The 43,021-nt window shown below is 73.6% G+C and carries 37 protein-coding genes and 1 pseudogene; 25 read left to right on the top strand and 13 right to left on the bottom strand.

Going from position 1 to position 43,021, the window contains the following annotated elements:
- Positions 1 to 96 precede the first annotated feature (96 nt).
- The 4 genes from ABD254_RS11225 (at position 97) to ABD254_RS11210 (ending at position 3,963) form a co-directional block, all read left to right on the top strand.
- The gene (locus ABD254_RS11225; protein ID WP_344248436.1) at positions 97 to 936 is read left to right on the top strand and encodes a uroporphyrinogen-III synthase; all 840 of its coding nucleotides are present in this window, start codon (positions 97 to 99) and stop codon (positions 934 to 936) included.
- A gap of 62 nt (positions 937 to 998) precedes the next feature.
- Positions 999 to 1,949, top strand: coding sequence for a porphobilinogen synthase (hemB, locus tag ABD254_RS11220; protein WP_425553742.1), 951 nt, complete (start codon positions 999 to 1,001; stop codon positions 1,947 to 1,949).
- Positions 1,946 to 3,319, top strand: coding sequence for a glutamate-1-semialdehyde 2,1-aminomutase (hemL, locus tag ABD254_RS11215; protein WP_344248435.1), 1,374 nt, complete (start codon positions 1,946 to 1,948; stop codon positions 3,317 to 3,319). Before hemB ends, hemL begins: the two co-directional genes overlap by 4 nt.
- A 104-nt stretch (positions 3,320 to 3,423) precedes the next feature.
- Positions 3,424 to 3,963, top strand: coding sequence for a cysteine hydrolase family protein (locus ABD254_RS11210; RefSeq protein WP_344248434.1), 540 nt, complete (start codon positions 3,424 to 3,426; stop codon positions 3,961 to 3,963).
- A gap of 24 nt (positions 3,964 to 3,987) precedes the next feature.
- On the opposite strand, the gene ABD254_RS11205 is transcribed toward ABD254_RS11210, so the two are convergent.
- Positions 3,988 to 4,548 (bottom strand): TetR/AcrR family transcriptional regulator, encoded by a 561-nt coding sequence (locus ABD254_RS11205; protein WP_344248433.1) that lies wholly within the window; start codon positions 4,546 to 4,548, stop codon positions 3,988 to 3,990.
- 144 nt (positions 4,549 to 4,692) lie between these two features.
- On the opposite strand from ABD254_RS11205, the gene ABD254_RS11200 reads away from it, so the two are divergent.
- Positions 4,693 to 6,573: an ABC transporter ATP-binding protein gene (locus ABD254_RS11200; RefSeq protein WP_344248432.1), complete on the top strand. Its 1,881-nt coding sequence runs from the start codon at positions 4,693 to 4,695 to the stop codon at positions 6,571 to 6,573.
- Positions 6,574 to 6,730: 157 nt separating this feature from the next.
- Here the strand turns inward: ABD254_RS11200 and ABD254_RS11195 are convergent, their stop codons facing one another.
- On the bottom strand, positions 6,731 to 7,756 hold the full coding sequence (locus ABD254_RS11195) for a M14 family zinc carboxypeptidase (RefSeq protein WP_344248431.1): 1,026 nt from the start codon (positions 7,754 to 7,756) through the stop codon (positions 6,731 to 6,733).
- A gap of 147 nt (positions 7,757 to 7,903) precedes the next feature.
- On the opposite strand from ABD254_RS11195, the gene ABD254_RS11190 reads away from it, so the two are divergent.
- The 12 genes from ABD254_RS11190 (at position 7,904) to ABD254_RS11135 (ending at position 23,610) form a co-directional block, all read left to right on the top strand.
- Positions 7,904 to 8,557: an HU family DNA-binding protein gene (locus ABD254_RS11190; RefSeq protein ID WP_344248430.1), complete on the top strand. Its 654-nt coding sequence runs from the start codon at positions 7,904 to 7,906 to the stop codon at positions 8,555 to 8,557.
- 118 nt (positions 8,558 to 8,675) lie between these two features.
- A complete protein-coding gene (locus ABD254_RS11185) occupies positions 8,676 to 9,788 on the top strand; it encodes a LacI family DNA-binding transcriptional regulator (protein WP_344248429.1) in 1,113 nt (370 codons plus the stop codon).
- Between the two features lie 166 nt (positions 9,789 to 9,954).
- Positions 9,955 to 11,616 (top strand): ABC transporter substrate-binding protein, encoded by a 1,662-nt coding sequence (locus tag ABD254_RS11180; RefSeq protein WP_344248428.1) that lies wholly within the window; start codon positions 9,955 to 9,957, stop codon positions 11,614 to 11,616.
- Between the two features lie 89 nt (positions 11,617 to 11,705).
- Positions 11,706 to 12,686, top strand: coding sequence for an ABC transporter permease (locus tag ABD254_RS11175; protein WP_344248427.1), 981 nt, complete (start codon positions 11,706 to 11,708; stop codon positions 12,684 to 12,686).
- 5 nt (positions 12,687 to 12,691) lie between these two features.
- The gene (locus ABD254_RS11170) at positions 12,692 to 13,672 is read left to right on the top strand and encodes an ABC transporter permease (RefSeq protein WP_344248426.1); all 981 of its coding nucleotides are present in this window, start codon (positions 12,692 to 12,694) and stop codon (positions 13,670 to 13,672) included.
- The gene (locus ABD254_RS11165; protein WP_344248425.1) at positions 13,669 to 15,363 is read left to right on the top strand and encodes an ABC transporter ATP-binding protein; all 1,695 of its coding nucleotides are present in this window, start codon (positions 13,669 to 13,671) and stop codon (positions 15,361 to 15,363) included. The genes ABD254_RS11170 and ABD254_RS11165 overlap by 4 nt, the downstream gene beginning before the upstream one ends.
- A complete protein-coding gene (locus tag ABD254_RS11160) occupies positions 15,360 to 16,361 on the top strand; it encodes an alpha/beta fold hydrolase (protein ID WP_344248424.1) in 1,002 nt (333 codons plus the stop codon). Before ABD254_RS11165 ends, ABD254_RS11160 begins: the two co-directional genes overlap by 4 nt.
- 69 nt (positions 16,362 to 16,430) lie before the next feature.
- Positions 16,431 to 17,606, top strand: a complete 1,176-nt coding sequence (locus tag ABD254_RS11155) for a glycoside hydrolase family 1 protein (RefSeq protein ID WP_344248423.1) — start codon at positions 16,431 to 16,433, stop codon at positions 17,604 to 17,606.
- Positions 17,607 to 17,728: 122 nt separating this feature from the next.
- Positions 17,729 to 20,041, top strand: a complete 2,313-nt coding sequence (locus ABD254_RS11150; protein WP_344248422.1) for a glycoside hydrolase family 3 N-terminal domain-containing protein — start codon at positions 17,729 to 17,731, stop codon at positions 20,039 to 20,041.
- A 51-nt stretch (positions 20,042 to 20,092) separates the two neighbouring features.
- A complete protein-coding gene (locus tag ABD254_RS11145) occupies positions 20,093 to 20,425 on the top strand; it encodes a metal-sensitive transcriptional regulator (protein WP_344248421.1) in 333 nt (110 codons plus the stop codon).
- Between the two features lie 29 nt (positions 20,426 to 20,454).
- Positions 20,455 to 20,820, top strand: a complete 366-nt coding sequence (locus ABD254_RS11140; RefSeq protein ID WP_344248420.1) for a heavy-metal-associated domain-containing protein — start codon at positions 20,455 to 20,457, stop codon at positions 20,818 to 20,820.
- Positions 20,821 to 21,009: 189 nt separating this feature from the next.
- Positions 21,010 to 23,610: a heavy metal translocating P-type ATPase gene (locus ABD254_RS11135; RefSeq protein ID WP_425553741.1), complete on the top strand. Its 2,601-nt coding sequence runs from the start codon at positions 21,010 to 21,012 to the stop codon at positions 23,608 to 23,610.
- A gap of 79 nt (positions 23,611 to 23,689) precedes the next feature.
- On the opposite strand, the gene ABD254_RS11130 is transcribed toward ABD254_RS11135, so the two are convergent.
- From ABD254_RS11130 to ABD254_RS11115, 4 genes are read right to left on the bottom strand one after another with little or no spacing between them, the layout of a single operon-like run.
- A complete protein-coding gene (locus ABD254_RS11130; RefSeq protein ID WP_344248418.1) occupies positions 23,690 to 24,487 on the bottom strand; it encodes an ABC transporter permease in 798 nt (265 codons plus the stop codon).
- Complete coding sequence (locus tag ABD254_RS11125; RefSeq protein ID WP_344248417.1) at positions 24,484 to 25,365, bottom strand: ABC transporter ATP-binding protein; 882 nt, start codon at positions 25,363 to 25,365, stop codon at positions 24,484 to 24,486. The genes ABD254_RS11130 and ABD254_RS11125 overlap by 4 nt, the downstream gene beginning before the upstream one ends.
- Complete coding sequence (locus ABD254_RS11120; protein WP_344248416.1) at positions 25,362 to 25,661, bottom strand: transcriptional regulator; 300 nt, start codon at positions 25,659 to 25,661, stop codon at positions 25,362 to 25,364. The genes ABD254_RS11125 and ABD254_RS11120 overlap by 4 nt, the downstream gene beginning before the upstream one ends.
- On the bottom strand, positions 25,654 to 26,361 hold the full coding sequence (locus tag ABD254_RS11115; RefSeq protein ID WP_344248415.1) for a hypothetical protein: 708 nt from the start codon (positions 26,359 to 26,361) through the stop codon (positions 25,654 to 25,656). Before ABD254_RS11115 ends, ABD254_RS11120 begins: the two co-directional genes overlap by 8 nt.
- 163 nt (positions 26,362 to 26,524) lie before the next feature.
- On the opposite strand from ABD254_RS11115, the gene ABD254_RS11110 reads away from it, so the two are divergent.
- The 4 genes from ABD254_RS11110 to ABD254_RS11095 all read left to right on the top strand — a co-directional run bounded on the left by ABD254_RS11110 (position 26,525) and on the right by ABD254_RS11095 (position 29,012).
- Complete coding sequence (locus tag ABD254_RS11110) at positions 26,525 to 27,472, top strand: SPFH domain-containing protein (protein WP_344248414.1); 948 nt, start codon at positions 26,525 to 26,527, stop codon at positions 27,470 to 27,472.
- Positions 27,469 to 27,732, top strand: a complete 264-nt coding sequence (locus tag ABD254_RS11105) for a type II toxin-antitoxin system antitoxin (RefSeq protein ID WP_344248413.1) — start codon at positions 27,469 to 27,471, stop codon at positions 27,730 to 27,732. Before ABD254_RS11110 ends, ABD254_RS11105 begins: the two co-directional genes overlap by 4 nt.
- Before the next feature lie 74 nt (positions 27,733 to 27,806).
- Positions 27,807 to 28,640 (top strand): CPBP family intramembrane glutamic endopeptidase, encoded by an 834-nt coding sequence (locus ABD254_RS11100; RefSeq protein WP_425553739.1) that lies wholly within the window; start codon positions 27,807 to 27,809, stop codon positions 28,638 to 28,640.
- A gap of 57 nt (positions 28,641 to 28,697) precedes the next feature.
- Positions 28,698 to 29,012: a hypothetical protein gene (locus ABD254_RS11095; protein WP_344248412.1), complete on the top strand. Its 315-nt coding sequence runs from the start codon at positions 28,698 to 28,700 to the stop codon at positions 29,010 to 29,012.
- 13 nt (positions 29,013 to 29,025) lie between these two features.
- Here ABD254_RS11095 and ABD254_RS11090 read toward each other — a convergent pair whose 3' ends face one another.
- Genes ABD254_RS11090 through ABD254_RS11075 form a run of 4 tightly spaced genes read right to left on the bottom strand, consistent with a single transcriptional unit; the run spans position 29,026 to position 34,537 of the window.
- Positions 29,026 to 30,708 (bottom strand): dipeptide ABC transporter ATP-binding protein, encoded by a 1,683-nt coding sequence (locus ABD254_RS11090; protein WP_344248411.1) that lies wholly within the window; start codon positions 30,706 to 30,708, stop codon positions 29,026 to 29,028.
- Complete coding sequence (locus tag ABD254_RS11085; protein ID WP_344248410.1) at positions 30,705 to 31,844, bottom strand: ABC transporter permease; 1,140 nt, start codon at positions 31,842 to 31,844, stop codon at positions 30,705 to 30,707. Before ABD254_RS11085 ends, ABD254_RS11090 begins: the two co-directional genes overlap by 4 nt.
- The gene (locus tag ABD254_RS11080; protein ID WP_344248409.1) at positions 31,844 to 32,887 is read right to left on the bottom strand and encodes an ABC transporter permease; all 1,044 of its coding nucleotides are present in this window, start codon (positions 32,885 to 32,887) and stop codon (positions 31,844 to 31,846) included. The genes ABD254_RS11085 and ABD254_RS11080 overlap by 1 nt, the downstream gene beginning before the upstream one ends.
- A gap of 9 nt (positions 32,888 to 32,896) precedes the next feature.
- Positions 32,897 to 34,537 carry an ABC transporter substrate-binding protein gene (locus ABD254_RS11075; protein WP_344248408.1) on the bottom strand — a complete coding sequence of 547 codons (1,641 nt, stop codon included), beginning with the start codon at positions 34,535 to 34,537 and terminating at the stop codon, positions 32,897 to 32,899.
- Between the two features lie 209 nt (positions 34,538 to 34,746).
- On the opposite strand from ABD254_RS11075, the gene ABD254_RS11070 reads away from it, so the two are divergent.
- Both ABD254_RS11070 and ABD254_RS11065 read left to right on the top strand, forming a co-directional pair.
- Positions 34,747 to 37,485, top strand: coding sequence for a flippase-like domain-containing protein (locus tag ABD254_RS11070; RefSeq protein ID WP_344248407.1), 2,739 nt, complete (start codon positions 34,747 to 34,749; stop codon positions 37,483 to 37,485).
- A 34-nt stretch (positions 37,486 to 37,519) separates the two neighbouring features.
- Positions 37,520 to 38,428, top strand: a complete 909-nt coding sequence (locus tag ABD254_RS11065; RefSeq protein ID WP_344248406.1) for an AraC family transcriptional regulator — start codon at positions 37,520 to 37,522, stop codon at positions 38,426 to 38,428.
- Here the strand turns inward: ABD254_RS11065 and ABD254_RS11060 are convergent.
- The gene (locus ABD254_RS11060) at positions 38,382 to 39,626 is read right to left on the bottom strand and encodes an MFS transporter (RefSeq protein ID WP_344248405.1); all 1,245 of its coding nucleotides are present in this window, start codon (positions 39,624 to 39,626) and stop codon (positions 38,382 to 38,384) included. The two genes, ABD254_RS11065 and ABD254_RS11060, sit on opposite strands and share 47 nt — an antisense overlap.
- Before the next feature lie 198 nt (positions 39,627 to 39,824).
- Positions 39,825 to 40,109 (bottom strand): HU family DNA-binding protein, encoded by a 285-nt coding sequence (locus ABD254_RS11055; protein ID WP_344248404.1) that lies wholly within the window; start codon positions 40,107 to 40,109, stop codon positions 39,825 to 39,827.
- A 332-nt stretch (positions 40,110 to 40,441) separates the two neighbouring features.
- On the opposite strand from ABD254_RS11055, the gene ABD254_RS11050 reads away from it, so the two are divergent.
- Positions 40,442 to 41,734, top strand: a complete 1,293-nt coding sequence (locus tag ABD254_RS11050; RefSeq protein WP_344248403.1) for an MFS transporter — start codon at positions 40,442 to 40,444, stop codon at positions 41,732 to 41,734.
- A gap of 23 nt (positions 41,735 to 41,757) precedes the next feature.
- On the opposite strand, the gene ABD254_RS11045 is transcribed toward ABD254_RS11050, so the two are convergent.
- Positions 41,758 to 42,549 carry a copper resistance CopC family protein gene (locus ABD254_RS11045; RefSeq protein ID WP_344248402.1) on the bottom strand — a complete coding sequence of 264 codons (792 nt, stop codon included), beginning with the start codon at positions 42,547 to 42,549 and terminating at the stop codon, positions 41,758 to 41,760.
- Positions 42,550 to 42,710: 161 nt separating this feature from the next.
- Here ABD254_RS11045 and ABD254_RS11040 point away from each other — a divergent pair.
- Positions 42,711 to 43,021: pseudogene (locus ABD254_RS11040) on the top strand (hypothetical protein); the annotation flags it as partial.

Genomic DNA, 43,021 nt, shown 5'->3' with positions numbered 1-43,021 from the left:
CCCCCCCGCCCCGGCGTCGCCCCCGCCCGACCCGGCCGCGCGCGCCGACGTCGCGCCGCTGCGCGCGCCCACCGGCACCGACGACCCGGAGGGCGCGTGACGCCCGCGACCGACCACGGCGTGCCTGCGGTGCTGGTCGCGCGGGCGCCGGAACGGGCCGCCGGCCTCGCCGCACGCCTGCGTGCGGCGGGCGTCGACGCCGTCGTCGCCCCCGTGATCGAGCGGTCGCCCGCCACGGACCTCGCCGCCCTCGACGACGCCGCGCGTGCCCTCGCCGCCGGGCGGTACGCGTGGACCGTCGTGACCAGCGTCAACGCCGTGGACGCGCTCACCGACGCCGCCGCGCGCTCCGGCGCGGACCTGGTCGCGGCCGCGACCCGCTGGGCTGCCGTCGGGCCGGCGACGCGCCGCGCCCTCGGTGCCGCCGGCCTCGCCGTCGACCTGCTGCCCGCCGACGGCGACGCGACCGCGGCCGGCCTCGTCGCCGCCTTCCCGCAGGCCGCGCCGGGCGACGCCCGGCGGGCGGGCGACGGCCGGGTCCTGCTCCCCCTCGGCGACCTGGCGTCCCCGACGCTCTCCGAGGGGCTGACCGACCGCGGCTGGACTCCGGACGTCGTCACCGCCTACCGCACGGTGCGCCACGACCTGCCCGCCGACGTCGCCGCGCGCGCCCGGTCCGGCGGCTTCGACCTCGTCGTCGTGAGCTCCGGGTCCGTCGCGCGCGAGATCGCACGGCAGACCGGGACCGGCACCCCCGCCGTCGCGATCGGCCGCCCGTCCGCCGACGCCGCGCGCGCCGCCGGCCTCACCGTCGCCGCCGTCGCCGCGGCACCCACCGACGACGGGCTCGCCGCCGCCGTCGTCCACGCCTTGTCAGACCCCCGGCCCACGGGAGCGAACCGTGTGCCTGACACCTCGTCGAAGGAGCACCCGTGAGCATCTCGGGCCCCACGTCCGGCATCGTGTACCGCCCGCGTCGCCTGCGCACCACGCCGCGCATGCGACGTCTCGTCGCCGAGCACCGGCTGCACGCGGCCGACCTGGTCCTGCCGCTGTTCGTCAAGGAGGGCCTCGACGAGCCGGCGCCCATCGCGAGCATGCCGGGCCAGGTGCAGCACTCCGAGGCGAGCCTGCGCGACGCCGTGACCGCCGCCGCCCGCGCCGGCCTGGGCGGCGTCATGCTGTTCGGCGTCCCCGCCGAGCGCGACGCCACCGGGTCGGCCGGGGACGACCCCGACGGCATCCTGCAGCGGGGCATCCGCGTCGCGCGCGAGGCGATCGCGGCGGCGGAGGCCGAGTCCGGCCGACCCGGCCCGGTCGTCATGGCCGACACCTGCCTCGACGAGTTCACCGACCACGGGCACTGCGGCGTCCTCGCCGCCGACGGCACGGTGGACAACGACGCGACGCTGGAGCGCTACGCGGCGACGGCGGTGGCGCAGGCCAGGGCCGGCGCGGAGGTCGTGGCCCCGAGCGGGATGATGGACGGCCAGGTCGCGGTCATCCGCGACGCGCTGGACGACGCCGGGTTCACCGACGTGAGCATCCTCGCGTACAGCGCGAAGTACGCGAGCGCGTTCTACGGCCCGTTCCGCGACGCCGTCGACAGCGCCCTGCAGGGCGACCGCCGCACGTACCAGATGGACGCGGCCAACTCGCGCGAGGGCCTGCGCGAGGCCGACCTCGACCTCGCCGAGGGCGCGGACCTGGTCATGGTCAAGCCGGCGGGCACGTCGCTGGACGTGCTGCGCGGCGTCGCCGACCGCTCCGACGTGCCGGTCGCGGCGTACCAGGTGTCGGGCGAGTACGCCATGATCGAGGCGGCCGCCGCGAACGGCTGGATCGACCGCCGCACCGCCGTCCTCGAGTCGGTGCTCGCCATCAGGCGCGCGGGCGCCGACGTCGTCCTCACCTACTGGGCCCTGGAGATCGCGGAGTGGATCAAGTGACCGGAACCGGCATCAGCATCGACACTTCGACAGGCTCAGCACGGAGCAACCACGCGGCGTTCCTGCGCGCCCAGGCGGCGATCCCCGGCGGCGTGAACTCACCCGTGCGCGCGTACGGGTCGGTGGGCGGCGACCCGCGGTTCCTCGCGAGCGCCCGCGGCCCGTACGTCACGGACGTCGCCGGCCGCGAGTACGTGGACCTCGTCTGCTCGTGGGGGCCCGCGCTGCTCGGGCACGCGCACCCCGAGGTGGTCGCGGCCGTGCAGGACGCCGCCGCGCGCGGCCTGTCGTTCGGCGCGCCCACAGTGGCGGAGGTCGAGCTGGCGGAGGAGATCCGCCGCCGCGTGCCGGTCGCCGAGCGGGTGCGGCTCGTGTCCACGGGCACGGAGGCGACGATGACGGCGGTGCGCCTCGCCCGCGGCGTCACCGGCCGGCCGCTGGTCGTGAAGTTCGCGGGCTGCTACCACGGGCACGTCGACGCGCTGCTGGCCGAGGCCGGCTCCGGCGTCGCGACCCTCGCCATGCCCGGCACCGCGGGCGTCACCGAGGCGTCCGCCGCCGAGACGCTCGTGCTGCCGTACAACGACCTGGCCGCCGTCGAGGCGGCGTTCGCCGAGCGCGGGTCGCAGATCGCGGCCGTCATCACCGAGGCCAGCCCGGCGAACATGGGCGTCGTGCCGCCGGCCGAGGGCTTCAACGCGGGCCTGCGCCGCATCACCCGCGCCCACGGCGCACTGATGATCATGGACGAGGTGCTCACCGGCTTCCGCGTCGGCCCGTCGGGCTGGTGGGGGCTGGAGGACGCCGCGACCCGCGCCGCGGGCGGCGAGGGCTACGCGCCCGACCTGCTGACGTTCGGCAAGGTCGTGGGCGGCGGGATGCCGGTCGCCGCGATCGGCGGGCCGGCCGCGATCCTGGACCAGCTCGCCCCCACCGGGCCGGTGTACCAGGCGGGCACGCTGTCCGGGAACCCGGTGGCCGTCGCCGCCGGGCTGACCACGCTGCGTCTGGCCGACGACGCCGTGTACGCGCGGGTGGACGCCGTCGCGGACACCCTCGCGACCGCCCTGAGCGACGCCCTGTCCGCCGAGGGCGTCGAGCACCGCGTGCAGCGCGCTGGCTCGCTGTTCTCGGCGTTCTTCGGGCCGCTCGCCGCCGCCGACGGTGTACGCGACTACGCGCAGGCCCAGGCGCAGGAGGTCTTCCGGTACCGGGCGCTGTTCCACGCCCTCCTCGACGCCGGGGTCAACCTGCCGCCGTCCGTCTTCGAGGCGTGGTTCGTCTCCGCCGCGCACGACGACGCCGCCGTGAACCGGATCCTCGACGCCCTGCCGGCGGGCGCGAAGGCGGCCGCGGCGGCGAACGCCTGACCGCCGAACACGGGATCGTGACCGGAATGGACCCGCATTCCGGTCACGATCCCGTGTTCGGCGGTCAGATCGACACGTGCCGGCCGACGAGGCAGGATGCCACCGTGACCGGACGGACCGTGCTGCTGGTGATCGACCTCCAGGTCGGGGTCCTGGACGGGTGCCTCGACGCCGACGGCGTGGTGCACCGCGCTGCAGCCCTCGTGGAGCGTGCACGGTCCGAGGGGGTGCCGGTCGTCTGGGTGCAGGACCACGGCGACATCCCCGAGGGATCGCCGGGCTGGCAGCTCGCGGCGCCCCTCGAGCGCAAGCCCGGCGAGCCGCTGATCCGCAAGGCGTTCCGCGACGCGTTCGCGGGAACGGATCTTCCGCGCGTGCTGCGCAGCCTCGGCGCGACGCGCCTCATCGTCGCCGGGGCGCAGTCCGACTACTGCATCCGGACCACCGCCCAGGCCGCCGCCGCCCACGGTTTCGACGTCACGCTGGTGAGCGACGCCCACACGACCACGGACGCAGAGTGGGACGGCGTCGTCATCCCCGCCGAGCACATCGTCGCGCACACGACCATGTACTTCTCGGGCCTGCGCTACCCCGGTCGGCGACACGGCGTCGCGCCGCACGACCGCGTCACGCTGGCCGGGTAACGCCGCCGGCGGTGCGCGGTCCGTTCAGGGCGCGGCGACGGCCTTGTCGACGGTGCGCATCAGCATCTGCACGACGTCGTGCCGTGCCGTGCCGGCCTCGCACAGGGTCGCCCACGCGAGGTAGAGCTGCGCCCAGAGCGTGCCGATCACCCACGCGTCGTCGAGCGCGGGGTCGATGCTGCCGTCCTCGCGCCCGCGGGCGACGAGCGCGAGCAGCGGGTCGTCGGCGGCCTCGTCGATCACGGACTCCGGCAGGACGCCGGTGAACAGCAGCGTCAGCAGGTCGCCGAGCAGGAGGTACTCGGGGCAGAGCCGACGCAGGGCCTCCCGGGCCGTGCCCTCGTCGAGGCGTGCTCGCGCGTGCGCCTCGTCGAGCCGCGCGGTGGTCTCCGCGCGGACCGCCTCGAGCAGGTCGGAGCGCTCCGGGAAGTAGCGGTGCAGCGTGGTCCGCCCGACGCTGGCGGCGTCCGCGATCTGCCCCAGGGACACCGACGCGTCGCGCGCGAGCTCGCGCACCGCGGCGTCGACGATCGCCCGCCGGGTCCGGGCCCGCGCGCCCTTCTCGACGTCCTGCACCTCCGTCATGGCGGGAACGCTACACCCGAGTTCTGGCGTACGGCTTGACCGAAACGGAACATCAGTGTTCCACTTTGAACCCGGGTCGCACCGCCTTCACCGAGCCGTCAACCACGGTTGACAACGAACGGAGCGTCAACCATGGTTGACAGCATGTCCACCAGCGTCGAGCCACCCCGCCCCGACTCCCCCGCGGCCCCCGCCGCCACCAGCGCGACAGGCGCGGACCAGAAGGACGGCCCGCAGAAGTCCGGCCGCGAGCGCCTGCGCATCCTGCTGGGCTTCGTGCGCCCGCACCGCCGCACGCTGGCCCTCGGCCTGGTGCTCGGGCTCCTCGCCACCGCGATGGCCCTCGCCACGCCGATGGTCACCAAGTGGGTGCTCGACACCCTGTCCACGAGCGCGTCGATCGGCGCTCCCGTCGCCTGGCTCGTCGGCCTCATGCTCGTCGGCTCGGTCGTCGGCCTGTTCCAGTGGATCCTCCTGGGCACGCTCGCCGAGGACGTCGTCTACGAGGCCCGCCAGTCGATCGTGCGGCGCTACCTGCGGGCGCGGGTCGGCGCGATCACGTCCAAGCCCGCGGGCGAGCTCGTCACCCGCGTCACCTCCGACACGCTGCTGCTGCGCGAGGCCACCTCGCAGAGCCTCGTCAGCCTCGTGAACGGGTTCATCTCGCTCGTGGGCACGCTCGTGCTCATGGCGGTCCTGGACCTCACGCTGCTCGCCTCGACCGTCGTGGCGATCGTCGTCGTGGGGATCGCGATGGCGCTGCTCCTGCCCGGCATCGGCAAGGCGCAGCACCGGACCCAGGAGGCGGTCGGCCGCCTGGGCGGCAACGTCGAGGGCGCGGTCCGCGCCGTCCGCACCGTCAAGGCGAGCGGGGCGGAGGAGCGCCAGGGCACAAAGATCCTCGCCGACGCCGGCGACGCCCGGCGGCACGCGATCACCGCCGTCCGCACCGAGGCCGTCGCGTGGACCGTGTCGTGGGGCGGCATCCAGCTCGCGATCATCGTCATCCTCGGGCTGGGCGCGTGGCGGGTCTCGGAGGACCTCCTGGCCGTCTCCAGCCTCGTGGCGTTCCTGCTCTACGCGTTCAACATCGTGGGCCCGATCTCCGAGCTGACGCAGGCGTTCACCACCCTGCAGTCCGGGCTGGCCGCCGCGGAGCGCATCCGCGAGGTCGAGCAGCTCCCGGTCGAGGAGGACGACGCCCCCGCCGGCGTGCGCCCCGCGTCCACCGCCCGCGCGGTCACGCCGGGCGAGGCGGGCGGCGGGCACGGCGCGGACGGCCCCGTCCTCGTGCTCGACGGCGTCACCGCCGGGTACACCGCGGACGTCCCCGTCGTGCACGACGTCTCCTTCGTGGTACCCCGGTACGGGCACGTCGCGCTGGTCGGACCCTCGGGAGCGGGCAAGACGACGCTCCTGTCCCTGCTGCTGCGCTTCCTCGAGCCCGACGCGGGCGAGGTGCGCCTGGACGGCGTGCCGTACCGCGACCTCACGCACGCCCAGGTGCGCGAGAGCTTCGCGTACGTCGAGCAGGAGACGCCGGTGGTGCCCGGCACGATCCGGGAGAACCTGCTGTTCAGCCGGCCGGACGCCACGGACGAGCGGGTCCGCGAGGTCCTGGCCGCGGTGCGCCTCGCCGACGACCTCGAGGCCCTGCCCGAGGGGCTCGACACCTCGCTCGTGTCCTCCGCGGTCTCGGGCGGGCAGCGCCAGCGCATCGCGCTCGCCCGAGCCCTGCTCAAGGAGCCGTCGGTGCTGCTCCTGGACGAGGCGACGTCGCAGGTCGACGGGCTCACGGAGGCCGCGATCCACGACGCGATCCGCGCCCACGCGCGCCGCGGCGCCGTCGTGACCGTCGCGCACCGGCTGTCCACGGTGCTCGACGCCGACCGGATCCTCGTCATGGAGGGCGGACGGGTCCGCGCCGCGGGCACCCACGAGGAGCTGCACACCTCCGACGAGCTGTACCGCGACCTGGTCGCCGCGCTGCGCATCGCCGTCGACAGCGAGCCCGCGGCCGCCTGAGAGGCGGCCCGTCCGCCTGCCGACGACCGGGCGTCGTGCTGCTGGACGTGGCTCGCCGCGCCGCTCGGCCTCGCGGACCCTGACACCGGCCGCCGGGGGCGGCGACCGGGATCCACGCGGGTCCCGGCCGCCGCCCGGTGCTCGACGACGGGACGGATCAGCCCTGCTGCTCGGGCAAGGTGTCCCAGAACGACGTGTCGGCGGTCTCGACCGAGCCGTCGGCGACGGCCTTCGCGGTGGACGTCAGCGTCACGACCGACTGCCGGATGAGGTAGCCGTTGCTCTTCTGTCCCAGCACGTACGGCGCGTACTCGTGGTCCGACATCCCCCGCATCTCGAAGAGCAGCGTGGAGATGCCGTACTCCACGGCGATGCCGTTGCGGCCGATCGTGTTCGCGGTACCGCCGACGTACTTGCCGATGTGGCCCCAGCCGGTCGAGTCGACGTTCTCGTAGACGACCGAGCCCAACCGCTTGGACCCCTCGACGACGGCCGGGTCGGCGTCGGGCGAGGTCGGGTACAGGATCGAGCCCGAGACCAGGTCGCCGTCCACGCGCGACTGCGTGCCCTGGTGGTGCAGGTCGATCATGTAGTCGACGTCGTAGGCGCCCAGCACGTTCTCGTGCAGCGCACGGGTCTCCGGCTGCTCCTTGGCGACGTGGTCGCGGTTGAGGTCCACCTCGTTCGCGTTGTAGCGGGTGAGGTGGCGCTCGCCCTTGGCGAGGTAGTCGTCGAGGGAGAAGTTCACGTCGCCCATCGCGCCGTCCGCGTTGAACATCGGGAGCAGCAGGATGTTGACGTCCTGGAGCATCCGGGCGTTCTGCCCGGACCCGAGCGACTTGATGAAGTGCAGCATCGCCTCGGTGGTGAGCTGCTCGTTCCCGTGCTGCTGGGCGAGGTAGAGGATGGTCGGCTTGTCGGGGTCGCTCAGGTACTTCACGAGGTGGATGTCGCGACCCTTGACGCTCTGGCCGATGACCTCGAGCTCCATCGCGTCCTGCTTGGCGTCCTGGGCCGTCAGGAAGTCCGCGACCTCGTCGTAGGTGGACAGGATCGAGGTGGTGACGACCTCGTTACCCCCGTAGTCCGGTCCTTCTCCGACCGCGACCGCCGTCGCGGTCGAGCCCACGAGCAGGCCCGCTGCGAGGGTGAGGGCGGCGGTGGTCCTGGTGGATCTGCGCACTGCAACTCCTTCGTCGCGTGTGATGCCCGCCCGGGACGGCGGCGGGTGCGTCATACGGTATGAGCGATTCGTCCCACGCGCGCGCGAGACACTCCGGTCGTCGTCGCCCGGCGGTTCGGGTCCCGTTCTCCGCCGGGAACCGCTTGAATGGGCGGCGGACGGGCACGGTCGACCAGCGACGCGCGAACGCGTGAGCGAGAGCGACGCACGCCGGCGGTGCCGACGACGACACCGGAGGTGCGCATGAACAAGACCGAGCTCGTTCAGGCCGTCGCGACCCGGACCGGCGCGAGCCCGGCCGAGGCGCGCAAGCACGTCGAGGCGGTGCTCGACGAGATCGTCACCCAGGTCGCCGACGGCGACCGGGTCTCACTCGTGGGCTTCGGCACGTTCGACAGCGCGACCCGCGCCGCGCGGACCGCTCGGAACCCGCAGACCGGCGCGACGATCGACGTCCCGGCCGCCGTCGTCCCCCGGTTCCGCATCGGCGCCGGGTTCAAGTCGCGGGTGGCGGAGAACGGGTCGCCGGCGTCCGCGACGGCGGCGGCTCCCGCGGCGAAGTCGGGCGCGAAGTCCGGCGCCCCGGCGGCGAAGCCGGGCACGAAGGCCGCGAAGGAGTCCGCCCCGAAGGCGGACAAGAGGGCGGACAAGAAGGCGGACAAGAAGGCGGACAAGAAGGCGGACAAGAAGGCGGACAAGAAGGCCGCCGCGAAGGCGGGCGGCAAGGCCCCGGCGAAGCCGGCGAAGGGCAAGGACGCGAAGGCCCGGTCGGGCAAGAAGGGCAAGAAAGGCAAGAAGTAGCCGCGGCGCCGTTCGGGGCAAAGGCCCGACCTGCGGGTACGTCCGAACGCCCCCGCACTCACTATCGTGGGTCCGCCCGCCCGACGAGCGGCGGGCGCCCACGAGGTGAGGAGTTCCGGTGCGCAAGGCCCCCACGGTGTACGACGTCGCGCAGCGCGCGGGGGTCTCGATCGCCACCGTCTCCCGCGTGCTGCGGCGGCCCGACGACGTCCGCGAGCACACGCGCACGGTCGTGCACGCGGCCATCCAGGAGCTGGGGTACGTCCCCTCGGGTGCGGCCCGCGGCCTCGCCGCCCGCCAGACCGGCGTGCTCGGGCTGTGCTTCCCCGACGTCGACGGCATCGACGAGCTCGACGACCTGCCCGACCCTGTGCGGATCGGCGAGAGCGTCGAGGTGGTGCGCGACGTCGGGGGCCCCGTGACGGCGCGCTGGAGCAACCTGTACCTCGGCGAGGTGATGCGCGGCGCGGAGCTCGAGGCCTGGCGCACCGGGCACGCCGTGATGATCGGCGTCGCGCGCGGGCTGCGGCGCGCGGAGGCCGTCAACGAGCTCGCGGGCCGCGTGGACGGGCTCGCCGTCCTGTCCCGGTCCGTACCCGACGACCTGCTGGGCCATATCGCCCGCCGCGTGCCGGTGGTCGTCATGGCGGGCCCCCCGCAGGACGACGAGCACGACCACATCTTCGTGGACAACCGCGCCGGCACCCGCGCGCTGGTCGAGCACCTGGTGTCCGACCACGGGATCCGCGACCTCGCCTTCGTCGGCGGCCCCGTCGACTCCCCCGACGACCACCAACGTTTCGCGGGGTTCGTCGACGCGCTGCAGGCGGCGGGCATCCGGGCCCCGGACGAGCCCGTCGCCCGGTCCGACTTCACCCGGGGCGGGGCGCGCGACCTCGCGCACCGGATGGTGGGCCGTCGCGGCCAGCCCGGCGGCGCCCTGCCCCGCGCCCTGGTGTGCTCGAACGACCAGACGGCGCTGGGCTTCCTCGACGTCCTCACCGAGGCGGGCGTCGATGTCCCCGGCGACGTGGTGCTCACCGGCTTCGACGGCATCGACGACACGCAGACCTCGGCCCCGCGGATCACCACGGTGCGCCAGCCGATGGTCGAGCTCGGCCGTGCGGCCGTGGAGCTGTTGCGCTCCCGCCTCGCCGACCCGTCCGCCCCGGCGGCGACCGTCAACCTGCCCGTGCGGGTGCTCCTGCGGGAGAGCTGCGGCTGCCGCTGACCCCCGCCCGGTCCACCGCCCGGCACTCCCCGGGCACCTCGGACGGCCGCGACCGGCAGGTTTGCCCCTGCGAAATGTATGCGCATACACTCGCCGGACGCGGCACGCCGCCATGGCGTGCTCGGGCCCTCACCGGAGAGGCCTCGACGAAGAGGAGTGGATGTCCATGACGCGCACAGGGCGATCGGCGCGGCGTCTGGTGGCGCTCGCCGCCACCGCAGCGGTGCTGGCCACGGCGGCCTGCTCGGCACCGGTGCAGAACCAGGGTGACGACGACGCCGCGGGCGGTGCGACCTCGATGCTGATCGCAGCCGACAACGGGTCCCCGACGTTCGACCGGAACTTCAACCCGTTCTCGTCCGGCAAGCGCAACACGACGACGTACATCTACGAGCCGCTGGTCATCATCAACGAGATGAGCGGCGAGGAGACGCCCTGGCTCGCCACGGGCTACGAGCAGCCGGACCCCAAGACCGTCGTCTTCACCATCCGCGACGGCGTCACCTGGTCGGACGGCGAGCCCCTCACCGCGGAGGACGTGAAGTTCTCCTTCGACCTCATCGAGAAGCACCCCGAGATGGACCTCAAGGGCGCCTGGACCCACCTCGAGTCCGTCGAGGTCGACGGGAACACGGTAGTCGCGCACCTGCAGGAGGCGGACGTCCCGGCCGCGCAGATCCTCGCGCAGCAGCTCATCGTCCCGGAGCACGTCTGGGCCGACGTCGAGGACCCGGTGACCTTCACCAACGAGGAGCCCGTCGGCTCCGGGCCGTACACGCTCGGCCAGTTCACGCCGAACCAGTACACGCTGGAGAAGAACGACTCGTACTGGCAGGCGGACAAGGTCGCCGTCACCGAGCTCGTGCAGCCCGCCGCGAACTCCGAGCTGGACATCGTCAACAACGGCTACGACTGGGCGTACGCGTTCATGAGCGACGTCGAGGACACCTGGGTCGCCGCCGACCCGGACAGCAACACCTACTGGTTCCCGGCCGGCGCCTCGATCTCGCTGATCCCGAACATGACGAAGGCGCCGTACGACGACGTCGACTTCCGCGCCGGCATCGCCTACGCACTCGACAAGCAGGTCATCGCCGACAAGGCCGAGCAGGGCTACGTCGACCGCGCCAGCCAGACCGGCCTCATGCTGCCGAACCAGGAGTCGATCCTCGACGAGTCGATCCCGAACCAGGGCTACATCGACCAGGACACCGACGCCGCCCTCGCCTCCTTCGAGAAGGCCGGCTACACGAAGTCCGGCGACAAGCTCGTCGACTCCTCCGGCAAGCAGCTCGCGATCACCATCACGACGCCGAACGGCTGGTCCGACTGGCTGCAGGGCGTGGAGCAGGTGAAGAGCCAGCTCACCGCGATCGGCATCGACGTGACCGTCGTGCAGCCGCAGGCGGCCGCGTACCAGAAGGAGCTCCGTACGGGCGACTTCGACATGATCATGGGCACCGTGGGCGGCACGGGCCAGCCGTTCCAGGACTACAACGGCCTCATGGGCTCCGAGTTCCGCCTGCCGATCGGCGAGACCTCGTCCGGCAACTTCGGGCGCTTCGAGTCCGCGGAGGCCGACGACCTGCTCGCCGAGCTCAAGACGACGACCGACGAGGCCCGGCAGACCGAGATCGCGCACGAGCTCGAGCAGATCACCTACGAGCAGCTGCCGATGATCGCCCTGTTCTACGGCGGCTCCTGGGGCCTGTTCTCGAACAAGAACTTCACCGGCTGGCCCAGCGCGGACGACCCCTACGCCTCCCCGAAGACGTGGGACTCCACCCCGCTGCTCATCCTCACCAGCCTGAAGCCCGCCCAGGGCTGACCTTCCCTCGTCGGTTGAGCCTGTCGAAACCCAGGTTTCGACAGGCTCAACCGGCGAACCGAACGACCACCCCGCAGACCGGAGGCATCGTGCGCTACGCGCTCCGCAAGCTCGGCCTGCTGGTCCTCACGCTGTGGGCGGCGGTGACGCTGAACTTCGTCATCCCGCGCCTCATGCCCGGCTCGCCCGCCGACGCCGCGATCGCCAAGCTCGCCCAGAACGGCCCCGTCACCCCCTCGGTGCAGGCCGCGATCGAGGCGCAGCTCGGGATGCCCGGCGGCAGCCTCTGGGACCAGTACGTCGCGTACCTGAACAACGTCATCCACCTCGACTTCGGGGTGTCGTACACCTTCTTCCCGCAGCAGGTGTCCGAGCTCGTCGCGAGCGCCCTGCCGTGGACGCTGATCATGGTCGGCGCGGTCACCGTGATCGCGTTCGTGCTCGGCACGCTCATCGGCATCGGCGCCGCGTGGAAGCGCGGCACCTGGATGGACTCCCTGCCCACCGTGGGAGGCAGCTTCCTGTCGGCGTTCCCGTACTTCTGGACGGCGCTGCTGATCGTCTTCTTCCTCGGCTACGTGCTCGGCTGGTTCCCCACGTCGGGCGCCTACTCCGCCACCGCGGTGCCGAACCTGTCGTGGGAGTTCGTCGGCGACGCGCTCTATCACGCGGCTCTGCCGGCCTTCACGATCCTCATCACCAGCCTCGGCGGGTGGATCCTCGGCATGCGCAACACGATGATCAACACGCTCGGCGACGACTACGTGACGTTCGCCGAGGCCAACGGCCTCCGCGGGCGCACCGTCGCCGTGCGGTACGCGGCCCGCAACGCGATCCTGCCCAACCTCACCGGCTTCGGCATGGCCCTCGGCGGCGTCGTCGGCGGCTCCCTGCTCGTCGAGCAGGTCTTCGCCTACCCGGGCGTCGGCTACCTGCTCTTCAACGCCGTGACCAACCAGGACTTCCCGCTGATGCAGGCGCTCTTCCTCATGATCACCGTGAGCGTGCTGCTCGCGAACTTCCTGGTGGAGATCCTGTACGGCGTCCTCGACCCCCGAACGAGGCGGTGACCCCGATGGCTGACACAGCTGCTGACCCGACCACCTCGGTCTCCTACGAGACGACGGACCCCGCCGGCCTCGCCCCCGAGGCCGCGCACGGCCCCTCACGGCCGGCGCGCACCCGCCTCGGCCGCACCGGGCAGGTTCTCGGCCGCGCCTTCGCGACCGTCTGGGCCAACCCGAAGGCCCGCGTGGGGCTCGTCATGCTCGCGGCGTTCATCCTCATGGCGATCTTCGCGCCGCTGCTGGCGCCGTACGACCCGCACGACGACTCGTTCGGCCGCAACGAGGCCGGCAGCGCGGCGCACTGGCTCGGCACCACGGGTGCCGGCGAGGACGTGCTGTCCCAGCTGATCTACGGCGCCCGCATCTCCCTGCTCGTCGGCTTCGTCGCCGGCGGCCTGTCGACGCTGGTCGCCGTCGCCATCGGCCTGTCGTGGGGCTACCTGCGGGGCTGGGGCAACGACGTCGTGAACTTCCTCGTCAACCTGTTCCTCGTGATGCCGGGCCTGCCGCTGATGATCATCATCGCGGCGTACCTGCAGAACGGCGGGCTGCCGATGATCATCCTGATCGTCGTCATCACCGGGTGGGCGTGGGGTGCACGCGTGCTGCGCTCGCAGACGCAGTCGCTGCGCTCGCGCGACTTCGTCACCGCGGCGATCTTCTCCGGCGAGAGCTCCACGCGCGTCATCTTCCGCGAGATCCTGCCGAACATGACCTCGATGATCGCGGGGTCGTTCTTCGGCGCCGCGACGTCGGCGGTGCTCGCCGAGTCGGGCCTGTCGTTCCTCGGTCTGGGCGACATGGCCACCGTGAGCTGGGGCTCGATGATCTTCTGGGCGCAGAACTCCATGGCCATCCTCACCGGCCAGTGGATCCTGCTCTTCGCGCCCGGCCTGTGCATCGCGCTGCTGGCGACCTCCATGACCCTCGTGAACTTCGGCGTCGACGGGCTGAGCAACCCGCGCCTGCGGGAAGGGACCGGCCGATGAGCCTGCTCGAGATCCAGGATCTGTCCGTCGTCTACGAACCCCGCGGGGCCACCCCGACGCACGCCGTCAAGAACGCGAACCTCTCGCTCGAGCAGGGCGAGTTCGTGGGGCTGGTCGGCGAGTCGGGCTCCGGCAAGTCGACCCTCGGCTTCGCGATCACCCGCCTGGCCAAGGCGCCGGCGCGCATCTCCGGCGGCCGGATCGTCTTCGACGGCACCGACATCGCGCACCTGGACGCCGAGGAGCTGCGCGTCCAGCGCCGCGGCGGGTTCGCGATGGTGCTCCAGTCGGGCATGAACGCGCTCAACCCCGTGCGCACCGTCGCGCACCACTTCGGCGACATCTTCGCCGCGCACGGGCACGTGGCCAAGACCGGCCGCCGGCAGCGGGCGGTCGAGCTGCTCGACAAGGTGCAGCTGCCCTCCACGGTGCTCGACCGCTACCCCGGCGAGCTGTCCGGGGGCATGCGCCAGCGCGTGTCCATCGCGCTCGCGCTGTCGCTCGAGCCGCGGCTCATGGTGTTCGACGAGCCGACGACGGCGCTCGACGTGCTCGTGCAGCACGCCGTCATGGACACCATCCGCGAGCTGCAGGCCGCGGAGGGCTTCACCGCCGTCCTCATCTCGCACGACCTCGGCGTGGTGCTGGAGTCCGCCGAGCGCGTCGTCGTCATGCACGACGGCGAAATCGTCGAGGACGGCACGTCGCGGCAGGTCTTCGAGGCGCCGGCGCACCCGTACACGCAGATGCTGCTGAGCCACTACGCCGACCCGCGCGCCGAGGTCGTCCAGCTGCCGGGCTTCGAGCGCAGGGCCGGTCGAGCCGGCACAGCCGGGGCGCGCGAGCCCGGGGCGGACGACGGGCGGCCCGCGCGAGCCGCCGCGCACGACGCGATCGTCGTCGACCACGTCTCCAAGGTCTACCCGCCGCCGCGCCGCGGCGAGCAGTCGGTCACGGCCGTCGACGACGTCTCGTTCCGGCTGGAGCCGGGCGCCGCGATGGCGCTGGTCGGCCAGTCCGGGTCGGGCAAGTCGACCATCGCGAAGATGGTCACGGGCGTCGAGCGACCCACGTCGGGCACGGTGACGTTCGACGACCTGCGGGTCGACCGGCTCCGCCGCCGCCGGCTCAAGACGCTCCACGCCGACGTACAGATGGTCTTCCAGGACCCGTACTCGGCCCTCAACCCGCTGCACACCGTGGAGTACACGCTCACCCGGCCGGTGGAGAACTTCACCGGGCTCAAGGGGGAGGCGGCGCGCGAGCGGGTGCTGGAGCTGCTCGAGATCGTGGGCCTCACGCCCGTCGAGCAGTACGCGGCCAAGCTGCCGCACCAGCTCTCGGGCGGGCAGCGCCAGCGCGTCGTGATCGCGCGGGCCCTCGCGTCCAACCCGCAGGTGCTCATCGCCGACGAGCCGGTCTCGATGCTCGACGTGTCGCTTCGCGCCGGCGTGCTCGGCCTGCTGGAGGACCTGCGCGCGGACCTCGGCCTCTCGTTGCTGTACATCACGCACGACCTGCTGTCGGCGCGCGTCGTGACCGACCAGATCATGGTGCTGCACCACGGCAGGGTCGTGGAGTCCGGCGGTACCGCGCAGGTGCTGCGCTTCCCCGAGGACGCGTACACGACGCAGCTGCTGGACGCCGTCCCGCAGCCGGCGCGGCGGTTCGCCGACGGCGAGGCGTCATGACTCCCCGTCCGCCGGTGGTTGAGCCTGTCGAAACCACCCCGCCGGTCGAGCCTGTCGAGACCCGGGTTTCGACAAGCTCAACCAGCGAGGCCCCGAGGGTCCGGCCGGGCGTCGCGTTCTCCGTGCTGCCGCTGCCGGACGGCGTCACCCCGCTCGTGCTCGACGTGCCGGTCGGGCCGCTCACGGCCCTGCGTGCCGTCGTGCCGGACGGCGTGGAGCGCCGGGCCGTGGCGCTGCTGGTGCCCGGCTTCACCGGGTCGCGGGAGGACCACCGGCTGCTGCTGCCGCTGCTCGCCGCCCGCGGGGTCGAGGCCTGGACGTACTCCCAGCGGGGGCAGGCCGACTCGGCCGCCCCGCGCGGCGTCGGCGCCTACCGGCTCGACGACTTCACGGACGACGCGCTGGACGTGGCCGCCGTCGTCGCCGCCGACGCCGGGATCGCGCCGGGCGCGCTGCACCTGCTCGGGCACAGCTTCGGCGGCACGGTCGCGGCGGCCACGGCCGTGCGCGAGCCCGGCGCCTTCGCCAGCCTGACGATGCTGTGCTCCGGCCCGCACGGCTGGCCCGGGCGCAAGGACGCCGAGCGGGCCCGGCTGCTGGCTGCGGCCGGACAGGTCGACCTGTGGTCGCTGGACAACCCGGACCTGGCGCGCCGCCTGGCCGCCGACCCGGCGGCCCTCGACGCCCTGGACGACGACGCGCGGTTCCACCGCGACCGGTCGATCGCGACGAGCGTCGACAACCTGCTCGGCGCCATCGACGTCCTCGCCGACATCCACGACGTGACTCCCGACCTCGCCGCCACCGCGCTGCCCGTGCTCGTCGCCCACGGGGTCGACGACGCGGCGTGGCCGCAGCCGTGGCAGCGCGCCATGGCCGAGCGGCTCGGCGCCCGCCATGCGGTGATCGACGACGCCGGGCACCTGCCCAACGTGGAGAACCCCGCCGCGACGGCGGACCTGCTCGCCGGCTTCTGGACGAGCGCCGCGGCGCACTGACCCGCACCGCCACCCCGCCGTCACCACCGAACCCCCTGAACACCGCACCACCGACGTAAGGATCCACCCGTGCTGCACTTCCCCGAGGGCTTCCGCTGGGGCGCCGCCACCGCCGCCCACCAGATCGAGGGCAACAACGTCAACAGCGACTGGTGGCCGCGCGAGCACGCCGCCGGCACCTCGATCGTCGAGCCCAGCGGCGACGCGGCCGACAGCTACCACCGCTACCGCGAGGACATGACGCTCCTGCGCGACGCGGGCCTCGACACGTACCGCTTCTCCATCGAGTGGGCCCGCATCGAGCCCGAGGAGGGCTTCGTCTCCCGCGCCGAGATCGCGCACTACCGCCGCATGGTGGAGACCTGCCTCGAGCTCGGCATCACCCCGATGGTCACGCTCATGCACTTCACCGTGCCGCGCTGGTTCGCGGACGAGGGCATGTGGCGCTCCCCCAAGGCGGCCGACCGGTTCGCCCGCTTCACGGAGCTCGCGCTGCCGATCCTCGGGAACGACGTCGACTACGTCTGCACCATCAACGAGCCCAACATCGCCGCGATGATCGCCGGCGGCGAGGACCCGGCCAACCTGGTCGCCTACGGCCTGCCCGACCCCGACCTGCAGGTCGCGGACACCCTGCTCGAGTGCCACACCCGCTCGCGCGAGATCCTCGCCGGCGTGGGCGGCATCAGGTCCGGCTGGACCGTCGCCACCCAGGACTTCCAGCCCGAGCCCGGCTGCGAGGACGTGGCGCACTCCTACGGCTACCCGCGCGACGACTGGTACCTCGGGGCCGCCCGCGGGGACGACTGGGTGGGCGTCCAGGCGTACACCCGCACGATCATCGGCCCCGACGGGCCCCGCCAGGTGCCGGACGGCGTCGAGACCACCCTCACCGGCTGGGAGTTCTACCCGCTCGCGCTGGAGCACGGCGTCCGCTCCGCCTGGGAGAAGACGCAGGGCGTGCCGGTGTTCGTCACCGAGAACGGGATGGCGACCGCCGACGACGCCCGCCGCGTCGACTACACCGAGGGGGCGCTCGCCGGCCTGCACTCGGCGATCACCGACGGCGTCGACGTGCGCGGCTACCTGCACTGGAGCCTGCTCGACAACTACGAGTGGGCCTCCGGCTTCCGCCCCACGTTCGGGCTGGTCGAGTGGGACAAGGAGACGTTCGAGCGTCGCCCGAAGCCGTCCCTCGGCTGGCTCGGGTCGGTCGCCCAGGCGAACGGCCTCACCGTCCGCTGACCCCCGCCCGCTCCTCTGCCGAGCATGTGGTTGCTCCCCGATTCGAGTCCTGAATTGGGGAGCAACCGCATGTTCGGCAGCAAGAGACCACCTGTTCGGCGACAACCGAGGACGTGAGCCCCGTGACCGCGACGACCGACGAGACCCAGACCGACCTGCCGTACCGCGACGCTTCACTGCCCTCCGCCGAGCGGGTGGACGACCTGCTGAGCCGGATGACGCTGCCCGAGAAGGTCGGGCAGATGCTGCAGCTCAACGCGATGGACGACCTCGAGGACATCGTGAGCCACCGGCTGGCGGGGTCGATCCTGCACGCGTCGCCGGAGCGCGTGGTGGAGGCGATCGAGCTCGCCCGCGGCACGCGGCTCGGTATCCCGCTGCTGGTGGCGGACGACGCCATCCACGGCCACGGGTTCTTCCCCGGCGCGACGGTGTTCCCCAGCCAGCTGGGGATGGCGGCGACGTGGGACCTCGACCTCGTGGAGCGCGCGGCGCGCGCGACGGCGGTCGAGGCCGCCGCGACCGGCCTGCACTGGACGTTCTCCCCCGTGCTGTGCGCCACGCGCGACCTGCGCTGGGGCCGCGTGAACGAGACGTTCGGCGAGGACCCGTACCTCATCGGCGAGCTCGGCGCCGCGATGGTGCGCGGCTACCAGGGCGACGGGCTGAGCGACCCGACGGCGGTGCTCGCCACCGCCAAGCACTTCGCCGGCTACTCCGAGACGCAGGGCGGGCGGGACGCCACCGAGGCCGACCTGTCGCCGCGCAAGCTGCGCTCCTGGTTCCTGCCGCCGTTCGAGCGCGTCGTCCGGGAGGGCGTGCGCACCGTGATGATCGGCTACCAGGCCATCGACGGCGTGCCCATCACCACCAGCCGCTGGCTGCTGCAGGGCGTGCTCAAGGACGAGTGGGGCTTCGACGGCACCCTCGTCACCGACTGGGACAACGTGGGCCGCATGGTGTGGGAGCAGTTCGTCAGCCCCGACCACGCGCACGCGTCCGCGGCCGCGGTGGGCGCCGGGAACGACGTCGTCATGGCGACGCCGAAGTTCTTCGAGGGCGCCCAGGAGGCCGTCGCCGACGGCCGCATCGACGAGAAGCGACTCGACGACGCGGTGCGGCGCATCCTGCGGCTCAAGGTGGACCTCGGCCTGTTCGAGGACCCGCGCGCGCCGGTCGCCGAGCGCATCGAGGCCGTCGTCGGCTCGGCCGCGCACCGCGACGTCGCCCTCGACGTCGCCCGCGGATCCCTCGTGCTGCTGGAGAACGACGGCACGCTGCCGCTGCTGCCGTCGGTCGAGCCTGTCGAGACCACGTCCGGGGTTTCGACAGGCTCAACCAGCGGGTTCCGACGCGTCGCCGTCGTCGGGCCGAACGCCGACGACCCGCACGCGCAGCTCGGCGACTGGGCCGGGGCGTCGGGGCAGGTGAGCTGGATCCGCGACGGTCACCCGCGGGAGCTGACCGAGACGGTGCTGGACGGGCTGCGGACGGTCGTGCCGCCGTCGTGGGAGGTCACGTACGCCCGCGGCGCGAACGTCGTGGAGCTGGGCCCCGACCCGGACGGCACGCACTTCCCCGACGGCCAACCGCGCCCGCCCGTCGCGCTGCCCGCGCCGTCGAGCCCGGAGCTGCTCGCCGAGGCCGAGGACGCCGCGCACGCCGCCGACGTCGTCGTCGCCGTCCTGGGCGACGAGGTCGCGCTGGCGGGCGAGGGCAGGTCCACGGCGACGCTGGAGCTGCAGGGCGGGCAGGTCGAGCTGTTGGAGCGGCTCGTCGCGACCGGGACGCCCGTCGTCGTCGTGCTGGTCGCGTCCAAGCCGCTCGTCCTGCCGGAGGCGGCCCGCCGCGCGGCCGCCCTGGTCCACGCTGCGAACCCGGGGATGCTCGGGGGCCGGGCGGTGGCAGAGCTGCTGCTCGGGCTGGTCGAGCCGACGGGCCGCCTGCCGATCTCCTACGCGCTGCACGCCGGCCAGCAGCCGGTGTTCTACCACCAGGTGCGCGGCCAGCACGGCACGCGGTACGCCGACCTCACGCAGCGCCCGCCGTACGTCTTCGGCGAGGGCCGCTCGTACACGACGGTCACCTACTCCGACCTGGTGCTCGACTCCGACGCCGTCGCGGCCGACGGCGTCGTGCGGGGTCGCGTGACGGTCGCGAACACCGGCGGCCGGCCGACCATCGAGACGGTCCAGGTCTACGTGGGCGACAGGGTCACCTCCGTCACCTGGGCCGACCGCGAGCTCAAGACCTTCCGCCGCGTACCCCTGGCACCGGGCGAGCGCGTCGTGGTCGACGTCGAGGTGCTCGCCGCGGACTGCACGATCGTGGACGCCGCCGGGGGGCGCGTCGTCGAGCCGGGCGACTTCGAGCTGCTCGTGGGCCCCAGCTCCCGCCGCGACGACCTGCTGGTGGCGCCCTTCCGCATCTCCTGAAACTCTTCGAGAAGGGTTGACACCTTACCCCCTAGGGGTATTGTGGACGGCATGACCGAGACCACCGCCCCCGCCGCGACCGCCGTGCACGACCACGACGGGCCGCACGGCTACGCCTCCGACAAGGAGGCCTACCTCAAGCGCATGCGCCGCATCGAGGGGCAGGTCCGCGGCATCGCGCGGATGATCGACGAGGACGTGTACTGCATCGACATCCTCACCCAGGTGTCCGCGGTGACCAAGGCCCTGCAGGCCGTCTCGATCGGCCTCGTCGAGGACCACCTCGGGCACTGCGTCGTGGACGCCGCCCGCGCGTCCGAGGCGGAGGGCGCCGCCAAGGTCAAGGAGGCCGCCGACGCGATCGGCCGCCTCGTGCGCAGCTGAACCACCCGCCCCACCGTAGAGGAGCACCGATGAGCACCGTCACGACCCTGGGCGTCACCGGCATGACCTGCACCAACTGCGTCGCGCACGTCACCAGGGACCTCGTCGCCGTGCCCGGCGTCGACGACGTCACCGTCGAGCTGCACGTCGGCGGCACGTCCGAGGTCGCCGTCTTCTCCGACGAGCCCGTCGACGAAGGCACCCTGCGCGAGGCCGTCGACGAGGCCGGGTACGACGTCGCGTCCGTCGTCGTGCAGACGGACGCGCTCGCGGCTCAGCAGGCCGCCCAGGCACCCGCGCGACAGTCCGCGCACGATAGGGCCTGCGGCTGCGGGCACGAGCACGCCGCGCGCGAGCACAAGACGTACGACCTGTCCGTCCCGCCGCGCCGCTGACACCCGGGTCGTCGCCCCCACCGCGACCCCGACACCCGGGTCGTCGCGGGTGACCTCCGACCCGGCACCTCAGGGAGTCACCCCATGAGCATCCCCACCGGGACCCCACCGGCCACCCTTCGACAGGCCCAGGAGCCGCCCGTCGAGGCGCCGCACCCGATCCTCGAGGTCGACCTCGCGATCGAGGGGATGACCTGCGCGTCGTGCGTGGCCCGCGTCGAGAAGCGCCTCCACCGCGTGGACGGCGTCCGCGCCACCGTCAATCTCCCGCTCGAGAGCGCGCACGTCGAGCTCACCACCGCCGTCGACGACGCCGCGCTCGTCGAGGCGGTGGCGCGGGCCGGCTACGCCGCGCGGGTCACTGCCCGCCGTGCCGTCGGCCCGGCGCCGGTTGCTCGGCCGGTCACTCCGCCGGTCGAGCCTGTCGAGACCACATCGCCACTCGCCCCTCCCCCGCCGGTCGCCCCTCCCCCGCCGGTCGCCCCTCCCCCGCCGGTCGAGCCTGTCGAGACCCGGGTTTCGACAGGCTCAACCAGCGAGGTTTCGACAGGCTCAACCAGCGAGGTTTCGACGGGTTCAACCATCGAGGTTTCGACCGGCTCAGCCACCGGCGGGGACGCCCGCGACGCCGACCTGCGTCGCCGGTTGATCGCGTCCGCCGTCCTCACCGTGCCCGTGGTGGCGCTGTCGATGATCCCGGCGCTGCAGGTCACGGGCTGGCAGTGGATCGTCGCGGCGCTCGCGCTGCCGGTCGTGACGTGGGGCGCGTGGCCGTTCCACACCGCGGCGGCGCGCGCGGCCCGGCACGGCGCGTCGACGATGGACACGCTGGTCTCGCTGGGCGTCACGGCCGCGACCCTGTGGTCGCTGTGGGCCCTCACGCTGGGCGGCGCCGGCGAGGTCGGGATGCGGATGCGGCCGTCGCTGGTGCCGTCCGCTGCCGAGGGCGCCCCGGAGCTGTACTTCGAGGTCGCGGCGGTCGTCACGACGTTCCTCCTCGCCGGCCGGTACGCCGAGCACCGATCGCGCCGTCGTGCGGGCGACGCCCTGCGGTCGCTGCTGGAGCTGGGCGCGAAGGACGCCGAACGCGTCCGCCTCGCCGCCGACGGCACGCCCGCCGTCGGGCCGGACGGCGGCCGGGTCACCGAGCGCGTGCCGGTGGCGGACCTGGCCGTGGGCGACGTGTTCGTCGTGCGGCCGGGCGAGAAGGTCGCCACGGACGGCGAGGTCGTCGAGGGCACGAGCGCCGTCGACACGTCGCTGCTCACGGGCGAGCCGGTGCCGGTCGACGTCGGCCCCGGCGACGCCGTCACCGGCGCGACGGTCAACACGTCGGGCCACCTGCTGGTGCGCGCCACGCGGGTCGGCGAGGAGACGACGCTGTCGCAGATCGGCCGGCTCGTCACCCAGGCGCAGACCGGCAAGGCGCCGGTGGCCCGGCTCGCCGACCGCATCTCCGCCGTCTTCGTGCCGATCGTCATCGGGCTGTCCGTGCTCACGCTGGCGGGCTGGCTGCTCGCCGGCGCCGACGTGCAGCTCGCGTTCACCGCGGCCGTGGCCGTGCTGATCATCGCGTGCCCGTGCGCCCTCGGGCTCGCGACGCCCACCGCGCTGCTGGTCGGCACCGGCCGCGGCGCCCAGCTCGGCATCCTCATCAAGGGGCCGGAGATCCTGGAGTCGACCCGCCGCGTCGACACCGTCGTGCTCGACAAGACCGGCACCGTCACCGAGGGCCGCATGCGCGTGGAGCGCGTCGTCGCCCCCGAGCTGTCAGGACCAACGCCGGATATGCCGCGCGCGGAGCCTGACATCTCGCGGGAGCGGGAGGTGCTGGCCTACGCCGGCGCGGTCGAGGCGCTGAGCGAGCACCCCATCGCCCGCGCGATCGCCGAGGCAGCCCGCGAGTCGTCAGGACCAGACATGGGTTCTGACGGTCCTGGCCCCGACGGCTCGCCGGGGACGGGGGCCGACGGCGTCGGCATCGGCACGCTGCAGGCGTTCGACTTCCGCTCGACGCCGGGCGGCGGGGTCGAGGCCGTGGTGCGGCGCGCGCACTCCGGCCTCGCAGGCCTCGCCGTCGACGGCGGGCTCAACGCCCGGCGCGTGCTGGTCGGGCAGCCGTCGTGGCTGGCCGGGCAAGGCGTCACGCTCGACGGCGAGCTCGCCGCGGCGTTCGACGACGCCGAGGCCACCGGCGCCAGCGCCGTCGTCGTCGCCTGGGACGGCGCCGCCCGCGGCGTCGTCGTGCTGCGCGACCCCGTCAAGGCGACCTCCGCGCGGGCCGTCGCGCAGCTGCGCGAGCTCGGCCTGCGGCCCGTGCTGCTCACCGGCGACGGCGAGGGCGCGGCCCGGGTCGCGGCGCGCGAGGTCGGCATCGCGCACGAGGACGTCGTCGCCCGCGTGCTGCCGCAGGACAAGGCGGCGGTCGTGGCCCGGCTGCGGTCCGAGGGCCGGGTCGTGGCGATGGTCGGCGACGGCGTGAACGACGCTGCCGCCCTCGCCACCGCGGACCTGGGGCTCGCCATGGGCACCGGCACCGACGTCGCCATCGAGGCCAGCGACATCACGCTGGTGCGCGGCGACCTGCGGTCGGCCCCCGCCGCCGTCCGGCTCTCCCGGGCGACACTCCGCGTGATCAAGCAGAACCTGTTCTGGGCGTTCGCGTACAACGTGGCGGCGATCCCGCTCGCCGCGGCGGGGCTGCTCAACCCGATGATCGCCGGGGCGGCCATGGCCGCGTCGTCCGTCATCGTGGTCGGGAACTCGCTGCGCCTCCGCCGCGCCACCTGACCCGCTGTGAGCATGATTCTGGCCCACTCTCCCGGAGGAGAGTGGGCCAGAATCATGCTCACAGCGGTTCGCTCCGGGGTCAGCGGAAGCGGCGGCCCTCGTCGCGGCGGTACGCCCACGCGGCGAGGGCGGCGAACAGCACGGTCCAGCCGATCAGCACGGGCCACGCCAGCCCGTACGCCGGCTGGTCGGTGAGCGCCTGCACCAGCAGGTCACGACCCGCCCGGGTGGGGGTGGCCTGCGAGATCGCGTCGAGCCACGGCGGGAAGACCTCCGGTGGCAGGAACAGCCCGCCCGCGAACGCCAGCGGGAACAGGACCACCTGCACCACCGGCAGCGCCGCCTTGGCCGACAGCGAGTAGCCCACCGCCATCCCGAGCAGCACGAACGGCACGGACACCAGGAGGGTCGTGCCGATCCCGGCCAACAGCTGCGCCCACGTCACCGACGCGGCCGTGAACAGCCAGGCGATGAGGATGAGGGGCACCAGCCCGAACAGGGCGAAGATCGCGCCGTTGACGATCCGCGCCACCATCCGCGGCCCCGGGCCGGCGGGCAAGGAGCGCACGAACGGGTCGAACGGCAGCTGGCGGTCCTCCGCCACGCCCAGCCCGTAGGTGAACAGGCTCGCGGAGCAGACGGCGAAGAGCCCGAGGCTCGCGACGGACATGGTGGCCCAGACCGGGTTCTGCGCCACGTCCTGCTGCGGCACGACGAAGAAGAACATCGCCAGCGCCGGGAACAGCATGTTGCCCAGCACCGCGATCGGGATGCGCACGGTCTCGATGAACTGGTACCTCAGGTGCAGCCAGGTCAGCCGCAGCGGGCCGGGTGCGCCCGCGGTCGCACGGGCCGGGGTCGTCGTCGTCGCGCTCATCGGGCCGCCTCCTTCGCCACCATCTCCTCGAACGCTTCCTCGAGGCTCGCGCCCCGGATCTGCAGGTCGGCGAACTCGACGTCCGCCCGGACCAGGTCACGCACGAACGCGTCCGCGTCCGCGGTGTACAGCTCCTGCAGGCCGTCGGGGAGCCGCTCGGCGCGGACGACGCCGGGCAGGTCGGCGAGGTCCGTCGACGACCGCACCAGGACACGCCGCAGGCCCACCCGGCGCAGGATGGCGTCGAGGGTGTCGTCGGCCCGCACCACCCCGCGGTCGACGACGACGACGCGCTGAGCGAGCGCCTGCACCTCCTCCAGGTAGTGGCTGGTCAGCAGCACCGTGCCGCCGCCTGCGTGGTAGGCACGGATCGCCTCCCACAGGGCCTGTCGGGCGCCGACGTCGAGGCCGGTGGTCGGCTCGTCCAGCAGCACGACGCGCGGACGCCCGACGAGCGCGAGCGCGACGGCGACGCGCCGCTTCTGCCCGCCCGACAACGCCCCGGTCTGGCGGCGACCCAGGTCGGTGAGCCCGAACTGCTCCAGGAGCTCGCCGGTGGGCACCGGGTCGGCGAAGTGGCCGCCCACGAAGTCCACGACCTCCCGCACGCGCAGCGTCGCGGGGAGCCCCGTCTCCTGCGGGGTGATGCCGAGCCCGGTGCGGCTGGCCGCGTCGCGCGGGTCGCCGCCGAGGAGGCGCACCGTGCCGGTGTCGGGTCGACGCTGGCCGCTGACCAGCGACAGCAGCGTGGACTTGCCGGCGCCGTTCGGCCCGAGCAGCCCCACGAGCTCGCCCGGCCCGACGTCGAGCGACACGTCGTCGAGCGCGATGACGTCGCCGAAACGGCGCGTCACCCCGTCGACCTGGATGACCGTCATGTTCCGGATCCCTTCAGCAGTGCGGTGAGTGTGGCCGTGTAGTCCTCGAAGGCGCGCCGGCCCGGGGTGGTCAGCGCGAGATAGGTGACCGGCTTGCGCCCGGAGTGCGTCTTGGACATCCGGACGTAGCCGGCGTCCTCGAGCTTGCGCAGGTGCGTGGACAGGTTGCCGGCGGTCATGTCGAGCAGCTGCTGCAGCCGGGGGAACGTGATCTCGTCGGTCGCATCCAGCGTGGCCAGCGTCGCGACGACGCGCAGCCGGGCCGGAGCGTGGATGACGGTGTCGAGCTCAGTCATCGCGCGGGTCCTGCCCGACGGCGGCACGGGCCCCACGCAGGGCGCGCTGCTGGCGCCCCCGCCTCAGGGCGACCACCTGCCAGACGCCCGTGATGACGAGGAAGCCGCCCCCGCCGAGGAGCGCCATGACGAGGTAGGTGGTCGGCATGCCGACCACCGTCGCGATGCCCCCGGTGAGCACGATCCACGTCCCGAGGACATACAGGCTGACGTCCCCGAAGCAGGCGGCACCGGTGAGGTACATGATCCCGACGATCATGCAGGCCAGGGCGTTGGAGGCCAGGCCGATGACCTCGTCCGAGGCCCCGGCGCGCCCGAGGCCGCCGATGATGAACGGGTACGCGACGAAGGCGATGCACCACGCGCCGCCCCACAGGTTCCCGGCGCGGCGGCTCGCTCCCCGGGTACCGGCGGTGCGCCGGACGCTGTGCACGATCGTGACGACGACCGCCGCCGCGAGCAGCCCGCCGAAGACGATGAACGCGCCGCCGCTCGGGATCCCCTCGGAGCTGCGGGCCCCGGCCCACAGCACGAGGTAGCCGACGAGCCACGCGACCCCCCAGAGCAGGCACAACAGCCGGCCGTCCGGCTCGAGGCCGGAGCGCGCGCGGTCCTGCTGCTCACGGACGATCCGCAGGGAGTCGGCGGCGGCGAGCCCGGCGGCGTCGCCGGGCTGGTCGTCGTGGGGGTGATGCGACATCCATACCTCGCAGAGAACTTTGTGGTGCAAACTTGTTTGTCGAGCATGGCACGCGACCGGCCGCCGCACAACCCCCAGAAAATGTGATATCACTTTGCTATCGCGCTGCCGGCCGTCTCCTCGGCCGCCCGCCTCCCCCCGTCGACCGATCCAGGAGCACCCGATGACCGACACCTCTCCCCCGCCGCAGACCACCACCGGCGGCGCCCCGGCCGGCCGGCCCGTCGGGCACGACGGCACCCGCGTCGACGTCGCCGAGCGCGCGGCCTGGTCGCTCGGCGCCGGCGGTGCGGTGCTCGCCGTGGTCGTGAGCGTGGCGCTCGTCGTCGGCGGCATCCTCGCGGCGGCGTCGGACAACGCCGCGGCGACGGTCCTCGGCGTCGTCGCCGTCGTGGCCGGCATCCTGCTGTTCACCGGGATCGGGGTCATCAGCCCCGGGCAGACCCTCGTCGTGCAGCTGTTCGGCCGGTATCTGGGCACCGTCCGGCGCACCGGCCTCGTCCTCACCGTGCCGCTCACCACGCGCCGCCGCGTCTCCGTGCGCGTGCGCAACTTCGAGACCAGCGAGCTCAAGGTCAACGACGCCGACGGCAACCCGATCAACATCGCCGCCATCGTCGTGTGGCAGGTGGCCGACACCGCCAAGGCGAGCTTCGCCGTCGAGGACTACGACGACTTCGTCGTGGTGCAGTCCGAGTCCGCGCTGCGGCACGTGGCCATGGCCCACCCGTACGACGGCGGTGACGGCGTCGAGTCGCTGCGCGGGGCCACCGAGCTCGTGTCGGACGAGATCGCGGCCGAGGTCGCCGAGCGCGTGGCCGTGGCCGGCGTCGAGGTCATCGAGGCCCGCATCTCCAACCTCGCGTACGCCCCCGAGATCGCGCAGGCGATGCTGCAGCGCCAGCAGGCCGGGGCGATCATCGCGGCCCGGTCGCGCATCGTCGACGGCGCGGTGTCGATGGTGGAGGACGCCCTGGGCCGGCTCGAGGCGGACGGGATCGTCAGCCTCGACGACGAGCGCCGCGCCACCATGGTGTCCAACCTGCTCGTCGTGCTGTGCGGCGAGAGCCGGGCCACCCCGGTCGTCAATGCGGGATCCCTGTACCAGTGACGCCCGACGGCACCGAGCCCGGGGACGACGCGTCGTCCCCGGGCTCCGGGCGTCCCGCCCGCCCCGCCCGCAAGCAGGTGCTGCTGCGCCTCGACCCGGCGATCCACGACGCCGTCGCGCGCTGGGCCGCCGACGACCTGCGCAGCGTCAACGCGCAGATCGACCTCTTGCTGCGACGCGCGCTCAAGGACGCCGGGCGGCTGCCGCGCGACGCGGCCCCCGCCCGGCGTCCCGGCCGCCCGCCCCGCGAGGACGGCTGACGCCCGCGGGACGAAAGGTGCGCAGCGTGCCGGTCCCCCGCGGCCGCGCGGCCTACCCTGGGCCCGTGACCGCCGTGCCGCCCCCTGCGCTCCGCTCCCCCGTGGCCCCTGCCACGACGCCCGCCGCGCGACATCGCACCGCCGCCGAGATCTGGATCGTGCTCGGCCTGAGCCTCGGGCAGAGCGGCGTCTACGCGCTCGTCAACATCGTCGCGCGGCTGACCGCCGAGACCCCGCTCGCCGAGCAGACGGCGACCCTCAACGCGAGCCAGTCCGACCGGTCGCTGCTCGACCTCACCTACCAGCTCCTGGGGATCTTCTTCGCGCTGGTCCCCGTCGCGCTCGCGCTGTACCTGCTGAGCGGACGGGCGTCGGCCACGTGGACCGGGACCCGGCGGCGGATCGGTCTGGACTGGGGTCTCGACGGCGCCCGCCCGGGGCGCGACGTCGCGTGGGGCTTCGGCCTCGCGGCCGCGATCGGCATTCCCGGCCTGGCGTTCTACGTCGTCGGCCGGCTGCTGGGGATCACGGTGGAAGTCCAGGCCAGCGCGCTGAACAGCGCCTGGTGGACCGTCCCGGTGCTGATCCTCGCCGCCGCCCAGAACGCGCTGCTGGAGGAGGTCGTCGCCGTCGCCTACCTGTACGAGCGCACCCGCGACCTCGGGTGGTCGCGCCTGCAGTTCGTGGTCTGGAGCTCGCTGCTGCGCGGCTCGTACCACCTCTACCAGGGCATCGGCCCGTTCCTCGGCAACGTCGTGATGGGCCTGGTCTTCTCGTGGTTCTACACCAGCCGGTGGGGGCGGAACCGCGTGCTGCCGCTCGTCGTCGCGCACACCCTGCTCGACGTCGTCGCCTTCGTGGGTTACGCCCTCCTGCCCGACGCATGGAAGGGCGCGCTGGGGCTCTAGGCTCACGTCACACGGCACGTCCCCGCCGACGCAGGAGGACCGGTGCAGGTTCCGGACATGGACGAGACGCTCGCGGCGATCCGCCGCCGCACCGCCTCGATGACGACCGCAGGGATCGTCGAGCTCCGCTCCGTCGCGGCCGACGGAGACGTGATCGAGGTCCGGTTCAGCGATCGTCGTGACGCAGGACGACGCCTCTACCGGGGCCGCGCGCGGCTGACCGGGCCCGACGAGGAGGCCATCGCGATGGGCGACGTCCTTGGGTTCGAGGAATGGGCCGAGTGGAACGTCGTCCTGCCCATGGTCGAGGCCCTGGTGACGGGCGCGGCCCGCGGTTCCTCCGGCGACTGGATCGACCTCCAGACGCTGTGACGAGCTCCGCGCCTCAGGCGTCCCGGAGCACGCGCAGCGACTCCCTGCGCTCGGCCTGGGCCACGGGGTCGGGCACGGGCAGCGACGCCAGCAGGCGGCGGGTGTAGTCCTCGTGCGGTGCGCCCAGCACCTGCTCGCCGGTGCCCTCCTCCACGAGCTGCCCGCGGTAGAGCACCGCGATCCGGTCGGCCAGGAGGTCGACGACGGCCAGGTCGTGCGAGACGAACAGGCACGCGAAGCCGAGCTCGCGCTGCAGCTGGGCGAACAGCTCCAGCACGCGGGCCTGCACCGAGACGTCGAGGGCCGACGTCGGCTCGTCCGCGACGAGCAGCTCCGGGTCGAGCGCCAGGCCGCGGGCCAGCGACGCGCGCTGCCGCTGCCCGCCCGAGAGCTCGTGCGGGAACCGGTCGCCGTAGCTCCGCGGGAGCTGGACCGCCTCGAGCAGCTCGTCCACGCGCTTGCGGGCCGCCTCCGGGTTCCGTGCCCGCCCGTGCACCACCAGCGGCTCGGCCACGCACTCGGCGATGGTCAGCAGCGGGTTGAACGACGTGGCCGGGTCCTGGAAGACGAACCCGAGCCGCGGGCGCATGCTCTTGAGGGCGCGCCCGCGCGCGCCGTGCATCTCGGTGCCGAGCACCCGCAGCGACCCGCCGGACACGGGCGTGAGGCCCGCGATCGCCCGTGCGATCGTCGTCTTGCCCGACCCGGACTCGCCCACCAGCCCGAGCACCTCGCCCGGCCGGATCTCCAGGGACACGCCGTCGACGGCGGTGAAGGCGGGCTGCCGGAACCGGCCCGGGTACGTGATGGTGAGGCCCTCCGCCCGCACCACCGGCTCGCCGGCCGCCCAGCCCTCGGGACGGGCGGCCGCGCGCTCCGCGGCGCGCGCCGTGCCCTCGCCGATGCGGGGCACCGCCTTGAGCAGCGCCCTGGTGTAGTCGGCCTGCGGGTCGGCGAACAGCGCGCCGACGGGCGCCTGCTCCACGACCTTGCCCTGGTACATCACCGCGACCCGGTCGGCCAGGTCGGCCACCACGCCCATGTTGTGCGTGATGAGGACGATCGCCGTGCCCGTCTCGTCGCGCAGGGTGCGCAGCAGGTCGAGGATCTCGGCCTGCACCGTGACGTCGAGGGCGGTGGTCGGCTCGTCGGCCACGATGAGGCTCGGGTTCAGCACCAGCGCCATCGCGATGACGATGCGCTGCTTCTGCCCGCCGGAGAACTGGTGCGGGTAGTGGTCGATCCGGTGCTCGGGGTCGGGGATCCCGACCTGCCGCAGCACCTCGACGGCCCGCTCGCGCGCCTGCTTCATCGACACGTCGCCGTGGGCGCGGATGCCCTCGGTGATCTGCCAGCCCACCGTGTACACGGGGTTGAGCACGCTGGACGGCTCCTGGAAGACCATCGCCGCGTCGCGGCCCCGCGCCTCGCGCAGCCGCGCACCGGACACGTGCACGACGTCGGTCTGCTGACCCTCGCGGCCCGTGAGCACCACGGCCCCGCGCGTCGTGGCGGTGGCCGGCAGGAGCCCGAGCAGGGTCTTGGCGGTGACGGTCTTGCCCGAGCCCGACTCGCCCACGATGGCGAGCACCTCGCCCGGCTGGACGTCGAGGCTCACGCCGTCGACGGCGCGCACGGGCCCCGCGTCCGTGGCGAACGAGACCGCCAGGTCGGCGATGGACGCGACGGCGCTCATGCGTCGTCCCCCTTCGGGTTCGTGGTCTCGTCAGGCTCGACCGACGGGTCCCCCGGTCCCTGAGCCTGTCGAAGGGCGACCGACGGGTCCCCCGGTCCCTGAGCCTGTCGAAGGGCGACCGACGTCGCGGCGACCGCGCCGGAGACGTTCCGGGACCGGGCGCGCGACCGCAGGCGCGGGTCGGCGAGGTCGTTGAGCGACTCGCCCATGAGCGTCATCCCCATGGCGGCGACGACGATGGCCAGGCCGGGGAAGAGCGCGGTCCACCAGATGCCGGACGTGACGTCGGCGATGGCCCGCTGCAGGTCGTACCCCCACTCCGCCGCGGCCGTCGGCTCGATGCCGAAGCCCAGGAAGCCGAGGCCGGCGAGCGTGAGGATCGCCTCCGACGCGTTGAGCGTCACGATGAGCGGCAGCGTGCGGGTGGAGTTGCGCAGCACGTGCCGCGTCATGATCCGCCAGTGCCCCGTGCCGAGCACGCGCGCGGAGTCGACGAACGCCTCGCCCTTGATCCGCACCACCTCGGCGCGCACCACGCGGAAGTACTGCGGGATGAACACCACCGTGATGGACAGCGCGGCGGCGAAGATGCCGCCCCACATGCTCGACTGGCCGCCCGAGATGACGATGGCGAGCAGGATGGCGAGCAGCAGGGACGGGAACGCGTAGATCGCGTCGGCCACGACGACGAGCACGCGGTCGAGCCAGCCGCCGAAGTAGCCGGACAGCAGGCCCAGCAGCACGCCCACGACGATGGACGACAGGATGGCGACCAGCACGACCAGCAGCGCCGTCCGCGCACCCCACACGACGCGGGACAGCACGTCGTACCCGCCGACGGTGGTGCCGAACCAGTGTTCGGCGCTGGGCGGCATCTGTGCGCCGAACGCGCCGTCAAGGTCGCGCAGCTGCGACCAGCCGAAGGGCGCCAGCAGCGGGGCGAACACGGCGACCAGCACGAACACCGCCGTCAGCACGAGGCCGGCGATCAGCATGCCGCGCTGGAGCCCGACGCTCTGGCGCACCTGGTGCACCACGGGCAGCTTCTTGAACCAGGCGCCCCGGCCGCCGACGTGCTCGGGGGCGACGCCCTCGATGCCGACGGGGACGACCTCAGGAGCATCAGGAGCGCTCATCAGTACCTCACCCTCGGGTCGATCAGCGCCGCGATGATGTCGACGAGGAAGTTCGTCACCGCGACGACCACGGCCATCAGCACGACGATCCCCTGCACGGCCACGAAGTCGCGCGCCTGCAGGTACTCCGCGAGCTGGAAGCCCAGCCCGCGCCACTCGAACGTGGTCTCCGTGAGCACCGCGCCCACGAGCAGCATCGCCACCTGCATGCCGGCGACCGTGATGATCGGGATCAGCGCCGGACGCCACGCGTGCTTGGTGACCAGCCGGCGCTCCGCCACGCCGCGCGAGCGGGCCGCGTCGACGTAGTCGGCGCCGAGCGTGCCGATCATGTTGGTGCGCACGAGCCGCAGGAACACACCCGCGGTGAGCAGGCCTAGCGTCGCTGCGGGCAGCACGGAGTGCGAGAGCACGTCGAGCACGACCGCGGGGTCGCCGGTGCGGAACGCGTCGACCAGCATGAAGCCCGAGTCGGCGCCCGCGATCTGCATCGCGATCTCGCCGTCGGTCGAGACCCGACCGGCGACGGGGAACCAGCCCAGCCACACGGAGAAGATCAGCTTGAGGACCAGGCCGGCGAAGAAGACCGGCGTCGCGTAGGCGAGGATCGCGAGCACGCGCAGCACGACGTCGGGCAGGCGGTCGCGGAAGTAGCCCGAGACCATCCCGAACGGGATGCCCAGCACCAGCGCGACCAGCACGCCGTAGGCGGCGAGCTCGAGGGTCGCCGCGCCGTACTGGGCGATGACCTCGATGACGGGGCGGTTGTCGCTGATCGTCATGCCGAAGTCGCCGGTGAAGACGCCCCGCAGGTACTCCAGGTACTGCACGAGGATCGGCCGGTCGTAGCCGGCGGCGTGGATCCGCTCCGCGAGCTGGTCGGGCGTGAGGCGCCCGCCCAGGGCGGCGGTGATCGGGTCACCCGTCGCGCGCATGAGCACGAAGACGGTGGTGACCAGGATGAACACGGTGGGGATGATGAGCAGGAAGCGCACCAGGATGTAGCGTCCCAGTGCGCTTCCTGCCGTGCTACGCGAGGCCACGGGGCAGGATCAGCCCTTGGCCAGCGCGGCGTAGCGGAACTTGAACGACGCGTCGAGCGTGTCCTCGGCGCCCGTGACGTCGGCGCCGACCACCGCGACCTGGTCGCCCTGCAGGTACGGCAGGGTCGACAGGTCCTCGGCCTCCGCGGCCTGGATCTCCTCGATGATCCCGGTGCGAGCGTCGGGGTCGGCCGTCACGGCCTGCTCGAGGATCATGTCCTCCACGTCCTGGTTCACGTAGTGGTTGCCCAGGAAGTTCTCCTTGAGGAAGAACGGCGTGAGGTAGTTGTCGGCGTCGGAGTAGTCCGGGAACCAGCCGAGCTGGTACGCCGGGTAGACGTCGGCGGTGCGGTCCTTCGAGTACTGCACCCACTCGGTGGTCTGCAGGTTGACCGTGAACAGGCCGGTCCCCTCGAGCTGGTCCTTGATGAGCGCGTACTCGTCGCCCGAGGACGGGCCGTAGTGGTCGTTCGAGTACTGCAGGTTGAGCTCGACCGGGGTCTGGACGCCCGCGTCCTCGAGCACCTTCTTCGCCGCGTCGGCGTCCGGCCCGCCCTCGCCGTCGCCGTACAGCTCCTTGAGCGGCTCGGTGGCCCCTGTCAGGCCGTCCGGGACGAAGGAGTACAGCGGCGAGTAGGTGCCCTTGTAGACCTGGTCCGCGATCGCGGCGCGGTCGATGAGGTGGGCCGCCGCCTGGCGCACGGCCAGCGCCTTCGCCGGGTCGGCGTCGGCCTGCTCGGCGCCGTACGGCTGCGTGTTGAAGTTGAAGGTGATGTAGCGGATCTCGCCGCCCGGGCCCTTGACGACCTTCACCGAGTCGTCGCCGCCGAGGTCCTCGATGTCGGTGGGCGACAGCGAGCGGAACGCCACGTCGACCGAGCCCTCCTGCACCTCGAGCTTGAGGTTGGAGGAGTCGGCGAAGTACTTGACGTTGACCTTCGGCGTCTTCGCGGCGCCCAGGACGCCCTGGTAGCCGTCCAACGCCTCGTACGCGATGAGCTCGTTCACCGTGTAGTTCGTGATCGAGTACTGGCCGGCGAACGCCTTGCCGTCGACGATCTCCTGGTCGGGCGTCAGCGCGTCGGCGGCGAAGACGTCCTCGTCGACGATCGGGCCGGCCGGCGACGACAGGATCTGCGGGAAGACCTGGTCGTTCTCGCTCTTGAGGTGGAAGACGACCGTGGTGTCGTCGGGCGCCTCGACCGAGTCCAGGTTGTACAGCAGCGACGACGGGCCGTTCTCGTCCGCGATCGCGAGCTGACGGTCGAACGTGAACTTCACGTCGGACGACGTCAGGTCGTTGCCGTTGGCCCACTTCAGGCCCGGCTTCAGCGTGACCGTGTACTCCGTGGGCGCCGTGAACTCCGCCGACTCCGCGATGTCCGGCTCGACGTCCGGGCTGCCGTACGGCGTGTTCATGAGGAACGGGTAGATCTGGTTCATCACCGCGAACGACCCGTTGTCGTACGAACCTGCCGGGTCGAGCGACGTGATCTTGTCCGTGGTGCCGATGATCAGCGACTCTGCGGCTCCGTCGCCGCCGCCACCGCCGTCGTCGGAGCCGCCGCCGCAGGCGGTCAGCGCCAGTGCCACGGCCGCGGCACCAGCGGTGCCGGCGAGCAGCCTTCGTGAGGCTCGGATCGTGCTCATGTCGGGGGTCCCCTATCTGCAGACGGGCCACGGCACCGACGCCGCCGCCCTCGTCACGATGCGGGCGTTTCTAGCACACCCCGGTGTCGCCCAGGTCACGGTCGCCGGTCACACCCGGACCCGTGATCGCATCGTGATGCGGGAACCTACCACCGGCGCGCACCGCATGTCACAGGCCGGAACAGCCCCGAACACCTAGACTCGCCGTCATGTCCGGAGCGAGCGCAGCGGGTCCCGCGCGGGATCCGTCGCACGACCCGGCCCCCGCCACCGGCCCGCTGCAGGCCCTGCTCGGCCAGCCGGCCGCGGGCGGCGACGACGACCAGGCCCTCGTGCGCGTCGTCGACACCCCCGAGCCGCGCGTGCGGCACCCCTCCGACATGCTCGGCATGGTCACCAGCGCGCTCGGGGTGGCGCTGGTGCTGGTGCTGTCCGTCGTCGCGCACGCCACCACCGAGGGCGTCACGCAGGACGTGCAGACCTTCAACACCCTGCTCGCGCGCATCCTGTTCATCCCGGTGCAGGTGCTCGAGGGCCTGGTCACCCTGTTCGTCCCCGCCGCCGTGCTGATCGAGCTCGGCGTGCGGCGCCTCGGCCGGCAGGTCGTCGAGTCGATCTGCGGGGCCGCGCTCGGCCTGCTGCTCGGCGTCGTGACGGTCGTGACCATCTCCAGCTTCGGCAGCGACGAGCTCATCCGCGGCCTGTCGGTGCGGGACGACGGCGAGTGGCTCCTGACCATCCCCGGCTACGTGTCGGCCATCGCCGGCCTGCTCACCACCGCCGGCCCGCGCACCCGGCGCCGCACGGTGCGCTGGTCGTGGAACGTGCTGTACCTCGCGCTGTTCATCGTGCTCATCACCGGGCAGGTCTCGCTGCCGGGCATCCTCGTCGCGCTGCTGCTCGGGCGGCTCGCGGGCCAGGCCGTGCAGTACGTCTCCGGCGTGCGCAGCGAGCGCGCCTACGGCGCCGACCTGGTCACCGCCGTGCGGCGCGCGGGCTTCCGGCCGACCGTGCTGGTCCGCGTCCGCGACTCCCAGACGGTCGTCGACGCCGACGCGGTGGACGCCGCCGAGCCCGCCGCCGACGCCCCCGACGTCCCGGCCGACTCGGTCGTCTCGTACGACACCACGGGCGACGTCGTGACCGCCGTCGACCCCGCGGACGACGACGTCGCCGGGATCCACGTCGGCTCCGTCAGCGCGCCGGCCGAGGCGGACGGCGCCGCGGACGGCGACGACGCGCCCGCCGACCCGGCCGCCGTCGCGCTCACCCGCGCCGGCGACAACCGGGTGTACGCCCTGTTCACCGGCGACGGCCGGCGCCGCGACGTGGTCGTGCTCGACGGCGACCGGCAGGTCATCGGCACCCTCACGCGGGCGTGGCGGGCGCTGCGCCTGCGCGGGCTCGAGGGCCGCGCGGCGATCTCCCTCAAGGCGGTGGCGGAGCGCACCGCCCTCCTGGCCTACGCCGCGTCGGCAGCGGGCGTCCGCACGCCCCGGCTGGAGGGCATCGGCGTCGCCGACGACTCCGTCGTCCTCGTGCACGAGCACGCGCGCGGCGCCGTGTCGCTGCGCGACCTGCCCGACGACCGGCTCGACGGGCCGCGCGGCGACGCGATCCTCGCCGAGGCGTGGGAGCAGCTGCGCCGGGCGCACGACGCCGGGCTCACCCACCACACGCTCACCCCCGACGTCCTGCTCGTGCACCACGACGAGGCCGGCGACCCGCACGTGTGGCTCACCGGCTGGGAGCAGGGCGAGATCGCGTCGTCCGTGCTGTCCCGGCGCCTCGACCTCACGCAGATGCTCGCCCTGCTGGCCCTGCGCGTCGGGGCCGGCCGGGCGCTCGCCTCCGCCGTGCGGGCGCTACCGGACGAGGACATCGCCGCGATCGGTCCGCTGCTGCAGTCGATCGCGCTGCCGCCGGCCACCCGCGTCGAGGTGCGCCGGGCGAAGGGCCTGCTCGACGAGCTGCGGGAGGCACTGGTCGAGCGCCTGCCGCAGGCCGACGTCCAGCCGCAGAACATCACGCGGTTCGGGGCGCGCACGATCATCATGCTCACCCTGACGATCGTCGCCGTCACGGTGATCGTCACGACGATCAACTTCGAGGAGATCGCCTCGGCGATCGCCGAGGCCAACCCCTGGTGGGTCGCGGCCTCGTTCGCGTTCGGGGCGATCACGTGGTTCGGCGCCGCCCTGACGTTCTCCGCGTTCTCGCCCGAGAAGCTGCCGCTGTGGCGGGCGACGCTCACCCAGATGGCCGGGTCGTTCGTGTCGCTCGCCGCGCCGGCGGGCATCGGGCCGGCCGCGCTCAACCTGCGCATGCTCACGCGGCGCGGGGTGGCGACGCCGATGGCGGTCGCGACGGTCGCCCTCGTGCAGGTCTCGCAGTTCGTGGTCACGGTGCTGCTGCTCGTGGTGCTGTCGATCTTCACGGGCTCGGGCGGGCTCATCGAGCTGCCGTCCACCACGGTCCTCATCGCGATCTCCGGGGTCGGGCTCGCCGTCGTCGCGACCCTCCTCGTCCCCGCCGCGCGGCGCTGGGCCTGGGAGAAGGCCCGCCCGATCCTCGAGCAGGTGTGGCCGCGCCTGTCGCAGATGATGGGGCAGCCCGGCCGGCTCATGCTCGGCCTCGGCGGGAACGTCGTGATGACGCTGGGCTACGTGCTCGCGTTCGACGCCGCCCTCGCCGCGTTCGGCCAGTCGCTCAACCTCGTCGACGTCGCGGTCATCTACCTGGTCGGCAACGCGCTGGGCGCCCTGGTCCCGACGCCCGGCGGCCTGGGCGGCGTCGAGGGCGCGCTCATCGCCGGCCTGACGGCGGCCGGCATCCCCGCCTCCCTCGCGTTCTCCGTGACGATGCTGTACCGCGTCGTGACCTACTGGGCCCGCGTGCCGATCGGGTGGGCCGCGATGCGGTTCCTCGAGCGCAAGGGCGACCTGTGACGACACCGGCCGTGCCGCCGGGACGGAGGCGACGATGACGCTGGTCGACACCGGCAGGAGGCATCCGGCGACGGACGCCGCCGGGTCGCCGCGCGCGTGCGTGGCAGCGGCGGTCGAGGTCGCCACGCAGGACCTCGACCGCGTGCTCGCGGGCCTCCAGTGGCGGTTCGAGCGGCGGGCCGTGCACCGCCTCGCGGCGGGCGCGTGGGTGGAGCTCCCCGCGGGCGAGCCGGCGGCGCTCCTCGTGACCGACGGCCTGGTGCGGGCACGCGGCCTCGGCGAGCTCGTGGACCTGGCGCCGGGCGACTTCCTCCTCCTGCCGCACGGCACGCGGTCCGAGCTGCACGCCCTGTCCGACGCGACGGTGCTGTGCGTCCTGCTCGCCGCCGTCGGTGCCGGCGACGCGCCGGGCGTCCTGCCGCCCCAGGTCCTGCTGACCGAGTTCCCGCAGGACGAGCCGATCGCCGCGTCGATGTTCCGCGCCGTCGTCGAGGACTACCCCGCCCCGCGCAGCGTGCTGGGCGACCGGGCGGTCACCCTGGTCGCGTCGGTGGCGATCACCGCCTGGTACGCGCGCGGGTGCGCCCCGGCACGCTGGCTCATGCACCACGACGACCCGGGGCTCGCGACCGCTGTCGCGGCGATCCACGCCGAGCCCGGGCGGGAGTGGACGGTCGAGGACCTCGCCCGGGTGGCGCTCGCGTCGCGGTCCGGCTTCGCGGCCCGGTTCCGGGCGGCGACCGGGCAGACGCCCGGCCGCTACCTGGCCCAGGTGCGGGTCGCGCACGCGCGCTGCCTCCTGACGGCGGGCGACGTCCCCGTCGCGACCGTCGCGCGGCGGCTCGGCTACGGGTCGGACACGGCGTTCGGCCGCGCCTTCCGGCGGCACACCGGCGTCACGCCGTCGCAGTGGCGGCGGGGCGAGCGGCCCGAGCCGTCCTGAGCGTGCCGCGCACCGCGAGGCCGCCCGCGACCGCGACGACAGCCGCGACGAGGTAGGTCCAGCCGATCCCGATCGCGTCGACGCCCAGCCCGCCGACCGCGGAGCCCAGGATGATCGCCGTCTGGAAGCCCGCCACGACCAGCCCGCTGCCCGCCTCGACCTGCCCCGGCAGGACCCGCGTGATCCAGACCTGGACGACGTTCAGCACGCCGCCGAACGCCGCGCCCCACACGATCACCGCGGGGTAGGCGAGCGCCGGCAGGGCGACCGCCAGGCCGAGGGCGGCGACGCTCGCGCCGATGGCCACGGGCACGGCGACCAGCAGCACGGCCAGGTGCCGGTCGACGACGGCGCCGACGGCGAAGTTCCCGACCAGGCCGCCGGCGCCGAAGAGGGCGAGGAGGACGGCGATCGTCCCGACGTCGGACCCGGGCAGCAGCGAGAGCGCAGGCCGGACGTAGGTGAAGCCGACGAAGTGGCCGGCGATGACCGCCACGATGCTCACCAGCCCGACGGCGACGCCCGGCGACCGCAGGGCGCGCCCCATCGAGGACCAGCCGATCCCCGGCGTCGGCGCGATGCGCGGCAGCGCGACGCGCATCGCGACCGCCGTGACGACGGTCAGGACGGCGGCGGCCCAGAACACGACCCGCCAGCCCGCCGCCGCGCTGATCAGCACCCCGAGCGGCACGCCGGCGACCGTCGCGACGGTCGTCCCCGCGTTGACGACCATCATCGACCGGCCCACCCGGTCGGCCGGGACGAGCCTTGTCGCGATGACGAGCGACATGGACCAGTAGCCGCCCAGCGCGGCGCCGAGCAGCAGCCGGGCCGCCATGAGGACGCCGATGCTCGGCGCCACGGCGACGAGCACGTTGGAGGCCACCGCGCCCAGCGCGAGCACCACCAGCAGCGTCCGCCGGTCGGTGCGCGGGAACAGGGAGCTCAGTCCGAGGGCGGTCAGCAGCGCCGTGAGGGCGGTGACGCTGACCGACAGCCCCACCACGCCCTCCGTGACGCCGAGGTCGTGGGCCACCGGTGTCAGCACCCCGGGCGGCAGGAACTCCGCCGTCACGAGCGAGAAGCTGCCGAGGAACATCGTCGCCAGCGCGAGCCACGCGCGACGGGGCGACAGGGGCGCGCGCGGCCCCGGCGGGGCGGCGGCGGTGGTCATGGTGCCGGTCTGGTTCGTCGTCATGCTGGTCGCAACAACCTGCGAGGGCGCCGGAGCAGACCCTGGCTCCAGCGCGATCGATCCAGACGCCACGACGGCCCGGCGGCCCGGCGTGCCCGGCGGCACACCGGGCACGACGGAGGCCCGCCGCTCGCACAGGCGAGCGGCGGGCCTCCGGTGGCTGACGCGGGGCGGCGACGAGCCGCGCCGGTCAGCGGACGATCACTTGGCGACGGCCTTCTTGAGGACCGAGCCGGCGCTGATCTTGACGCCGAAGCCGGCGGGGATCTGGATCTCCTCGCCCGTGCGGGGGTTACGACCGGTGCGGGCGGCACGCTCGACGCGCTCGACCGACAGCAGGCCGGTGACCTTGACGGCCTCGCCCTTGGCGAGCGACTCCTCCAGCACCTCCTGGAAGGCGTTGAGGAACTCCTCGGCCTGTGCCTTGGTGACGTTCTCCGCCTTGCCGGCGATGGCCGAGACGAGCTCGGACTTGTTGAGCGACATGTGAATCCCTTCTCCGGATCACGACGCACGCTGCCCGCGCGTCGTCACGTTCACGCCTCCCCGGCCAAGCCGGGTGGACGGGGAACACACTAGGGAACATCCGCGGATTCCTGCGACTTTTGCGCGCGTGGCGCGACACACGTCACCGAGGCCTCACCCGGCAGTCCCTCCCGGGACCGGTGAGGACGGTGTCACCGGGCGGTCCTACGCTCGTGCCTCGAGAACACTCCCGGCCGCCCGCCGGACCGCCCGGCCGGCCGCCGGACCAGCCACCGGACCAGCCACCGGACCACGCGCCCGACCAGCCACCCGACCAGCCACGGAGCCCCGACGTGACCGACGCGCCGCCCGACCTCGCCCGACCGCGGGTCACCCGCAACCTCACCGCCCTGGTGCTCGGCAACGCGCTGGGCGGCGTGGGCGTCGCCGTCGGGGCGTCCGTGGGCGCGCTGCTCACGGAGCGGCTCGGCGGCACGGCGGTGGCCGGGCTCGCCCAGGCCGTCGGCGTGCTGGCCGCGGCGGTCGCCGCCATCCCGCTCGCGAACCTCGCGGCCCGGCGCGGGCGGCGGGTGGCGCTCGCGCTCGGCTACTCGCTCGCCGCGACGGGCGCGCTGATCACCGTGCTGTCCGCCGTCGCGGGTTCGCTCGCGGTGCAGCTCGTCGGCATCGGGCTGTTCGGCGTCGCGAACGCCGTGACCCTGCAGTCCCGCTTCGCGGCCGCCGACGACGCGCCCGCCGCGACGCGCGCCCGCACCATGTCCTTCGTCGTGTGGGCCACGACGGTCGGGTCGGTGCTCGGCCCGAACCTCAGCGCCCCCGGCGACGACCTCGGCGCCCACCTCGGGCTGCCCCCGCTCGCCGGCCCGTACCTGCTCGCCCTGGTCGCGCTGGTCGCGGCGGCATGCGTCGTCACGGCGCTCTACCGCCCGCCCGCCCGGCACGTGGGGGCCGAGGGCGCTCCGACGACGCCCGCGGCCCCGCCGCTCGGCTCCCGCGCCGCGCTCGCCTGGGCGTGGCGGCACCCGGTGGCACGGTTCGGGCTGGTCATGCCGGCGTGCGCGCACGCCGTGATGATCGTCGTGATGGTGATGACGCCGCTGCACATGCAGCACGCGGGCATGTCGCTGGAGATCGTGGGCGTCGTCATCAGCCTGCACATCGTGGGGATGTTCGCGTTCAGCCCGGTCTTCGGCTGGCTGGCCGACCGCGTCGGGGGCGTCCGCACGACGGCGGTCGGCATCGGGCTGCTCGCCGTGGCCGTCGTGCTGGGGATCACCGCGGCGGCGACGACGGCGTCCGACGCGCACGCCGCCCACGGCGCCGGCGGCGGCAGCCCGACGCTCACCGCCGTCGCGCTGCTCGTGCTCGGCCTGGGCTGGTCGGCCAGCCTGATCGGGGCGTCGTCGCTGCTGGCGTCGGTCGTCGAGCCGCAGGTGAAGCTGCCCCTGCAGGGCGTGTCCGACGCGGCGATGAACTACGCCGGGGCCGCCGCGGCCGCCGTCGCCGGCCCCGTGCTGGCGTGGGGCGGGTTCGGCGCGGTGAACGTCGTCGGGGCGGTGATCCTGGTGCCCGCGCTCGTGGCGCTCGGCGCCGCGGCCCGGCGACGGGCTCGCGTGGGCGACTGACGCCCGGCGCCGGTGGGTGGTGGTCAGGAGCGGTCGGGGCCGTCCGCAGGGCCGTGGCCGTCCGCGGGGCCCTGGTCGTCCGCGGGGTCGTGCGGGGTCCGGTCGCCCGCCGTGTCGTCAGGGCCCTCGCCCAGCCGCCGACGCCGGAGCACCATCGCTGCCGCGACACCGACAGCCGCGAGCACGGCCACGCCGAACAGCCATACCGCGGTCCAGCCCGCCTCGCCGTCCCCGTCGAGCTCAGCGCCCGGCGTGCCGGTCGCGTGCCCGGCGTGGCCCGCGGCGTCGTCGGACGGCGCGCCCGTGGCGTCCGGGGACGGCGCGCCGGTCGGGTCGTCCGTCGGGTCGCCGGTGGGTGACGCGCTCGTCGGCGACGGGCTGGGCTCGGGCTCCTCGGCCGGCTGCGCGGCGGCCGTGGCCTCGTAGGAGAGCTCGCCCTCGATCGGGTGGCCGTCGGACGAGACCACGCGCCACAGCACGTCGTACTCCCCCGCCGGCAGCTCGCCGGGCAGCTCCGCCGTGACGACCTCGCCGTCGACGCTCACGTCGCCGTCGACCGAGCCGTCGGGAGTCGACACGACCACCTGTGCGCCCTGCTCCAGCACGTCCGCGCTGAAGGTCAGCGTGAGCTGCGACGGGGGCGTCTTCACCCGCGCCCCGTCCTTCGGGTCGGACGAGATCAGCCGGTCGTGCGCCGCCGCCGGCCCAGCAGCGGCGACGGTGAGTGCGGCCGCTCCCAGCAGGGACGCGCCGAGCGCGAGGAAGGCCGCAGCGACGGACAGGGCGGGACGGCGGCGAGAGACGGGTCGGGGCACGGGAACGACCCTACGGGGGCGGGCGGGCCGTGGTCGAGGCCGCGAGGGCGCGTCCGTCGAGGTCGCGAGGGCGCGTCCGTCGTGGTCGCGAGGGCGCGCCCGGCGAGGCCGGCGAAGGCCGCGTCGTCGCGGGCCGCCCCCACGCTTCCTAGACTCGGGGCATGCCGGCCACCAGCGCGTCCACCACGGGGCTCACCTCCGCGACCACCTCCGCGTTCGCCTCCGCCTACGCTCACGGCTTCGCCCGCGTGGCCGCCTGCACCGTCCCGGTCACCGTCGCCGACCCGCGCGCGAACGCCGCCGCGATCCTCGCCGAGGCGCGCGCCTGCCACGACGACGGCGTGGCGGTCGCCGTCTTCCCGGAGCTGTGCGTGTCGGGGTACGCGATCGACGACCTGCACCTCGCGGACACGCTGCTCGAGGCGACGTCGGACGCGCTCGCCGAGATCGTCGACGCGAGCGCGGACCTGCG

The organism is Isoptericola hypogeus, from assembly GCF_039531145.1.
GTDB classification, from domain to species: domain Bacteria; phylum Actinomycetota; class Actinomycetes; order Actinomycetales; family Cellulomonadaceae; genus Isoptericola; species Isoptericola hypogeus.
The sequence above is the reverse complement of the archived record's forward strand: the minus strand, read 5'-3'. Positions and strand labels throughout refer to the sequence as shown.

Excerpts from the sequence above, each read along its gene's own strand:
- hemB (WP_425553742.1), top strand. The coding sequence starts at position 999 with ATGCGACGTCTCGTCGCCGAGCACCGGCTGCACGCGGCCGACCTGGTC.
- ABD254_RS11205 (WP_344248433.1), bottom strand. The coding sequence starts at position 4,548 with ATGACGGAGGTGCAGGACGTCGAGAAGGGCGCGCGGGCCCGGACCCGG.
- ABD254_RS11200 (WP_344248432.1), top strand. The coding sequence starts at position 4,693 with ATGTCCACCAGCGTCGAGCCACCCCGCCCCGACTCCCCCGCGGCCCCC.
- ABD254_RS11190 (WP_344248430.1), top strand. The coding sequence starts at position 7,904 with ATGGGCGGCGGACGGGCACGGTCGACCAGCGACGCGCGAACGCGTGAG.
- ABD254_RS11180 (WP_344248428.1), top strand. The coding sequence starts at position 9,955 with ATGACGCGCACAGGGCGATCGGCGCGGCGTCTGGTGGCGCTCGCCGCC.
- ABD254_RS11170 (WP_344248426.1), top strand. The coding sequence starts at position 12,692 with ATGGCTGACACAGCTGCTGACCCGACCACCTCGGTCTCCTACGAGACG.
- ABD254_RS11165 (WP_344248425.1), top strand. The coding sequence starts at position 13,669 with ATGAGCCTGCTCGAGATCCAGGATCTGTCCGTCGTCTACGAACCCCGC.
- ABD254_RS11160 (WP_344248424.1), top strand. The coding sequence starts at position 15,360 with ATGACTCCCCGTCCGCCGGTGGTTGAGCCTGTCGAAACCACCCCGCCG.
- ABD254_RS11145 (WP_344248421.1), top strand. The coding sequence starts at position 20,093 with ATGACCGAGACCACCGCCCCCGCCGCGACCGCCGTGCACGACCACGAC.
- ABD254_RS11140 (WP_344248420.1), top strand. The coding sequence starts at position 20,455 with ATGAGCACCGTCACGACCCTGGGCGTCACCGGCATGACCTGCACCAAC.
- ABD254_RS11135 (WP_425553741.1), top strand. The coding sequence starts at position 21,010 with ATGACCTGCGCGTCGTGCGTGGCCCGCGTCGAGAAGCGCCTCCACCGC.
- ABD254_RS11130 (WP_344248418.1), bottom strand. The coding sequence starts at position 24,487 with ATGAGCGCGACGACGACGACCCCGGCCCGTGCGACCGCGGGCGCACCC.
- ABD254_RS11125 (WP_344248417.1), bottom strand. The coding sequence starts at position 25,365 with ATGACGGTCATCCAGGTCGACGGGGTGACGCGCCGTTTCGGCGACGTC.
- ABD254_RS11120 (WP_344248416.1), bottom strand. The coding sequence starts at position 25,661 with ATGACTGAGCTCGACACCGTCATCCACGCTCCGGCCCGGCTGCGCGTC.
- ABD254_RS11115 (WP_344248415.1), bottom strand. The coding sequence starts at position 26,361 with ATGTCGCATCACCCCCACGACGACCAGCCCGGCGACGCCGCCGGGCTC.
- ABD254_RS11110 (WP_344248414.1), top strand. The coding sequence starts at position 26,525 with ATGACCGACACCTCTCCCCCGCCGCAGACCACCACCGGCGGCGCCCCG.
- ABD254_RS11095 (WP_344248412.1), top strand. The coding sequence starts at position 28,698 with ATGGACGAGACGCTCGCGGCGATCCGCCGCCGCACCGCCTCGATGACG.
- ABD254_RS11090 (WP_344248411.1), bottom strand. The coding sequence starts at position 30,708 with ATGAGCGCCGTCGCGTCCATCGCCGACCTGGCGGTCTCGTTCGCCACG.
- ABD254_RS11085 (WP_344248410.1), bottom strand. The coding sequence starts at position 31,844 with ATGAGCGCTCCTGATGCTCCTGAGGTCGTCCCCGTCGGCATCGAGGGC.
- ABD254_RS11075 (WP_344248408.1), bottom strand. The coding sequence starts at position 34,537 with ATGAGCACGATCCGAGCCTCACGAAGGCTGCTCGCCGGCACCGCTGGT.
- ABD254_RS11070 (WP_344248407.1), top strand. The coding sequence starts at position 34,747 with ATGTCCGGAGCGAGCGCAGCGGGTCCCGCGCGGGATCCGTCGCACGAC.
- ABD254_RS11065 (WP_344248406.1), top strand. The coding sequence starts at position 37,520 with ATGACGCTGGTCGACACCGGCAGGAGGCATCCGGCGACGGACGCCGCC.
- ABD254_RS11060 (WP_344248405.1), bottom strand. The coding sequence starts at position 39,626 with ATGACGACGAACCAGACCGGCACCATGACCACCGCCGCCGCCCCGCCG.
- ABD254_RS11055 (WP_344248404.1), bottom strand. The coding sequence starts at position 40,109 with ATGTCGCTCAACAAGTCCGAGCTCGTCTCGGCCATCGCCGGCAAGGCG.